The organism is Pantoea sp. B550 (assembly GCF_024158165.1).
Taxonomy (GTDB): domain Bacteria; phylum Pseudomonadota; class Gammaproteobacteria; order Enterobacterales; family Enterobacteriaceae; genus Pantoea; species Pantoea alfalfae.
In genome coordinates, this window is sequence record NZ_JAMYXI010000003.1 from 1774908 (window position 1) to 1832578 (window position 57671).

Here is a 57671-nt window from a genome sequence, read left to right on the forward strand (position 1 = left end):
GGGTATCGCGTACCCGTCCTCCGCCAAAGTCAGTCTCTATTGCGCCTGGTGCCAGAATATTGACGCGAATGCGGCGTTCACCCAGCTCTTTCGCCTGATAGCGCGTCAGGACTTCCATCGCCCCTTTCATCGACGCATAGGTTGCGGAGCCTGGATAAACCAGACGGGTCAGACCGCTGGAGATATTCAGGATGCGCCCCCCGTCGTTAATCAGCGGCAATAGCTTCTGGGTCAGGAAGTAAGGCCCTTTGAAATGCACATTCACCAGCGCATCAAATTCCGCTTCGGTGGTGTCGGTAAACGGCTTGTAATGTCCGTGCCCGGCGTTGTTCACTAAATAGTCAAAGCGCTCTCGTTGCCACTGCAGCTGCAATACCTCTTTCACTTCGCCAACAAAGCGATCAAACTGCCCGGTGTCGCCGACATCCAGCGCCAGCGCCACGGCGCGTCGTCCCAGTGCTTCAATGTCCTTTACAACCGCCTGCGCCTCATCGGCATGGCTGCGGTACGTCAGAATGATATCTGTGCCTCTCGCAGCCAGTTTTAAGGCTCCATTCCGGCCTAAACCACGGTTTCCACCGGTAATTAACGCTACTTTCTGATTCATCGCTCACACCTGTTGAAAAATTGAACACGGTTTAAGGATATTCGCGAATTATTGATCTATAAACAGGGTTAAATGCGCATCACTGTTTCAATAAAAACAACAATCGGTGAACAACATGGACAAAATTCACGCAATGCAGGTGTTTGTGCGGGTGGCCGAAATGGGCAGTTTTACCCGCGCGGCAGAGAGTTTAGGCGTCCCCAAAGGCAGCGTATCGCGGCAGATTCAGGCGCTGGAGAATCAAATGGCAACACGTTTGCTGCATCGCACCACGCGCCGGGTGCAACTAACCCAGGATGGCTTGGTCTATTACGACCGCTGTCTGGATCTGTTGTCGATGATTGACGATATGGACAGCCTGTTTCAGCACGAGCCCGCCTCGCTCAGCGGTAAACTCCGGGTCGACATGTCAGTGGCGATGGCCACCGGTTTTATCCTGCCAAGGCTGCCGGAATTTCTGCAACACTACCCGGGCGTGGAAATTGAGCTGAGCAGCAGCGACCGTCAGGTGGATGTGATCCGTGAAGGATTTGACTGCGTCATCCGGGTCGGTGAGCTGAAGGATTCAGGTCTGATTGCGCGAAAAATTGGTACTCATACCTTGATCAACTGCGCCAGCCCTGGCTACCTTTCGCGTTTCGGCATGCCAATCCGGCTGGAAGAGCTGTCGCAGCATGCGATGGTGCATTACAGCCAGCAGCTCGGCCAGGCCTCACCCGGCTTTGAATATTTCGATGGCAGGCAGTGCCATTACGTTCATACCGGTGGCGTGGTGACGGTGAACAGTACGGAAACTTATCGCGCCGCCTGCCTGGCAGGGCTGGGGATTATTCAGGTGCCCGCCGCCGGGATTCAGTCATTACTGGAAAGGGGCGAGCTGGTGGAAGTGCTGCATCGCTTTCCCGCCAGGCCGATGCCGATCCATCTGCTCTATCCGCACCGGCGCAATGTGGCACGCCGCGTAAGGGTATTTATGGAGTGGCTGACTCAGGTGTTACAGGAGTACGTCACCTGAGCGGCTATACTTTGATTTTAATGATAAACAGGACAGTGAAGGTCTATGACAGACAAGCAGGAAAACCCGCAGGATATGCAGCCAGAAAAGCCGCTTATCGATATTAAAACCGGCAATCACACCGTGGATGAGTCGATTGTTCGCGTGTCACGCTTCGCCACCTGGTTCCAGTCTATTCCGGCGGTGGCGCATTTTATTCGCGCTCTGGACCGCTTTAATGACCGGCTCGGCAGCCAGTTTGGCGCGGCTATTACTTATTTCTCGTTTTTATCACTGATCCCCATTCTGATGGTGTCGTTCGCCGCCGTGGGTTTTGTGCTGGCATCGAATCAGGATCTGCTGACCGATATCATCAACAAAATCGTCAGCAGCATCAGTGACCCGACGCTGGCTACCACGCTGAAGAATACGGTGAACACCGCCATTCAGCAGCGTGCCACCGTGGGTATCACTGGTTTACTGCTGGCCCTCTACTCCGGCCTTAACTGGATGGGTAATCTGCGTGAAGCGATCCGCGCCCAGTCGCGCGACGTCTGGGAACGCAAACCGGATGACAAAGAGAAGATCTGGAAACGTTATATTCGCGACTTCCTGTCATTGACGGGTCTGATGCTGGCGCTGGTGATTACGCTGTCGCTGACCTCGGTAGCCGGTTCTGCTCAGGCGACCATCGTGAGTGCGCTGGGGCTGGATGGCATTGAGTGGTTACGCCCTGCCCTGACCATTATCGCCACGTCCATTTCCGTTCTGGCAAACTACCTGTTGTTCCTCTGGATTTTCTGGATTTTGCCGCGTCATAAGCCGCGCAAGAAAGCGCTGTTCCGCGGCACCCTGCTGGCGGCAATCGGCTTTGAGGTGATTAAGTTTGTGATGACGCTGACGCTGCCGAAGCTGGCAACCTCACCTTCTGGTGCAGCCTTTGGTTCTGTGCTTGGCCTGATGGCGTTCTTCTATTTCTTCGCCCGCCTGACGCTGTTCTGTGCAGCGTGGATCGCCACAGCCAAATATAAAGATGACCCGCAGATGCCGGAAGCGGGCAGCGCATCCCGCCGCAAAGCATCGTAATTCGTTAACAACAGCGGAAAATGTCACCCCCCGGCTATTTTTTCACCCGATAACAGGATGAATAGCTGAGGGGTCACTTTTATTTAGCCCTTTCTTAGAGTATCCCGCCAGATATCGTCCGGTTTACCCCGGTATCACCCGGCATTCGTCACACCACAGAAATTATCCTCTTTTTGCCCTCTGAAGCCAGACGCGGCGCGGGTTTTCATCATTGAATGCGCTCTGGCAGATGCGTAAGATTCTTTGTCTGTATTTACAAATAAGAAACAGTTATGCAAGCCTCCCTCACAGACACACTCGACAAACAGCAGGATCCCACACCGGTTAACTCACGCAGTAAAGTGGTGATTGCCTCGCTGGTCGGTACCGCCATCGAGTTCTTCGACTTTTATATTTATGCCACTGCGGCAGTGATTGTTTTTCCGCACATTTTCTTCCCGCAGGGTGATGCCACGGTCGCCACGCTACAGTCGCTGGCCACTTTTGCTATCGCCTTTATCGCACGTCCGATTGGCTCCGCCGTATTTGGTCACTTTGGCGATCGCGTCGGGCGTAAAGCCACGCTGGTTGCCTCGCTGCTGACTATGGGGATCTCTACGGTGGTCATTGGGCTGCTGCCAGGCTATGAGACGATTGGCGTGATGGCACCGCTGCTGCTGGCGCTGGCGCGTTTTGGTCAGGGGCTGGGACTGGGCGGTGAATGGGGCGGCGCGGCGCTGCTGGCGACGGAAAATGCCCCGGCGAAGAAGCGTGCGCTCTATGGTTCATTCCCTCAGCTGGGTGCACCGATTGGCTTTTTCTTCGCTAACGGGACTTTTCTGCTGCTCTCCTGGCTGCTGACCGACGAGCAGTTTATGCAGTGGGGCTGGCGCGTGCCGTTTATTCTCTCCGCCGTGCTGGTGCTGATTGGCCTGTATGTGCGCGTGTCGCTGCATGAGAGTCCGGTGTTTGCCAAAGTGCAGAAAGAGAAGAAGCAGGTTCGGGTGCCGATTGCGGCGCTGCTGAGCAAGCATCTGACCGCCACGATTCTCGGCACTTTTATCATGCTGGCGACCTATACGCTGTTCTATATCATGACCGTCTATTCGATGAGCTATGGCACCACACCATCACCAGCAGGTCTGGGCATTCCGCGTAACAGTATGTTGTGGATGCTGATGCTGGCGGTGATTGGTTTTGGTGTGATGGTGCCGATTGCCGGTTTGCTGGCCGACCGTTTTGGTCGTCGCAAGACGATGATTACCATTACGCTGATGATTATCGCGTTTTCGTTCCTGTTCCCAACGATGCTGGGTTCCGGTTCACAGGCGCTGGTGATGGCGTTTCTGCTGCTGGGTCTGAGCATTATGGGGCTGACGTTTGGCCCGATGGGCGCGCTGCTGCCGGAGCTGTTCCCGACCGAAGTGCGTTATACCGGCGCCTCGTTCTCCTATAATCTCTCCTCGATTCTGGGAGCCTCTGTTGCGCCTTACATCGCGACCTGGCTGAATGCCAATTATGGTCTGCAGGCGGTGGGGCTGTATCTGGCATCGATGGCGGTGCTGACGCTGATCGCGTTGCTGGCCTGTAAAGAGACGCGTCACCAGACGTTGTATGACGTTTAATCCTGTTGGATAACAGTCAGTGAAACCCGGCAGATGCCGGGTTTTTTTATGGGCTGGGTTCAATAAATCTAAGGCAGCTTAGGGAACATACTTCGACACTGAGGAGTTTAAAAGCATAGCCTTGTGGTCATGCAATAGGCTCAGGGAGCATACGCCTTTTGCAAAGACGCAAAAGACGCCATCCATGGCGGGCTCAGCGCGGGCCGTCCCTGGCCCGCTATGCTTTGCTACAGGCGTATGCTCCCATCGCTTTAACCATGTTGGCTGTCTGTTTAGAAAATCTGAATTGTGCTCAAAGTTACAAACGTGGGCTGTGATAACTCTTCCAACAATAAAATAGCTCAGGGCGCTGGCAATATGGTCAGAGGAGGAAAGCGTCCCGCGCCATGGATGGCGCGGGCAGAGCATGCCAGGGATGGCGGGTTTTGCGTCTTTCCGATCTGACCGTATTGCCCGTGCAGGCTCGGTCTTACAGCGAAGCAGGCAGTGCAGGCACCGTTCCACCAGCGAACTTCTCAGGTAGTGTTCCCAAACAAAAAACCCCGGCAAGCCGGGGTTTGTTTTGCTGAAAACTGTGATGACGGTTATTAGCCCGCGACAGCGATACGCTTCATGTCGGTCATGTAGCCACGCAGTTTGCGGCCAACGGTTTCAATCGGGTGCTGGCGAACGGCTTCGTTAACGTCACGCAGCTGTGCGTTGTCGACCTGCGTACCTTCCACCGCTTTACCCAGATCGCCCGGCTGCAGTGTGGTCATGAACTCTTTCAGCAACGGCACCGCAGCGAAGGAGAACAGGTAGTTACCATATTCAGCGGTATCAGAGATCACCACGTTCATTTCATACAGACGCTTACGGGCGATGGTGTTCGCGATCAACGGCAGCTCATGCAGGGATTCGTAGTAAGCAGACTCTTCGATGATGCCGGCATCTACCATGGTTTCAAACGCCAGCTCAACGCCCGCTTTCACCATCGCAACCATTACAACACCTTTATCGTAGTACTCCTGCTCTTCGATTTTGCCTTCATACTGTGAGGCAGTTTCGAATGCGGTCTGGCCGGTCTCTTCACGCCAGGTCAGCAGGTTTTTATCATCGTTCGCCCAGTCAGCCATCATGCCGGAAGAGAATTCGCCGGAGATGATGTCATCCATATGCTTCTGGAACAGCGGCGCCATGATGGTTTTCAACTGCTCTGACAGCGCATAAGCGCGCAGTTTCGCCGGGTTAGAGAGACGATCCATCATCAGGGTGATGCCACCAAACTTCAGTGACTCGGTGATGGTTTCCCAGCCGAACTGAATCAGTTTTTCTGCGTAAGCCGGATCCGTACCTTCAGCCACCAGCTTATCGAAGCAGAGCAGTGAACCGGCCTGCAGCATGCCACACAGGATGGTCTGCTCACCCATCAGGTCAGATTTCACTTCTGCAACGAAGGAAGATTCCAGCACGCCAGCACGATCGCCGCCGGTCGCTGCTGCCCAGGCTTTGGCAATCGCCATGCCTTCACCTTTTGGATCGTTTTCCGGGTGAACCGCGATCAGCGTCGGAACACCAAAGCCGCGTTTATACTCTTCACGGACTTCTGTACCCGGGCACTTCGGTGCCACCATCACAACAGTGATGTCTTTACGGATGCTTTCGCCCACTTCAACGATGTTGAAACCGTGCGAGTAACCCAGCGCAGCGCCATCTTTCATCAGCGGCTGAACAGCCTGAACTACTGCGGAGTGCTGCTTGTCTGGCGTCAGGTTAACGACCAGGTCCGCCTGCGGGATCAGATCTTCGTAAGTACCCACTTTAAAACCGTTATCGGTCGCTTTACGCCATGAAGGGCGTTTCTCAGCAATCGCTTCGGCACGCAGTGCATAGGCGACATCCAGACCTGAATCACGCATGTTCAGACCCTGGTTCAGGCCCTGCGCACCACAGCCAACGATAACGACTTTTTTGCCTTTCAGGAAACTGGCACCATCCGCGAATTCTTCACGCGCCATGAAACGACATTTGCCTAATTGCGCCAACTGGTTGCGCAGGTTCAATGTGTTGAAATAGTTAGCCATGGGTACTCCGGTAAGGTTGTGTTTGCTTTTTTTGTTCAGGAACGGCGTGTCATGCAACGCCGCGAATGACCCCATCATATGACAGGAATTCTGTTGCTTAAATTGATATATTAACAACGTCACATTGCAATAAATGCAACACCACCCAGAGGCGACGCGCACATGGATTTACGGGATCTGAAACTGTTTCTTCATCTGGCAGAAAGCTGCCACTTCGGGCGCACGGCGCGTGCGATGCACGTCAGCCCTTCCACGCTGTCACGCCAGATCCAGCGGCTTGAAGACGATGTCGGCCATGCGCTGTTTCTGCGCGATAACCGCACCGTGACGCTGACGGAAGCGGGTGAACGCCTGCGTCAGTTTGCCCAGCAGACCCTGTTGCAATATCAGCAACTGCGTCATGTGATGGATCTTAACGGTCCGTCACTCAGCGGCGAACTGCGCCTGTTCTGTTCGGTAACGGCGGCCTACAGCCATCTGCCGCCGATCCTCGACCGCTTTCGTGCCGAACATCCGCAGGTCGAAATTAAACTGGATACCGGTGATGCTGCGGATGCGGTAGAAAAAGTGCACTCCGGCGATGCCGATCTGGCTATTGCCGGCCGTCCTGAAACTTTGCCCGCCAGCATTGATTTTATGCCACTGGGGCTGATTCCGCTGGTGCTGATTGCGCCTGCATTACCCTGTGCCGTCCGCACACAGGCCACCCAGCCGCAGCCCGACTGGTCAAAAATTCCGTTTATCCTGCCGGTGCAGGGACCCGCACGACGGCGTATCGATCTCTGGTTCCGCCGCCAGCGCATCCCGAATCCGGTGATTTACGCCACGGTATCGGGGCATGAGGCGATAGTCTCAATGGTAGCGCTGGGTTGCGGTATTGCGCTGTTGCCGGATGTCGTGCTGGAGAACAGCCCGGACCCGGTGCGGAACCGCGTGCTGATGCTGGAGAATGTGGAGTCTGTTGCACCGTTCGAACTCGGTATCTGCGTGCAAAAAAAGCGGCTCGGAGAGCCGCTGATCAGTGCTTTCTGGAGCCAGCTGTAATCAGTGGCCTGACAGGAAGAAGCGGAACGCCGGGTTCTGGCTTTCGTCGTGAAAGTCGTAACCCAGATCGGTGAGATGCTCCTCAAAACGCGGTTCATCGCTGCCGAGCTCAAAAGCCGCCAGCACACGACCATAATCGGTGCCGTGGCTACGGTAGTGAAACAGCGAGATATTCCAGTGGGTGCCCAGCGTTTGCAGGAACTTCAGCAACGCGCCAGGCGCCTCCGGGAATTCGAAGCTGAAGAGCCGTTCACGCAGCGGCTTGGAGGGACGTCCGCCCACCATGTAACGCACATGCAATTTCGCCATTTCATCATCTGAGAGATCGACCACCTGATAACCGCCGCGCGTAAGTTCGCTGATGATTTCGCTGCGCTCTTCCACGCCACGGGTCAGACGTACACCAACAAAGATGCAGGCTTTGTCCGCATCGGCGTAACGATAGTTGAACTCGGTGATGGAACGTCCGCCCAGCGTCTGACAGAAACGCAGGAAGCTGCCCTGCTGTTCCGGGATCGTTACAGCCAGCAGCGCTTCACGCTGTTCGCCCAGCTCGCAACGCTCGGAGACGTAACGCAGGCCGTGGAAGTTGACGTTGGCACCGGACAAGACATGCGCCAGCCGCTCGCCTTTGATCTCGTGCTGCTGGATATACTTCTTCATGCCCGCCAGCGCCAGCGCACCAGACGGTTCCGCCACGGCACGAACATCTTCGAACAGATCTTTCATCGCAGCGCAAATGGCATCGCTGTCGACGGTGATGATGTCATCGATGTAGGCCTGACAGAGCCGGAAGGTTTCGCTGCCAATCCGCTTAACCGCCACCCCTTCGGCAAACAGCCCGACGCGTGGCAGATCGACCGGATGACCGGCATCCAGCGCCGCTTTCAGGCAGGCTGAATCTTCTGACTCCACCGCAATCACTTTGATCTGCGGCATCAACTGCTTGATCAATACAGCGACGCCCGCTGCCAGACCGCCACCACCAACCGGCACAAAGACCCGGTCGAGGTGCGCATCCTGCTGCAACAGCTCCATCGCCAGCGTGCCCTGTCCGGCAATCACAGCCGGATGGTCAAACGGCGGAACGAAGGTGTAGCCGCGCTGTTCAGCGAGCTCTATCGCTTTGGCTTTCGCCTCGTCAAAGTTGGCCCCAAACAGAAAAGCCTCACCGCCAAATGCGCGCACTGCATCAACCTTGATGTCTGCGGTCGCCAGCGGCATCACAATCAGTGACTTAATGCCCAGCTTCGTCGCGGAGAGCGCCACGCCCTGCGCATGGTTACCGGCCGAAGCCGTCACTACGCCGCGCGCTTTCTGCTCTTCGCTCAGACCGGCAATCATTGCGTAGGCACCGCGCACCTTGAAACTGTGCACCGGCTGACGATCTTCCCGCTTTACCAGAATGGTGTTGCCGAGACGCGATGAAATTTTTTCCATAACCTGCAGCGGCGTCACCTGTGCCACTTCATACACCGGTGAACGCAGCACTGCACGCAAATACTCGGCGCCGCAAGGCGCGTCGGGTAGCGGTTGAGACTCGGCCATGTTTAGCCTCCCAGCTTGCTCTTATCGCGAACGGCGCCTTTGTCAGCACTGGTCGCGAGTAATGCGTAAGCACGCAGCGCAAAGGAGACTTCACGCTGACGATTGACCGGCGTATATGCCGCATCGCCACGTGCCTGCTGCTCTTCACGGCGGGCATGCAGTTCGTTATCCGGCACAGCGAGTTTGATGCCGCGGTTCGGGATATCGATCTCAATGGTGTCGCCATCTTTGACCAGCGCAATGGTGCCGCCGTTGGCCGCTTCAGGCGAAGCGTGACCGATAGAGAGGCCCGATGTGCCACCAGAGAAACGACCGTCGGTGATCAGAGCGCAACTTTTACCCAGACCCATCGATTTCAGATAGGTGGTCGGATAGAGCATTTCCTGCATGCCCGGCCCGCCTTTTGGCCCTTCGTAGCGGATGACAACTACGTCGCCTGCCACGACTTTGCCGCCCAGAATCGCTTCTACCGCGTCATCCTGGCTTTCATAGACTTTGGCCGGGCCGGTGAAGGTCAGGATCTCTTTGTCTACGCCCGCTGTTTTAACGATACAGCCATCTTCGGCGATGTTGCCGTACAGCACGGCCAGACCGCCATCCTGCGAGTACGCGTTTTCGCGGGTGCGGATGCAGCCTTCGGCACGGTCATCATCCAGCGTGTCCCAGCGGCAGTTCTGCGAGAATGCCTGGGTGGTACGGATGCCCGCCGGACCGGCGCGGAACATATCTTTTACCGCCTGATCTTTGGTCAGCATGATGTCGTACTGATCCAGCGTTTCACGCATGGTCTGCTGCAGGATATTACGGGCGCTGCTGTCGAACAGGCCGGCACGATCCAGCTCGCCGAGAATGGCGAAAACACCACCTGCGCGATGCACATCTTCCATGTGATATTTCGGGGTACTTGGCGCGACTTTACAAAGCTGAGGCACTTTACGTGACAGGCGATCAATGTCGGAGATATTGAAGTCGATGTCGCCTTCCTGGGCCGCCGCCAGCAGGTGCAGCACGGTGTTGGTGGAGCCGCCCATGGCGATATCCAGCATCATGGCGTTCTCGAAGGCGGCCTTGTTCGCGATGTTGCGCGGCAGCATGTTGACGTCATCCTGCTCGTAGTAGCGCTTGGTGAGACTGACGATGCGCTTACCGGCATTGATGAACAGCTCTTTGCGATCAGCGTGCGTGGCCAGCAGTGAACCGTTGCCAGGCTGCGACAGGCCGAGTGCTTCGGTCAGGCAGTTCATCGAGTTGGCGGTGAACATGCCGGAGCAGGAGCCGCAGGTCGGACAGGCAGAGCGTTCGATCTGATCGCTGTCGGCATCGCTGACGTTCGGGTTCGCACCCTGAATCATCGCATCGACCAGGTCCAGCTTGATGATCTGATCAGAAAGCTTGGTTTTACCCGCTTCCATCGGGCCGCCTGAAACGAAGATCACCGGAATATTAAGGCGCAGAGACGCCATCAGCATGCCTGGGGTGATTTTGTCACAGTTGGAGATGCAGACCATGGCGTCGGCGCAGTGCGCATTAACCATGTACTCGACCGAGTCAGCAATCAGCTCACGCGAAGGCAGTGAATACAGCATGCCGCCATGACCCATGGCAATACCGTCATCCACCGCGATGGTGTTGAACTCTTTAGCCACACCACCCGCCGCTTCAATCTGCTCAGCGACGAGTTTACCCAGGTCGCGGAGGTGAACGTGGCCAGGGACAAATTGGGTGAATGAGTTAACCACAGCGATAATCGGCTTGCCGAAATCGTCGTCGGTCATTCCTGTCGCGCGCCATAAGGCACGGGCACCCGCCATGTTGCGGCCGTGGGTGGTAGTGGCGGAACGGTACTTAGGCATGCTCTATTTACTCCAGTAAGAATAAGCTCGCGGACGTCAGATGACGCCCGCGCTGTATCTGATTATGGGTTAACCGGATCTAACCAGCCCCATTTGTCTTCGGTTTCGCCGGTGAAGAGACCAAAGAAGGCCTCCTGAATGCGTTTAGTCACCGGACCACGCTTGCCTTCGCCCACCTGAATGCGGTCGACGCTGCGCACCGGTGTGATTTCTGCGGCGGTGCCCGACATAAAGACTTCGTCAGCCAGGTAGAGAGATTCACGCGACAGAGTCTGCTCACGCACTTCAATGCCCATATCACGCGCCAGCGTGATGATGGCATCGCGGGTGATGCCCGGCAGTGCCGAAGAGGTAAATGGCGGGGTATAGAGCACACCATCTTTAACTTCAAACAGGTTTTCGCCTGCCCCTTCTGAGATCAGGCCATTGGTATCCAGCGCAATGCCTTCCTGATAGCCATGACGACGGGCTTCGCTACCCACCAGCAGTGAGGAGAGGTAGTTACCACCCGCTTTAGCAGCAGTTGGCAGAGTGTTTGGCGCCACGCGGTTCCATGAAGAGACCATCGCGTCAATGCCATTCTCCAGCGCTTCAGCGCCCAGGTACGCGCCCCACGGGAAGGCGGCAATGATCACGTCAGTTGTGAAGCCGTCTGGCGGGTTCACGCCCAGGCCCACATCGCCGACAAAGGCCAGCGGACGGATATAAGCACTTTTCAGTTTGTTCACGCGGATGACTTCGCGGCACGCTTCCATCAGCTCATCAACGCTGCTTTTAATCGGGAAACGATAGATTTTGGCGGAGTCATGCAGACGTTGCATGTGTTCACGATGACGGAACACAACCGGTCCTTTGTGAGAGTCGTAGCAGCGCACGCCTTCAAATACCGACGTACCATAGTGCAAGGCGTGGGACATGACGCTGACCTTCGCCTCTTCCCACTTAACCATCTCGCCATTGAACCAAATAAAGTCTGCTTTCTTCGTGCTCATTGTTATTCCCTCTCGCGGCTACGCGCGGATTTGTTGTGTTGTCTGTTGTTGAATCTGAACGCATGCAACGTCGATCAATTTACTTAACTGCGAAGACAGTAAATCGACGGAGCGCTGGCTGGCAACGGTCATTTCAATATTAATGTTTTCTGCGTTGGCGACTGAGGCCATGTTCATAGAACAGACCTGAAAACCGCGGTGACGCACGACGCGTAAAATGCGCTCTAATATTTCAGGGCGGAAACGGGCTTCGATAGACAATTGATGCTGGTTCATACGGTTTTCTCCATCATGTTTGCATTGCTGGCACCCGGCGGTACCAGTGGCCAGACGTTTTCATGCTCATCAATTGCAACATGCAGGAAGTAAGGACCTTCGCTGTTCAGCAGAGCATCAAGGGCGGCGTCGACCTGATCTTTACGGGTAATGCGCTGGCCGGGGATGTTGAACGCGCTGGCCAGCGTGAGGAAATCGGGATTATCGGACAGGTTGGTTTCGCTGTAGCGACCGTCAAAAAAGAGCTGTTGCCACTGGCGTACCATACCCAGACGCTGGTTATCCATCAGTACGATTTTGACCGGCAGCCTGCCGCGCTTGATGGTGCCCAGCTCCTGAATGTTCATCATGATGGAGCCATCACCGGAGACACAGATAACCGTATCGTCCGGGCGTGCAACCTGCGCACCAATGGCAGCAGGCAAACCAAAGCCCATGGTGCCTAAGCCGCTGGAGGTGATGAAATTCTCCGGTGCGTTAAATGCCATGTGCTGCGCCGTCCACATCTGATGCTGACCGACGTCGGTGGTGACCACGGTATTCGCCGGTTTGCGATCGGAAAGTTGCTTCAGCAGCAGCGGCGCATAGATCGCTTCGCCCGGATGGTCGTAGCGCCATGCGTGGCTGGCTTTCAGTGCCTGCACCTCATCGCGCCAGGCGTTGATAGACAAAGGCTGACTCAGTGCGGACAGCAGTTCGTTGAGATCGCCCTGCAGGGAGACATGAGCGCGGCGTAATTTGTTTAACTCAGCGGGATCGATATCGAGATGAATCACGCTGGCGTGCGGTGCAAAGGTATCCAGCTTGCCGGTCACGCGATCATCGAAACGGGCACCGACCGCGATCAGCAGGTCACACGCCTGTACGGCCAGGTTAGCGGCTTTGGTACCGTGCATCCCCAGCATACCGAGATAGACGTCACTTTGCGGGTCCACGCTGCCCAGTCCTTTCAGAGTAGCAACCGCCGGAATGCCGGTCTCGTCTGCCAGCTTGCGCAGTGCCGGAACCGCCTGAGCCAGACCGACACCGCCGCCAACGTAGAACATTGGCTTTCTGGCCTGCGCCATCAGTGCACGTGCGTGGTCAATCGCCTGATGTGGCAGCGCATTTCCTTCTTCAACCGGAACCAGATGCGGTGCGGGTTCACCCTGTGCAATCTGAATATCTTTCGGGATATCAACCAGTACCGGACCCGGACGGCCCGACTGCGCCAGCGCAAAAGCTTCCGCCATGATAGCGGGTAATTCATCCAGCGATTCAACCAGGAAGCTGTGCTTGGTGCAGGCCAGTGAGAGTCCCAGTACGTCGATCTCCTGGAAAGCATCGGTGCCGATGAAGGCCGAGGTGACCTGACCCGTTACCGCCACGACCGGTACCGAATCCATCATCGCATCCGCCAGACCGGTGATCAGGTTAGTCGCGCCGGGGCCGGAAGTGGCGATACAGACGCCGGTTTTGCCGGTTGAACGGGCATATCCGATTGCCGCCATTACAGCGCCCTGCTCGTGACGACACAACAGGTGTTCCACGCCGCCGTCATAGAGCGCGTCGTATACCGGCATGATGGCGCCGCCAGGGTAACCAAATACGGTATCAACACCCTGCGCGCGTAAAGCCTGAACTACCCACTGTGCACCTGTCATCGCTATTCTCCTGTGTCCTGACCGGAACAACAGAATTTTATGCTACTGTTCATTGTTTGTTCCTTGTGGATTTACTGATATTTCCTCGGGTCGAAAAAAAACCCCCGGACCTTTCGGTGCGGGGGTTTTTTCGGATTCGAGGCTTGATTTTTAAGCCTTTCTTTCTCCAAGCGTTGCCCCGCACGGTAGGTTAATAACCACCACCACGCTAATCACGACCAGGCTAATCACTTGTAGAAGGGCTTTCATGTGTTGTTCAATTCTTTTTCGTGTTCGAAGTAATGCCTACAGAGTTATCATAGTCAGGGGTCATCGCACAACTTTTTTTACAGATTTATTTTCGTGCGTGACGCGGAATCGTAACCTATCGATCTGTAATACAAGAAATAATTACATGATGATAATTATTCATCACTTTAGTGACGTAATAATATTTTGATGGATTTGCGTACTGTCGCACAGCATTTTAAAACGCCATGAAACAACTTTCGATGGGGTGTGCGATGGTCCGAACCATACTGATGATGTCATGGCTTTTCTTTGATGCAGTCACCAGACTGACGGTAACAAGGAGCGAGTATGTCATTGTCAAAAGTTCTGACCCGGGCAGCACTGGGGGTGGACGCCCCGCTGGTGACCATTGAGGCACATATCAGTAATGGCCTGCCTGCCTTAACCCTGGTAGGTCTGCCGGAAACGACGGTCAAAGAAGCGCGTGAGCGGGTACGCAGCGCTATTATCAACAGCGGTTTCACTTTTCCGGCAAAGCGGGTCACCATTAATCTGGCACCCGCGGATCTTCCTAAAGAGGGCGGACGGTATGACTTACCTATGGCGATCGCCATTCTGGTCGCCTCTGAGCAGCTTCCTGCCGACAAGCTGACGCACTACGAGTTTCTGGGTGAACTGGCACTCGACGGCGCGCTGTGCGGTGTACAGGGCGCGATTCCGGCGGCCATGGTGGCAATTCAGGCTGGACGGCAGATGGTTCTCTCTGCTGAGAATCAGGCGGATGCCGGACTTATCCGTCAGGGGTCTTCACTGGTTGCATCTCATCTCAGCAACGTGTGTGCCTTTCTGCGTAATGAACTCACATTACCGACAGCTCAGTCCCCTGATCATCAGGGCGAGCCGCCTGCTGACGATCTCGCAGATATCATTGGTCAGGAACAGGGACGCAGAGCACTGGAGATCACGGCGGCTGGCGGGCATAACCTGTTGCTGATTGGCCCGCCTGGCACCGGTAAAACAATGCTTGCCACCCGGCTGCCCGGCATCATGCCTTCTTTAACCGATCAGGAAGCACTGGAATGCGCAGCAATCGCCAGTCTCGTGAACACTAGCAGTACTCTGCACCGACAATGGCGCAGTCGGCCTTTCAGGTCACCTCATCACAGTGCATCTCTCTATGCTTTGATTGGTGGCGGATCACTACCACGGCCGGGCGAGATCTCACTGGCGCATAACGGCGTGCTGTTTCTGGATGAGTTGCCGGAATTTGATCGTAAGGTGCTGGACTCTCTGCGCGAGCCATTAGAGTCGGGGGTCATCGCTATTTCACGTGCGCGCGCAAAAGTCACCTATCCGGCACGATTTCAGCTGATTGCTGCAATGAATCCAAGTCCAACCGGACATTATCAGGGACAGCATAACCGTACCTCACCTCAGCAGGTGCTGCGTTATCTCAGCAAGCTGTCCGGCCCTTTTCTCGATCGTTTTGATCTTTCGCTGGAGGTGCCCCTACTTCCGGGTGGAATGCTTAGCGGTCAACGCCCTGTAGCAGAAACGTCTGAACGGGTTCGTCATCGGGTGGTCGCAGCGCGGGAGATTCAGCTGACCCGTGCAGGCAAAATTAATGCGCATTTAAACAATGCGGAGATTATGCGCTGGTGTCAGCCAGCTAAAGAGGATGCGGAGTGGCTGGAGTCAGTACTGGAGAAACTGGGTTTATCTGTACGGGCATGGCAGCGGATTTTGAAGGTGGCGCGTACCGTGGCCGATCTGGCGGGAGAAGCAGACGTCAGTCGGCATCATCTGCAGGAGGCTGTCAGTTATCGCACGATTGATCGTTTAATGATTCATCTGCATAACAGCCTGCAATAAAAAAGGGGCTTTCGCCCCTTCTCTGTTAATCGTCGCTGTCGGTAAAGTCTTCGACGGTGTCCATCTGCGGTTTACCGCCGGACAGCGTATGAAAACGCTTAGGACGCTTAATGCGGGTCATATATTTAGACCATACACGTTCAGCTTCCGTTTGCGGCTCACGCACGCCACGACACACTTCAATAAACAGACGTTCTTCTTCTGTTGCAGGCTCACGCTTTGATAAATCCAGCTCATTAAAGGCGAAACCGTGGCGTTCAAGAAGCTGAGCTTCTTTAATAGTAAAGTCACCGTGGCGTGAGAAACCACGCGGGTAATGTTTGTTATCAAAGAAACGATTCTCTGTTGAGAAGCTTTCCGCCATGTTACACGCTCCTGATTTTCTAATGCCGTGCTGTTAATGGCGCGGAGTATTAGATAGGCTTGACAGAGTGTAAAACAAAACATTTAAATCTATACGACAAACATTTTTTGGGAGAACGCTGTGGATACGGAATTACTGAAAACTTTCCTGGAAGTGAGCAGAACACGCCATTTCGGGCGTGCTGCAGAAGCACTTTACCTTACGCAATCTGCTGTCAGTTTTCGCATCCGCCAGTTAGAGAATCAGCTTGGCGTTAACCTTTTTACACGGCATCGCAATAACATACGTCTGACGGCGGCTGGAGAACGCCTGCTTCCCTATGCTGAAAGCCTGATGAGCACATGGATGATGGCAAAGAAGGAGGTTTCCCACACTCAACAGCACCATGAGCTTTCGATCGGTGCCAGTGCATCGCTATGGGAGGCTTATCTGACGCCGTGGCTACAGACGCTTTACGAGAATCGCGAAAGCCTGCATTTAGAAGCGCGCGTGGCACAACGACACCTGCTGGTTAAGCAGCTCCATGAACGCCAGCTGGATCTGTTGATCACCACTGAAGCGCCTAAGATGGATGAGTTAACCAGTCAGCAGATTGGTCATATCTCACTGGCGCTGTTCTGCGCCCGGCAGAGCGAGAAACGCGAAAAATATGATTACATTAAACTGGAATGGGGAGCAGATTTTCATCAGCATCAGAGTTATCTTTCCGGCGCTGATGATGTGCCAGTACTGACCACAACGTCGGCGCATGTTACCCGTGAACTGCTGCATACCACCGGAGCGTGCGCGTTCCTGCCTGACTTCTGGCAAAGTGTTTACAATGAGTTGATGGTGATCCCGGATACGCCCGTCGCCGTTCGTCCGCTCTATGCTGTCTGGTTGCAGAACAGCGATCAGCAGGCGCATATCCGGCAGCTGCTTAAATTCCCGATTCTGGTCAGGCAAAACAGCTAAAGATTGGCAGGTAGAGAAGCAAGCAGGGAAGAGATGAGACCAGTTAGATTTAACTGGTTCTTCTTTTTTGCCTTTATGAAGGCAAAAAAAAATCCTTTGCCGAAGCAAAGGATCGTTTTCTGGCAGGGGCGGAGGGACTCGAACCCCCAACACCCGGTTTTGGAGACCGGTGCTCTACCAATTGAACTACGCCCCTAATAGGGTGGCGGAACGGACGGGGCTCGAACCCGCGACCCCCTGCGTGACAGGCAGGTATTCTAACCAACTGAACTACCGCTCCACCGATTCTTTCACGCTTATCAGCAACCGGCTGATAACCGCCTGTTCCCGTTATTTTCCCTGTCAGAGGAAAAGGAACAAATTTGATGCCTGGCAGTTCCCTACTCTCGCATGGGGAGGCCCCACACTACCATCGGCGCTACGGCGTTTCACTTCTGAGTTCGGCATGGGGTCAGGTGGGACCACCGCGCTAAAGCCGCCAGGCAAATTCTTTGTGCTCTGTCCTGTGTCTTTTGTGCTGATGCTGCGTTGGCCGCCCTCGCGCTACTCCGTCACATACTTCAGTATGCTCCTTCGTATCGGTCGGTTGCCGCCTTGCCTCAGCGCAAAATCCTTCGGACTTCAGCCCGCAGGACACAACTGTATCCGGTTAACAAGCTGAAAATCTGTCTCTCAAAAACGCCTCTGGCGTTGTAAGGTTAAGCCTCACGGGTCATTAGTACCGGTTAGCTCAACGCATCGCTGCGCTTACACACCCGGCCTATCAACGTCGTAGTCTTCAACGTCCCTTCAGGACCCTCAAGGGGTCAGGGAGAACTCATCTCGGGGCAAGTTTCGTGCTTAGATGCTTTCAGCACTTATCTTTTCCGCACTTAGCTACCGGGCAGTGCCATTGGCATGACAACCCGAACACCAGTGGTGCGTTCACTCCGGTCCTCTCGTACTAGGAGCAACCCCCCTCAATTCTCCAGCGCCCACGGCAGATAGGGACCGAACTGTCTCACGACGTTCTAAACCCAGCTCGCGTACCACTTTAAACGGCGAACAGCCGTACCCTTGGGACCTACTTCAGCCCCAGGATGTGATGAGCCGACATCGAGGTGCCAAACACCGCCGTCGATATGAACTCTTGGGCGGTATCAGCCTGTTATCCCCGGAGTACCTTTTATCCGTTGAGCGATGGCCCTTCCATTCAGAACCACCGGATCACTATGACCTGCTTTCGCACCTGCTCGAGCCGTCACTCTCGCAGTCAAGCCAGCTTATGCCATTGCACTAACCTCACGATGTCCGACCGTGATTAGCTGACCTTCGTGCTCCTCCGTTACTCTTTAGGAGGAGACCGCCCCAGTCAAACTACCCACCAGACACTGTCCGCAGCCCGGATAACGGGCCTACGTTAGAACATCAAACATTAAAGGGTGGTATTTCAAGGTTGGCTCCACGCAGACTGGCGTCCGCGCTTCAAAGCCTCCCACCTATCCTACACATCAAGGCTCAATGTTCAGTGTCAAGCTGTAGTAAAGGTTCACGGGGTCTTTCCGTCTTGCCGCGGGTACACTGCATCTTCACAGCGAGTTCAATTTCACTGAGTCTCGGGTGGAGACAGCCTGGCCATCATTACGCCATTCGTGCAGGTCGGAACTTACCCGACAAGGAATTTCGCTACCTTAGGACCGTTATAGTTACGGCCGCCGTTTACCGGGGCTTCGATCAAGAGCTTCTCCTTGCGGATAACCCCATCAATTAACCTTCCGGCACCGGGCAGGCGTCACACCGTATACGTCCACTTTCGTGTTTGCACAGTGCTGTGTTTTTAATAAACAGTTGCAGCCAGCTGGTATCTTCGACTGGCTTCGGCTCGGGGAGCAAGTCCCTCCACCTACGCGCCAGCGTGCCTTCTCCCGAAGTTACGGCACCATTTTGCCTAGTTCCTTCACCCGAGTTCTCTCAAGCGCCTTGGTATTCTCTACCTGACCACCTGTGTCGGTTTGGGGTACGATTCTGTGTTACCTGATGCTTAGAGGCTTTTCCTGGAAGCTGGGCATTTATCACTTCAGCACCGTAGTGCCTCGTCGTCACGCCTCAGCGTTGATAAGGGACCGGATTTACCTGGACCCTCCGCCTACACGCTTAAACCGGGACAACCGTCGCCCGGCTGATATAGCCTTCTCCGTCCCCCCTTCGCAGTAACACCGAGTACAGGAATATTAACCTGTTTCCCATCGACTACGCCTTTCGGCCTCGCCTTAGGGGTCGACTCACCCTGCTCCGATTAACGTTGAACAGGAACCCTTGGTCTTCCGGCGAGCGGGCTTTTCACCCGCTTTATCGTTACTTATGTCAGCATTCGCACTTCTGATACCTCCAGCATGCCTCACAGCACACCTTCGACGGCTTACAGAACGCTCCCCTACCCAACAACACATAGTGTCGCTGCCGCAGCTTCGGTGCATGGTTTAGCCCCGTTACATCTTCCGCGCAGGCCGACTCGACCAGTGAGCTATTACGCTTTCTTTAAATGATGGCTGCTTCTAAGCCAACATCCTGGCTGTCTGTGCCTTCCCACATCGTTTCCCACTTAACCATGACTTTGGGACCTTAGCTGGCGGTCTGGGTTGTTTCCCTCTTCACGACGGACGTTAGCACCCGCCGTGTGTCTCCCGTGATAACATTCTCCGGTATTCGCAGTTTGCATCGGGTTGGTAAGCCGGGATGGCCCCCTAGCCGAAACAGTGCTCTACCCCCGGAGATGAGTTCACGAGGCGCTACCTAAATAGCTTTCGGGGAGAACCAGCTATCTCCCGGTTTGATTGGCCTTTCACCCCCAGCCACAGGTCATCCGCTAATTTTTCAACATTAGTCGGTTCGGTCCTCCAGTTAGTGTTACCCAACCTTCAACCTGCCCATGGCTAGATCACCGGGTTTCGGGTCTATACCCTGCAACTTAACGCCCAGTTAAGACTCGGTTTCCCTGCGGCTCCCCTATACGGTTAACCTTGCTACAGAATATAAGTCGCTGACCCATTATACAAAAGGTACGCAGTCACCCCCGTAAAGAGGGCTCCCACTGCTTGTACGTACACGGTTTCAGGTTCTGTTTCACTCCCCTCGCCGGGGTTCTTTTCGCCTTTCCCTCACGGTACTGGTTCACTATCGGTCAGTCAGGAGTATTTAGCCTTGGAGGATGGTCCCCCCATATTCAGACAGGATACCACGTGTCCCGCCTTACTCATCGAGCTCACAGCGCGTGTGCTTTTGTGTACGGGAGTATCACCCTGTACCCTGCGACTTTCCAGACGCTTCCACTAACACACATGCTGATTCAGGCTCTGGGCTGCTCCCCGTTCGCTCGCCGCTACTGGGGGAATCTCGGTTGATTTCTTTTCCTCGGGGTACTTAGATGTTTCAGTTCCCCCGGTTCGCCTTGCAGCACTATGTATTCATGCTGCAATGATGCACAGAGTGCACCGGGTTTCCCCATTCGGACATCGACGGCTGTAGCGGTTCATATCACCTTACCGTCGCTTTACGCAGATTAGCACGTCCTTCATCGCCTCTGACTGCCTGGGCATCCACCGTGTACGCTTAGTCGCTTAACCTCACAACCCACAGGCGTTTTGCAACGCTGCAGACTGCAAGCATTTGAGAGACTCGAACGTGCCGCATTTTTCATTCTTATTACGGAGAATGAAAGCGACACGTCGTTTCAATTTTCAGCTTGTTCCGGATTGTTAAAGAGCATAATACTTCGCAGCACACCGTTGCCGGTACGCTCTGAAGTATTCAGAAAAAACAGATAAACGGTATGGTGGAGCTAAGCGGGATCGAACCGCTGACCTCCTGCGTGCAAGGCAGGCGCTCTCCCAGCTGAGCTATAGCCCCATACAGTTACTGCAGAGACCGCTACTACCACTCAACCGAGTACACTTCGTAAGAAATGCAATTCGTGCTCAGGCAGGGCATGTTTCCGCGCAGCATAGTGAACTATGCGAGCCGGGAACATAACGCAGCGTGAGTGCGAATTTGGTAGGCCTGAGTGGACTTGAACCACCGACCTCACCCTTATCAGGGGTGCGCTCTAACCACCTGAGCTACAAGCCTGTAGAGGTTTTTTCTGCTCGTTACTTTTTATCAGACAATCTGTGTGGACACTGCGCGGGAAGGTATCTTCAGGTAAGGAGGTGATCCAACCGCAGGTTCCCCTACGGTTACCTTGTTACGACTTCACCCCAGTCATGAATCACAAAGTGGTAAGCGCCCTCCCGAAGGTTAAGCTACCTACTTCTTTTGCAACCCACTCCCATGGTGTGACGGGCGGTGTGTACAAGGCCCGGGAACGTATTCACCGTGGCATTCTGATCCACGATTACTAGCGATTCCGACTTCACGGAGTCGAGTTGCAGACTCCGATCCGGACTACGACGCACTTTGTGAGGTCCGCTTGCTCTCGCGAGGTCGCTTCTCTTTGTATGCGCCATTGTAGCACGTGTGTAGCCCTACTCGTAAGGGCCATGATGACTTGACGTCATCCCCACCTTCCTCCGGTTTATCACCGGCAGTCTCCTTTGAGTTCCCGACCGAATCGCTGGCAACAAAGGATAAGGGTTGCGCTCGTTGCGGGACTTAACCCAACATTTCACAACACGAGCTGACGACAGCCATGCAGCACCTGTCTCACGGTTCCCGAAGGCACTGAGGCATCTCTGCCAGATTCCGTGGATGTCAAGAGTAGGTAAGGTTCTTCGCGTTGCATCGAATTAAACCACATGCTCCACCGCTTGTGCGGGCCCCCGTCAATTCATTTGAGTTTTAACCTTGCGGCCGTACTCCCCAGGCGGTCGACTTAACGCGTTAGCTCCGGAAGCCACTCCTCAAGGGAACAACCTCCAAGTCGACATCGTTTACGGCGTGGACTACCAGGGTATCTAATCCTGTTTGCTCCCCACGCTTTCGCACCTGAGCGTCAGTCTTTGTCCAGGGGGCCGCCTTCGCCACCGGTATTCCTCCAGATCTCTACGCATTTCACCGCTACACCTGGAATTCTACCCCCCTCTACAAGACTCAAGCCTGCCAGTTTCAAATGCAGTTCCCAGGTTAAGCCCGGGGATTTCACATCTGACTTAACAGACCGCCTGCGTGCGCTTTACGCCCAGTAATTCCGATTAACGCTTGCACCCTCCGTATTACCGCGGCTGCTGGCACGGAGTTAGCCGGTGCTTCTTCTGCGGGTAACGTCAATCGGCGCGGTTATTAACCGCACCGCCTTCCTCCCCGCTGAAAGTACTTTACAACCCGAAGGCCTTCTTCATACACGCGGCATGGCTGCATCAGGCTTGCGCCCATTGTGCAATATTCCCCACTGCTGCCTCCCGTAGGAGTCTGGACCGTGTCTCAGTTCCAGTGTGGCTGGTCATCCTCTCAGACCAGCTAGGGATCGTCGCCTAGGTGGGCCATTACCCCGCCTACTAGCTAATCCCATCTGGGTTCATCCGATAGTGAGAGGCCCGAAGGTCCCCCTCTTTGGTCTTGCGACGTTATGCGGTATTAGCCACCGTTTCCAGTGGTTATCCCCCTCTATCGGGCAGATCCCCAGACATTACTCACCCGTCCGCCACTCGTCACCCGAGAGCAAGCTCTCTGTGCTACCGTCCGACTTGCATGTGTTAGGCCTGCCGCCAGCGTTCAATCTGAGCCATGATCAAACTCTTCAATTTAAGTTTGATTTGCTTAAACAAGTTAAGCGGTGCTCATCTGTAAAACGTCATAATGAATTTCATTATGTGTTCACTCGTGAGGCTTTGATATTTTTGTGCGTCCAAAGACGCTGATATCAATCCTGCGAGTGCCCACACAGATTGTCTGATAAATTGTTAAAGAGCATGCCGCGATTTACTGCGGCGCGGGCTGCGTATATTACGCTTTCCGCATTGTCAGTCAAGCATTTATTTTCGCTTAACTCACTGGTTCGTATGATTTCGAACCTACTCAACCCGGCGCTTCGTAAGCCGTTGTGCCGTGTCAGTGGAGGCGCATTATAGGGAGTTCTCGGAGGCTGACAAGTGCTAATTTCAAATAAAATTCCGAGTGCTGATTTTTTCAGCTAAAAGCCGCTAAAGCGCCAGTTTTTCGAGCAACGGGAAGCCATAACGCTGCAAAACGGGTGATAATTGTACTGCTTCGCCATCCAGCGCCGTACAGAATGCAACATTCTGCTGCGAGGAGTGCACCTCAGGCGCTTCATGCTCAAGCAGCCAGACGGTACGTCGGGCAATTGCCGCACCGGAATCAATCAGACGCGTCCCTTCAGGCAACACCTGCTGCAGCTCTTCGCGCAGTAAAGGAAAGTGTGTACAGCCTAAAACGACCGTATCCGGTGGCTCAGCCATCCTCAGCCACGGCTGAACAATCCGGCGTACCTCATCCAGTGACACTTCCTCACCGTGGAGCTTCGCTTCTGCCAGCTCTACCAGCTCGGCCGATCCCAGCATCTCGATATTGCAGGAACCCGCAAACTGCGCCACCAGCTCATGCGTATAAGGACGGCGCACCGTAGCCCGCGTAGCCAGTAATCCCACAACGCCATTACGCGTCAGGCGCGCGGCCGGTTTAATTGCCGGCACCACTCCTACGACAGGAAATGCAAAGCGTTCACGTAAAGCGGGTAATGAAACCGTGCTGGCCGTATTACAGGCGATGATGACCAATGAGAGAGGATAGCGCTGCGTAATAGCCTCAACGATAGCGACCACCCGCTCCACGATGAAGGTTTCGCTTTTCTCACCGTAAGGGAAGCCTGCGTTATCGAAGGCATAGAGATAATGCAGGTCCGGCAACAGCTGACGGACCTCATCATAGACAGAAAGCCCACCGACGCCGGAATCAAACACCAGCACGGTAGGGCGCAAATCAGAAGTTATAGCTGCCGCTGAGGTAATACTCTCGTCCTGGAGTCTGATAGCCATACACTGTCTCGTAATCTTTATCGAACAGGTTGGCAATTCTACCACGAACCGTGAGTTGTGAAGTGACCGGATATGAGACAGCGAGATCCCACAGGCTCACTCCCCCTAGCTTCACGCGTCGGCTGGGCGAACTGTTAAAGTCGGTATCATAACGGTCCCCCAGATAATGGTAGGTGATTGACCAGTCAAACTCATACAGCGTCCAGTCGAGCTGATACTTCACCTGCTGCTTAGCCCGGCGAACAAGCGGCTGATCGGTGCTGCCATCCCGCGCATCAACATAATCATAGGAGAGCAGATGCGCCAGCGGCCCGGTATCAAATCCGGCGGTGGCTTCAACGCCTTTAATGCGGGCCTGCTTAATGTTGTAGTAACGGAAAGTCGCCGGATCACTATCAATCAGATTATCGATGTCGTTGCGATAGCCCGACACACGCCAGTTCACCGGTCCGCTCAGCCCTTCAAAGCCGCCTTCCCACTGCTTACTTTTTTCCGGATCGAGGTCACGATTACCATAAAACGGACTGTAAACCTGCGACAGATTCGGTGCTTTAAAAGCAGTGCCATAAGAGGCGAACGCGCGATAGCCGGAGATAAACTCCCATGACACTGCCGTCTGCCAGGTGTTATGCCAGCCGAACTGATTGTTGTCATCACTGCGTACCGCACCTTCAAGGGTAACGCTGCCAAACTGCTGCTGGCCAGTCAGGTAGAGACCGGTATTTCGCTGCTCATAGCCCTCTGATAAATAGTTCGTGCCAGGCTCGGTCGTCTCTTTCTGCCAGTCGACACCGGCGCTGATCGCCCCCTGCCCCACCTGCACGGTGTTGCCCCACTGCAGATTGTACTGGGTGACATCATCAAAGGTGGATGCAGCGCCATAGCGACCATTGCGCGGATCGTAGTTAATGTCTTTGGTATGACCGTAACTGGCGATGAGCTGAGTAGAGTAAATGTCACGGTTGAAGCGTAACCCGGTGTCCCAGGTCTGGCTGTAGAGCTGACGGGTATCCGCCAGCCCGATAATATTGGAATTATTATCGTAGGTATATGAACCGTCGTAGGCGGTGCGGTTATCAAACCCGTAGCCGCGCACAAAACCACTGAGCTCATCGCTGAACTGATGCTCAAGGTTGCCATACAGAGTTTTACTCATGAAGCCGTCGCGATCGTGCTGTGCCGGACCATAGTCATTGGGGTAGCCCGCCACCACATCATACCCTTTGGTATAGGTGTAGTTGCCAGCCAGGGTAAGCTTTGTTGCGTCGCCCAGCATCTGCTGGGTTGACCCGTCATACGATTGATAGCCGCTGGACCCGACGCCCGCCGTCAGCGTGGTGCCGGGTTGCGATCGACCCGTAATGATATTCACCACGCCGCCAATCGCATCAGAACCGTAAACCGCAGAACGCGAGCCGCGAACATATTCGATGCGCTGCACCAGCGACAGAGGGATCTGGCTGAGATCAGACGAACCGCTGATGCCCGCCTGATTAAGCCGGATACCATCAATCAGGATCAGCACATGTCGGGACTCGGTTCCCCGGATAAACAGTGAACTTTGCTGCCCCAATCCACCATTCTGCGCGACATCGACACCTGGCAGACGCCGCATCACATCCGTCAGGCTTTTGGCCTGCCAGCGATCAATCTCATCACGCGTGACGACGGTGGTCGGTGCCAGCACACCTGAAACGGGTTCTGCAAAACGGTTGGCGGTAACGATTTGCGTATCATCATTTCCCTGCGCAAAACCGTTTTGCGCCCAGAGGGAAATCGCCGTTGCGCTCAGCGCGAACAGCGATGCGGTTTTTTTAGTCATTTTTAATCGCATCCATAAGACGAAGCAGGATGCCGCGGGCCGACAATCAATAGAACGCGATGATTGAACGAGTAGCGACGTTACACCGGCAGGTCTTCGGGCTGGGAACCATAAGTGATGATGACTTCCCATCCCAGAGGACAGTGTCTGCAATTGCACTCATCACGACATTCCTTACCGCTGCGCGTCAGCTCCAGATTCACACTGGATTCCCTATTAACTCGGGCTTGAGGCCGGCGTCTGCAGTCTACGGAGTGGAGATACGGAAGTCCAGACTGCTAAATATCTTCTCGCTGCAGGACTGGACATCAGCAAGTGAATGCCTACAATCGCCCGCTGGTAAGCTATTAATCAGGATTGCTCATGACACCCGAACATCTCCCCATTGAAGAGTATGACGCACAGCTGGCGGAAAAAGTCAGTCGTTTAGAGACGATGATGACGCCGTTTGCTGCGCCCGACGTGGAGGTGTTCCGTTCGCCGGTCAGCCACTATCGGATGCGCGCCGAATTTCGCCTGTGGCACGACGGCGATGATATCTATCACATCATCTTTGATCAGCAGACACGCGAGCGGATCCGTGTTGATCAGTTCCCGGCGGCCAGCCAGCTGATCAACCAGCTGATGCCAAAGATGATCGCCGCGATCCGTGATAACCGCACCCTGCGCCATAAACTGTTTCAGATCGACTATCTGTCGACCCTGAGCAATCAGATTGTGATTTCACTGCTCTATCACCGCAAGCTGGATGATGAGTGGCAGCAGGCAGCGGCGGCGCTGCGTGACCAGCTGCGCGCTGAAGGGCTGGATGTGCAGCTGATTGGCCGTGCGACCAAAACCAAAATCTGTCTGGATCGCGACTATGTAGACGAGCGTCTGCCGGTGGCGGGTCGTGAGATTATCTATCGTCAGGTCGAGAACAGTTTTACCCAGCCCAATGCGGCGATGAATATTCAGATGCTGGAGTGGGCGCTGGATGTGACGCAGGATTCACTGGGTGATCTGCTGGAGCTTTATTGCGGCAATGGTAACTTCTCACTGGCACTGGCGCGCAATTTCCGCCGCGTGCTGGCGACTGAAATCGCCAAACCCTCTGTTGCCTCGGCGCAATACAACATTGCAGTGAACCAGATTGATAACGTGCAGATTATTCGCATGGCAGCGGAAGAGTTTACGCAGGCGATGAATGGCGTACGCAGCTTTAATCGTCTGGAAGGGATTGACCTGACCAGCTACGAATGCGAGACAATTTTTGTCGATCCGCCGCGCAGCGGACTGGATGAAGAGACGGTGAAAATGGTGCAGGCGTACCCGCGCATCCTTTATATCTCCTGTAACCCGCAAACTCTGAGCGACAATCTGCAGACGCTGTCAGAAACGCATGAGGTAACGCGGCTGGCGCTGTTTGATCAGTTCCCCTATACCCACCATATGGAATGCGGCGTTTTGCTGACGCGTAAAGCGTAAACAAAAACGGGAACCCTGAGGTTCCCGTTTTCATTCATAACTACTGATTGCGCTTGCGCTTAAATCGCGTCGCAATCCAGAACACCAGCGCCACCATCAGAACGGTGGGAACAAAGTTAGATCCAATGTCCGGGTATTCCGCCCGCACCAGCGCGCTATACACCAGAATCCCCAGCAGGAAAAACGCCGCCGCCAGACCTGGCATGCCGTCCGGCATGTTGGTGTTGAGGTAACGCTGATGCAGACACCAGGCCGCCAGACCCAGCGCAATCAGCGGAAAAATCGAAAAGGGAACAAAAGCGCTGAACAGCACAGAAAACGAGCCGTTAATCGCTAAGCCGGTAATAAAAGCCAGTGCCAGAGTGCTTTTATCGCGAATACCTGGTTGGGTCATGGACGGATCCTTACTCATTGCTCTTCGGGTTTTTCCAGGGTAACTGCCAGTCGTTCCTGCTCACGGCGATACCAGTAATAAGCGCCTTTGGCGATCATACGCAGCTGCAGTACCAGCCGATCCTCAAGCTTCCGTCGCTGCTCAGCATCAACATCCAGTGCTTCTGCACCGGCGCTGAAAACAATGGTCACCATCGCTTCCGCCTGCGCTTCGGTAAAACTACGCGGCATGCGATTTTCGACCTCAAGATAATCGGCCAGTTCAGCGATAAAGTGCTGAATTTCACGCGCCACGGCGGCACGAAAAGCGGCGGAGGTACCGGAACGTTCACGCAGTAACAGGCGGAAAGCGTTGGGATTGTTGCCGATGAACTCCATAAAGGTCGCCACCGACGTTTTAATGATGCTGCCGCCTTTGGCGATACGCTGGCGCGCCTGACGCATCAGCTGTCGCAGCATCAGCCCGCTTTCATCCACCATCGTCAGACCAAGCTCATCAACATCCTTAAAATGACGATAAAAAGAGGTGGGTGCTATCCCCGCTTCACGGGCAACTTCCCGCAAACTCAGACTGGTAAAACTGCGTTCGGCGCTGAGCTGACTGAAAGCTGCTTCAATCAGTGTACGCCGTGTACGTTCTTTTTGTTGCGCTCTGACGCCCATGCTCTCTGCCTTTAGCGGTAATGAGTGGGCACTATAACAAAATTTTCAGCGTACAGATTGGCAATCTTTGTCACCGCCTGTGAACCTCACTCTTTGTCAAAATGTGATGAAAATCGCTGATAGAATTCAGAAGTGCGCGACGAGATGTTAGAATCTCGTTGTAAAAATGTATAAATAATAGGACGTATCGGTATGCAAAAGTCTTACGATTACGATGCCATTGTGATTGGCTCAGGGCCCGGCGGTGAAGGGGCGGCGATGGGGCTGGTAAAACAGGGAGCGCGCATCGCCGTGATCGAACGCTACCACAACATCGGCGGCGGTTGTACGCACTGGGGCACCATCCCTTCTAAAGCCCTTCGCCACGCCGTCAGTCGCATTATTGAATTTAACCAGAACCCACTCTACAGCGATCATACCCGACTGCTTCGCTCCTCTTTTGCCGACATTCTCAATCACACAGAAAATGTTATCAGCCAGCAGACAGCCATGCGTCAGGGCTTCTACGAGCGTAACCGCTGTGAACTTTATCAGGGTGATGCGCATTTTGTTGATGCTAATACCATTGAGATTGAGCAACCTGATGGCACGCGTGAGACGCTGACGGCAGAGAAGTTTGTTATCGCCTGCGGTTCACGACCTTACCATCCTGACGATGTCGACTTTACCCACCCCCGCGTTTATGACTCTGACTCTATCCTCAACCTGCACCACGAACCAGGTCACGTCATTATTTATGGCGCGGGTGTAATTGGCTGTGAATATGCGTCCATTTTCCGTGGCCTGAACGTCAAAGTTGATCTGATTAACACCCGCGATCGCCTGCTGGCATTCCTTGATCAGGAGATGTCTGACTCCCTCTCTTACCACTTCTGGAACAGCGGCGTAGTCATTCGTCACAACGAAGAGTTTGAGAAGATCGAAGGCGTGGAAGATGGCGTGATCATGCATCTGAAGTCCGGCAAGAAAGTGAAAGCAGACTGTCTGCTTTACGCCAATGGCCGTACCGGTAACACTGATTCGCTGTCGCTGGAAAATGTCGGTCTGGAAGCGGATGGTCGTGGCCTGCTGAAAGTGAACAGCATGTATCAGACCGCTCAGCCACACATCTATGCCGTGGGTGACGTGATTGGCTATCCCAGCCTGGCCTCTGCTGCCTACGATCAGGGCCGTATTGCCGCGCAGGCGATTATCAAAGGAGAAGCGTCAGCGCACCTGATTGAAGATATCCCGACCGGCATCTACACCATTCCGGAAATCAGCTCTGTAGGTAAAACCGAGCAGCAGCTGACGGCCATGAAGGTGCCTTACGAAGTGGGCCGCGCGCAGTTCAAACATCTGGCGCGGGCGCAGATCGTCGGCATGAACGTTGGCAGTCTGAAAATTCTGTTCCATCGCGAAACGAAAGAGATTCTGGGGATCCACTGTTTTGGTGAGCGTGCCGCCGAGATTATTCACATCGGTCAGGCGATCATGGAGCAAAAAAATGGTGGTAACACGATTGAGTACTTCGTGAATACCACCTTTAATTATCCGACCATGGCTGAAGCCTATCGCGTTGCCGCGTTAAACGGCTTAAACCGCCTGTTTTAAGGCAGCGTCGAAATAGTGCGCCATGTGGGTTTTAATCGCCTCTGCCAGCTGTTCATAACGGCTGCGCAGAGGTGACCCCGGGCGATAGACCAGCGCAATTGTACGCTGTGGCACCGGTTTGTAGCAGGGAAGATAGCAGACGCCATCGCGGACGCGTTCCGGCGGGACGGCAAGCGCCGGTAACAGCGTAATCCCGCTGCCAGCCGCCACCATATTGCGCAGCGTCTCAAGACTGGTTGCGCGGAAGTGGGTATCTTCATCCGCACCCGCCTCAAAGCAGAAACCCATCGCCTGGTCACGCAGACAGTGCCCGTCTTCCAGCATCAGCAACTTCTCGCCAGCCAGATCAGACATCGGTACGCGATCGCGGTCGCACCACGGATGATCGGCATAGACTGCCAGCTTCATCGGCTCATCAAATAACGGCACTTCGATAAAAGCCTGACTCTCTTTGACCAGCGCGATAATCGCGCAGTCCAGCTTGCCGCTGTCGAGCTGAGACAACAACTGTTGCGTCTGCGCTTCGTGCAGGTACATCTCCAGTTTCGGGAATGTCTGGTGCAGCGTAGGGATAATCTGTGGCAATAAATAGGGCGCGGTGGTCGGAATGAGGCCGATATGCAGCGGACCTGACATCGCTTCCCCTTGCTGACTGGCCATCTCTTTCAGCACTTTCACTTCACGCAGTACCGTTCGCGCCTGATCCACCAGCAGCAGACCTGCCTGTGTGAACAGCACTTTGCGGCTGGTGCGCTCCAGCAGCATCACACCCAGCTCATCTTCCAGCTTACGGATCTGCCCGCTTAATGTTGGCTGACTGACATGACACGCATCCGCAGCACGGCGGAAATGACGGTGTTCAGCAAGCGAAACCAGATATTCAAGATCACGAATATTCATTATTACCCTCCAAACCACGATAGCCCGTGGCGATAGATAGAATAGCAATGAACGATTGGCCCTATCAAGGGTGGTTGGGAATAATGCGCGCATCAAATGGAACGCGGCAGGTCAGGAGCAAAAAATGTTTGCAAGTCAGGAAGGTAACGCTATTCCGTCAGTCACTTTTCACACACGTCAGGGCGATCGCTGGGTTGATGTCACCACAGAAGCGCTGTTTAAAGACAAAACGGTGATCGTTTTTTCACTGCCGGGAGCCTTTACACCCACCTGCTCCTCCAGCCATCTGCCGCGTTACAACGAATTAGCGGGTCTGTTTGCCCAACATGGGGTGGACAGCATTCTGTGCGTTTCAGTGAATGACACCTTTGTGATGAACGCCTGGAAAGCCGAACAGCGCGCAGACAACATTACTTTTATTCCCGATGGCAACGGCGAGTTCACGCGTGGCATGGAGATGCTGGTTGAGAAAGCCGATCTCGGTTTTGGCCCGCGTTCATGGCGTTACTCGATGCTGGTGCGTAACGGCATGGTCGAGAAAATGTTCGTTGAGCCGAACAAACCTGGTGACCCGTTTGAGGTCTCCGATGCTGACACCATGCTGCGCTATCTGGCGCCGGAGTGTAAAGCCCAGGAGTCGGTCTCCATATTCACTAAACCTGGCTGCACCTTCTGCACTCAGGCAAAACAGATGCTGATGGATCACGGTATTCAGTACGAAGAAATTGTGCTGGGGCAGGATGCGACAACCGTAAGTCTGCGTGCCGTATCAGGCCGGGCGACGGTGCCGCAGATCTTCATGGGCGGTCGTCACATTGGCGGCAGTGAGGATCTGCAACAATATTTGCTGTCAGCGTAAGAGAATCTGAGCGTCGGCCGGGAGAGCGGGCGCTTTGATGATGTGCCTATAAAAAAGTAGTAATTCTGAAGCTAGAGGTTGGCGGGCATTTAATGTGCCCGCTTTTTTTACCTGCTAAGCAGCTGACAACCACTTTTTCAGATCTCGCAATTATTACACGGAAAATAGTCAGATTAACTGGAGGACCTATAATAATGCCAGATAATAGGTAAGAACCCGCAACTTACACATACTCAACTCTCTGGGAAATTCTCTTCAGAAAAAACCTCACCCACGAAATAAGATAAACAACGTTAATTCGTTAAAATTACCATACTGCAACCCATGTAAAAATACGCACAGTGGATATAATTTGAAATTATTCATACTGAAATCCGCATAACAAAAATAAAATAATACCAGTGCGTAAAATGGAAATTATGCCATATACCATCTCCCATCACTCGGTTATTTTTGACTTCGTCGAATACCTTTATATGTTCAGACGAAAATCCTGGTCTATTTAGAAACAACTTTTTGATGGATATAATTATGCGTACTTTATCTTATGAAGAAACAAATGCAGTGAGTGGTGCTGACCTGCAAGGTGCACTCATCGGCATGGTAGATGGTGCAGCAACAGGTATGGCTATTGGGGGTAAATGGGGTGGTGCAGGCGGCTTCATCGTTGGTGGCATATCACAGCTTTTTGGCTTGATTATTCCAACCATCATGGGTGGTGTCGCAGGCTTAGTTGTCGGCGCTGCCACCGATACCGCTTCAGTGCAAAGCCTGATTGCAGATTATCGTACCGCTTTCGGTCCAGGTAACGTTGATCATGGCGGCACGATCGGTTAATCCTCGCGACTAGTGACTCCAGGGGGCGATACAGTGTCTGAGAAACTTATCACTGCGCCCTTTTTTCTTCTGCAGAATAAAAATGGAATCTCGCATGAGAATGTTATCGATTAATGAATTTCAATATGTCAGTGGTGCGGCGGTAATTACTACTGAAACCTGGGCTTATATGGATCAGGTGCTGAGTAATACCTTAGATGGCGCATCTACTGGCATGGCGATTGGTGGAAAATGGGGAGGCGCAGGCGGCATTATATTTGGCGCTATATCTCAACTAGTCGGTCTTATTGTCCCCGCAATAATGGGCGGCATATTGGGCATGGTATCCAGCATTACGATAGGTTACGAGGCGACAGGGCTGTTACTAAATGATTATCGGGAAAAATTCGGCACTGCTTAATTTTTTCAAAAAAACAAACTAAAGACTACCGGTAATAGCAACTGATGTTGGTTTTCGCCCAAAGTTTTAGTACGGTCGAATAATCAGCACACCCAGTGGTTAATAATTTCGCAAAGGTAATGCCCTTTACCTGACATTATAATAACGGGCAAAGCATTAACTCTGCCCGCTTCTCAATCACGCCAGACGCTGCTTAGCATCACCGATGGAACGCGCAACCTGCTGTGGCGAGACACCGCCCTGCGCATTACGCTTATCCAGACAGGATTGTAGCGCCAGAATCGGATAAACATCCTCGCCAATCACCGAGCTGAACTGCTGCAACTGCGCCAGCGACAACGCTTCCAGCGCCACGCCCTGCCCGATGGCAGCAACCACCACTTCCCCGACGATATGGTGTGCTTCACGGAATGGCACACCTTTAGCGACCAGATAGTCAGCCAGTTCGGTGGAGTTTGCGTAACCCTGTTCCGCCGCTTCCTGGCAGCGCGGACGCTTAACCTGCAGGCCATCCAGCACCAGTACGGACATATGCAGACAGTCGAGCCAGGTGTCGAGCGCGTCAAACAGCCCCTCTTTGTCTTCCTGCATATCTTTGTTGTAGGCAAGTGGCAAACCTTTCAGCGTCATCATCATGCCGGTCAGTGCGCCCTGCACCCGACCACACTTGCCGCGAATCAGCTCCAGCGCATCCGGGTTTTTCTTCTGCGGCATCAGCGATGAGCCAGAAGTGACTTTATCTGACAGCTCAATAAAGCCCGCTTCGCCGGTATTGAAGAAGATCATATCTTCAGCAAAACGCGACAGATGCACCATGCCAATGGCCGCATCAGACAGCAGCTCCAGCACGTGATCGCGATCTGATACCGTATCCAGACTATTGCGCGTTGCAGAAGCAAAGCCCAGCCAGCCAGCCAGTTGCTGACGATCAATCTCGTAAGCGGTACCAGCCAGAGCGCCACAGCCCAGCGGGCTGACATCAAGCCGCTTCAGGGTATCCTGCAGACGGCTCTCGTCACGCGCCAGCATTTCAACGTAGGCCAGACACCAGTGCGCAAATGTCACCGGCTGCGCACGCTGCAGGTGGGTGTAGCCAGGCATCACCGCATCCTGATTCACTTCCGCGGTGACCACCAGTGCCTGCTGAAGATCACGCGTGGCTCCCAGCAGCGCCTCAATCTGCACCTTGCACCACAGTTTCAGATCGGTCGCGACCTGATCGTTACGGCTACGGCCGGTATGCAGCTTTTTACCCAGCGCACCGACTTTGTCGATCAGCTTGCCTTCAACCCAGCTGTGGATATCTTCGGCGTCGCTCTGCAGGATCTGTTCAGGATTCTCACGCACGTCATCCAGTAACGCATTCAGCGCTGCTTCCAGCTGCTGCTGCTCATCCTGAGTCAGAACATTGACCGTCACCAGCGCTTTGGACCAGGCAACAGAGCCAATGATGTCCTGCTCAGCCAGGCGGTAATCGAAGCGCAGCGAGTCATTGAACTGTTTAAAACGCTGATCCGCTGCCTGAGTAAACCGTCCACCCCAAAGTGCCATGTGAAAACTCCTCTGAATCGTTAAACAAGAGGCGGCATAAATGCCGCCCCTGAATGAAAACTGTGAGGCGAGGCGCACCCCGCCTGAAAATTACTTCTTCTGCTCGTTCAGGGCGCGGATACGCGAAGAGAGCGAGAACAGACGGATAAAGCCGCCCGCATGACGGTGATCGTAGACCTCATCCTCACCAAAGGTGGCGAACTCTTCTGAATAGAGGCTGTTCGCGGAACGCTTCTGGGTGGCTGTCGCCTGGCCTTTATAAAGCTGCAGCACCACTTCACCGTTAACGTCTTCCGCCAGCGATTCAGCAGCAGCCTGAATTGACTTACGCAGCGGTGCGAACCAGCGGCCGTCATAAACCACGTAAGACATCTCGTGACCCAGCTGCTCACGCCATTTGAAGCTATCGCGATCCAGCACCAACTGCTCAACCGCACGCAGCGCATTCACCATGATGGTGCCGCCCGGGGTTTCGTAGCAGCCGCGGGATTTAATGCCCACCAGACGGTTTTCAACGATATCGATACGGCCAACGCCATGCTTTGCGCCCAGCACGTTGAGTTTTTCCAGACACTGGAACGGACTCAGTTTTTCGCCGTTAACCGCCACAACCCGACCTTTTTCCACGGTTACGGTCACTTCTTCAGGCTGGTCAGGGGCGTCCAGCGGATCGACAGTCCAGACCCAGCAATCTTTATTCGGTGCATTGGCCGGGCTTTCCAGCACGCCGCCTTCGGTGGAGATGTGCCAGGCGTTTTCGTCACGGCTGTAGATTTTTTCCAGCGACGCGGTGGTCGGGATGTTGCGCTCTTTCAGGTAGTCCAGCAGCGCTTCACGTGAACGCAGGTTCCATTCACGCCACGGTGCCACCACTTTGAGCTGCGGTGCCAGCGCGGTGTAGGTGGTTTCGAAACGCACCTGGTCATTCCCTTTACCGGTTGCGCCGTGACACAGCGCATCTGCGCCCACTTTCAGCGCCAGCTCAACCTGGGCTTTAGCGATGATAGGACGCGCCATTGAGGTGCCCAGCAGATAGGTGCCTTCATACAGCGCACCGGTCTGCAGCACCGGATAGACGTAGTCGCTGATAAACTCTTCACGCAGGTCAACCACGTGGCATTCAGATGCGCCGGACTGCAGGGCTTTCTTCTCTACACCTTCCAGATCGCCGCGCTCCTGACCGATGTCCGCTACGAAAGCGACCACTTCACAGCCGCCGTAGTTCTCTTTCAGCCATGGAATAATGGCTGACGTATCAAGACCACCGGAGTAAGCCAGAACGATTTTTTTGATGTTTTGCGTTTGCATTTCGTAATCCTTGAATCAGAGTCGTTAAGCGAGAATCCGGGTGCCAATAGACACGCCGTTAAACAGGTCAGGCAGCCGCTCAGCGTGACGCCAGCTGGCAATATCCACCGGACGGCCCAGCGTACGCGCCGCATCAAGCGCAGCGTGCACTTTAACAATCATGCCGTCAGTAATAATGCCCTGGGTAATCAGCTGCTCAGCTTTGTCGGCGGTCATCTCTTCGATGCGCTGACCTTTGCCGTCGAGAATACCACTGACGTCTGACAACAGAACCAGATCGGCGCCCAGCGTTGAGGCCAGTGCGGTCGCCGCCTGGTCAGCGTTGACGTTCATCAGGTCGCCGCTGTCAGTAATGCCAATGGAGCTCACCACCGGCATATAACCGGCCGCCAGCAGGGTGTTCAGCAAGACCGGATCTCCCGGCATTGCATGGCCAACATGGCCGAGTTCTTCATCAAACGGGGCGACATTGACGATGCCCGCATCGCCCAGGCAGAGGCCGACCGCGTTGATGCCCGATTTTTTCGCCCAGGCCAGCAGCGTTTTATTCGCGGTTCCCGCCAGCGCACCGGTAATAATGTCAATCTGATCGGCCGGGGTGACGCGCAGGCCATTTTTCTTCATCACCGGCAGCGCCAGCTTTTTCATCAGCTCATCCACCAGGCAGCCGCCGCCGTGGACGATGATCAGCGGACGCTGATGAGCGCTACGATAGTTAAGCAGTGCTTCAAACAAGCGCGCCAGCGCTTCTTCGCTGTCTAACAGCACACCGCCCAGCTTAATAATCAATGGATTGGTCATGGTTTAGTTACCCGTTAAATCAGTGACTGCGTTTCAGGGAAGCCGAACCGGATGTTCAGGCACTGTACTGCCTGCGATGCCGCCCCTTTCAGCAGATTATCTTCGGCTGCTACAACAATCAGATGTTCGTCCTGCACTTCAAAACCGATATCGCAGTAAGGCAGGCCGACAACGGCTTTCAGCGCCGGTACGCCCTTATCGTAGAGGCGCACCAGCGGCTTGTCGTCATAGGCACGATGGAAGACGGCAGCGATATCTTCGCGGCTGACACCCGCTTTCAGACGGCAGGTGATGGTCGCCAGGATACCGCGCGGGAAGCTCCCCAGGTGCGGTGTAAAGATCACTGGCGTACCGAGGTGCGCGACAATTTCCGGGTGGTGACGATGATTAAACAGACCGTAAGGCTGCAGGCTCACTTCGCAGAAGCTGGTCCCGACACTGGCTTTACGTCCGGCACCGCTCACGCCGCTGGTGGCGTTAATAACCGGCCACTGCGCATCGTTTAACAGTCCCGCATCCACCAGAGGTTTCAGTGCCAGCTGAGCCGCGGTCGGGTAGCAACCGGGTACCGCCACCAGTTGCGCCTGCTGAATTTTCTCATGCTGATATTCCGCCAGGCCGTAAACGGCTTTATCGAGCCAGTCGCCATGCTGATGCGTGAAACCGTAGAAACGGGTGTAAAAATCAGCGTCGTTAACGCGGAACGCACCCGACAGGTCGAATACCACACAGCCAGCCTTGAGAAATTCCGGGGCCAGGTCGTGGCTGACTTCGTGGGCCGTCGCCAGGAACACGACATCCACTTTGTCTGCCCACTCCTCCGCGCTGCTCAGCGGCTGCAGCGGTAAATCCACCACGCCTTTCAGCTGCGGATGGAGATCGGACAGGCGCTTGCCGGCATCAGGGCTTTGCGCCGAAACCGCCAAAGCGGTTATGTTGATATGTGGATGGCGATTCAGGAAGGTGGCAAGCTCAACACCAGCATAACCACTGGCACCAACGATCAGCGTATTCAACATCAGGCTGTAACCCTTTTTACAGTCGCACGTTCCGGGTCGCGGCCTTGCCCCGTTACCCACCCTGTCATCTGCAGTGATTTAAGGTTCCCTTGCAGAGGACGTTAATGTATTTTTATTCACTATTAATGCATGAATATGGATACATCCTAACCCAAGGACCGCCAACAGTGAAGACAAAATTACCGCCTTTTATTGAACTGTACAGCCAGCTAATCGCCACACCGTCGATCAGTGCAACCGATGCCGCACTGGATCAGAGTAATGAAACTTTAATCAATTTGCTGGCCGGCTGGTTCCGCGACCTTGGCTTCAGCGTTGAAGTGCAACCGGTGCCCGGCACCCGCAATAAATTTAACATGCTGGCGCGAACCGGCAACGGAGCGGGCGGCCTGCTGTTAGCGGGTCATACGGATACCGTTCCCTTTGACGATGGCCGCTGGACGCGCGATCCCTTTACCCTGACCGAGCACGACAACAAGCTCTATGGTCTGGGCACGGCAGACATGAAAGGCTTCTTCGCCTTTATTCTCGATACGCTGCGCGATGTGGATGTCAGCACACTGAGTAAGCCGCTCTATATCCTCGCCACAGCCGATGAAGAGACCACCATGGCGGGTGCCAAATATTTCTCGGAATCAACGCAACTGCGTCCCGACTGCGCCATCATCGGTGAACCGACCTCGCTGAAACCGGTGCGCGCGCACAAGGGCCATCTGTCCAACGTGATTCGTATTGAAGGGAAATCGGGCCATTCCAGCGATCCGGCGCGTGGCGTCAATGCCATTGAACTGATGCATGAGTCGATCACCCATCTGATGCAACTGCGTCACACGCTGCAGGAGCGTTATCACCATGACGGCTTTGCTATTCCCTATCCCACTATGAATTTCGGCCATATTCATGGCGGCGACGCCGCTAACCGTATTTGCGCCTGCTGTGAACTGCATATGGATATCCGTCCGCTGCCAGGCCTGTCGCTGAGCGATCTGGATGGGTTACTGAACGAGGCGCTGGCACCCGTGAGTGCACGCTGGCCGGGCCGTGTCACGGTGGCCGAACTGCATCCGCCGATTCCGGGCTATGAGTGTCCGGCAAACCATGAGTTAGTGAGCGTGGTAGAGAAATTGCTGGGTACGCCAACCGAGGTGGTGAACTACTGCACCGAAGCGCCGTTTATTCAACAGCTCTGCCCGACGCTGGTCCTGGGTCCAGGTTCGATTAATCAGGCACACCAGCCAGATGAATTTATCGATACGGCATTTATTAAGCCGACCCGGGCGCTTATCAGTCAGGTTGTGCAGCATTTTTGTCACTGATTGACAGTAAATGGGGCATTTCACTGTATTAACAGCAAAATGCCCCCTCATTCTGCGGGAATTAACAATAAGAATAACTTATCCCGCTTCCTTCCCGATAAATTCTGTGAATTTCCGTTAGTTAGCGCCATCTTCAGCGCACTTTAACGCATTTGACGAACGCAACATTACGTGGCTAGATAAAAGACGATGTTATGCCTACCGGGTGATTATCCAGAACGTTTCAGAATGCGGACAGGCGGCAACGGAGCCGGTTCCCTTTAGAGTATCGGGAACACGATGTTGCTGATTTTTTGCTGCCTGAAAGGTCGGGTGTAGAAGTTTTTAAAGACGATAAGGGTGTCAGGGTCCAATGAACGAACAATATTCCGCAATGCGAAGTAATGTCAGTATGCTCGGCAAACTGCTCGGGGATACGATTAAGGATGCACTGGGAGAGAACATCCTCGACCAGGTGGAAACCATCCGTAAGCTCTCCAAGTCATCCCGTGCAGGCAATGATACTCATCGTAAAGAGCTGCTCAATACGCTGCAGAACCTCTCCAACGAGGAGCTTCTGCCGGTTGCACGCGCATTCAGCCAGTTTCTGAACCTCACCAACGTGGCTGAGCAGTATCAGACCATCTCGCAGAGCGGCGAAGGTGAGAACCATCCTGAACTGCTGAAAAAGACCTTTGATACCCTGAAGCAGCAGAAAGATATCAGCGAAACCGACATTCTGGCGGCCATTGAGTCGCTGTCGCTGGAGCTGGTGCTGACTGCGCACCCGACCGAAATCACCCGCCGTACGCTGATTCACAAGCTGGTTGAAGTGAACAGCTGTCTGAAACAGCTCGACCACAGCGACGTCTCCGACTACGAGCGTAACCAGATTATGCGCCGTCTGCGTCAGCTGGTGGCACAGGCGTGGCACACCGATGAGATCCGTAAATATCGTCCGACCCCTGTCGACGAAGCCAAATGGGGCTTCGCCGTCGTGGAAAACAGCCTGTGGGAAGGCGTTCCTGCCTTCCTGCGTGAGCTGAATGAGCAGGTCGAAGAGGCCTTTGGCATTAAGCTGCCGGTCGATTTCGTGCCGGTTCAGTTCACCTCCTGGATGGGTGGCGACCGCGACGGTAACCCGAACGTCACGGCATCGATCACCCGCCATGTGATGCAGCTAAGCCGCTGGAAAGCCACAGACCTGTTCCTGCGTGATATCGGCGTATTGATTTCCGAGCTGTCGATGTCCGAGTGCAGCGAAGAGATCCGCGAGCTCAGCGGCGATCCGGAAGCGCTGGAACCTTATCGCGTAATCCTGAAACGCCTGCGCAGCCAGTTAATGTCTACCCAGTCATTCCTGGAACGCCGCCTGAAAGGTGAGCGTCTGCCGCGTCCGGCCGATTTGCTGGTCTCAAACGATCAGCTGTGGGACCCGTTGTATGCCATCTATCAGTCACTGCAACAGTGCGGCATGGGCATTATTGCCAACGGTCAGTTGCTCGATACGCTGCGCCGCGTGAAATGCTTCGGCGTGCCGCTGGTGCGTATCGATCTGCGTCAGGAAAGTACCCGCCATACAGAGGCGATTGCTGAAGTCACCCGTTACCTGGGCCTCGGCGATTATGAAAGCTGGTCCGAAGCAGACAAACAGGCCTTCCTGATCCGTGAACTGAACTCCAAACGCCCATTGCTGCCACGCAGCTGGGAACCCAGCGATGAGACGCGTGAAGTGCTGGAGACCTGTCGCGTTGCGGCTGAAGCGCCACAAGGCTCTATCGCCGCTTATGTTATTTCGATGGCGAAAACCCCGTCCGACGTGCTGGCCGTGCATCTGCTGCTGAAAGAAGCAGGTATCGGCTATGCGATGCCGGTTGCACCGCTGTTTGAAACACTGGATGACCTGAACAACGCAAACGACGTGATGAGCCAGTTACTGAGCATCGACTGGTATCGCGGCTTTATTCAGGGCAAACAGATGGTGATGATTGGCTATTCTGACTCGGCGAAAGATGCCGGTGTGATGGCCGCCAGCTGGGCGCAGTATCAGGCACAGGATGCGCTGATTAAAACCTGCGAAAAAGCGGGGATTTCACTGACGCTGTTCCACGGACGCGGCGGCAGCATTGGCCGTGGCGGCGCACCTGCCCATGCTGCGCTGCTGTCACAACCGCCAGGCAGCCTGCGCGGCGGTCTGCGTGTGACCGAACAGGGCGAGATGATCCGCTTTAAATATGGTTTACCAGCCGTGACGATCGCCAGCCTGTCGCTCTACACCGGCGCGATTCTGGAAGCGAACCTGATGCCACCACCGGAGCCAAAACGCGAATGGCGCGACATCATGGATCAGCTCTCTGCTGACTCCTGCGCAATGTATCGCGGGTATGTGCGTGAAAATGCAGACTTCGTCCCCTACTTCCGTTCGGCGACGCCGGAGCAGGAACTGGGTAAATTACCGCTCGGCTCACGTCCGGCTAAACGCCGTCCTACCGGTGGCGTGGAGTCGCTACGTGCGATCCCGTGGATTTTTGCCTGGACGCAGAACCGCCTGATGCTGCCTGCCTGGCTCGGTGCCGGTGCTGCCCTGCAGCAGGCGATGGCGGCCGGTCATCAGGATCAGCTGGAAGCGATGTGCCGCGACTGGCCGTTCTTCTCAACCCGTCTGGGCATGCTGGAGATGGTGTTCTCGAAAGCGGACCTGTGGCTGGCGGAATATTACGATCAGCGTCTGGTCGACAAATCACTCTGGCCGCTGGGCAAACAGCTACGCGATCAGCTTGATGCCGATATTAAAGCGGTACTGACCATCGCCAACGACTCGCACCTGATGGCTGACCAGCCGTGGATTGCCGAGTCGATTGCGCTGCGTAACGTCTATACCGATCCGCTCAACGTACTCCAGGCAGAACTGCTGCATCGTTCCCGTGCGCAGGAAGCGCGGGGTGAAGAACCGGATGCCCGCGTTGAGCAGGCTCTGATGGTGACGATTGCGGGTGTCGCAGCAGGCATGCGCAATACCGGTTAATCCTGATCAGGCACGGCCCCCACTCCGCGCCGCCGGAGAGCAGCAATAGAAAAGTCGGGAATTTCCCGACTTTTTTACGGGATCAGGCAGAGCGGTTAAGCCGCCGCCGCCGCAACCGGACGAACCCCTAACGTGTGGCAGATGGCGTAACTCATTTCGGCACGGTTCAGCGTGTAAAAATGGAAATCTTTCACCCCTTCGCGTGACAGGATTTTCACCATATCCATCGCGATATTTGCTCCCACCATTTTGCGCGTTTCCGGATCGTCATCCAGACCGGCAAACATCGCGCTCATCCAGCCCGGCACACGCACATTGGTCAGCGTGGCAAAGCGTTGCAATTGCTTAAAGTTAGAGACCGGCAGGATACCCGGCACAATTTCCACGTCAATGCCGGTGGCAACACAGCGATCGCGGAAACGCAGATAGCTTTCGACGTCGAAGAAAAACTGGGTAATAGCCCGATTTGCGCCTGCATCGATTTTTCGTTTGAGATTAATCAGGTCGGCCTGGGCGCTTTTCGCTTCGGGATGGACTTCCGGATAGGCGGCGACGGAAATATCAAAATCGCCGACCTCTTTCAGCAGCGAAACCAGATCGCTGCCATACATCTCTGGCTTGCCGCTGCCAGGTGGCAGATCGCCACGCAGCGCCACAATATGGCGGATGCCGTTGTTCCAGTAATCCTGAGCGATGGTGCGCAGTTCATCGCGCGTCGCATCAACACAGGTCAGATGGGGTGCGGCTTCCAGGCCGCTGCGATCTTTAATGTCTTTGATAATGCTGTGGGTGCGATCGCGTTCACCTGAGTTCGCACCGTAAGTGACAGAAACGAATTTCGGTTTCAGACTGCTCAGGCGGTCAATTGAGGTCCACAGAGTCTCTTCCATTTCGCTGGTGCGCGGCGGAAAGAACTCAAACGACACATTAATTTGCCCGTTCAGTTCAGCCAGACTCTGGTTTAGCGCTTCGCGCTGATTGGCATGAAAGAAACTCATCCTGCACCCTCACTGATTAATAATCGGCCTGAAAACATCTACACGTTTAGACGTCCAGATGTTCAAAATGACGCAATCTCAGTGTGCCGTCAACGTAAAAATGGTCAACTGACGTGATCAATTTTCAATCAACATGAAGGGATTTCAACAGGAAGGAGATAACGCTTTGAAAACAGGCGCCGAAGCGCCTGATGAGGAGGGATTACAGCAGTTGTGCGAGGCGATTAATATCTGACTGAATAGCGCCGGCGGTGACATCCCGGCCTGCGCCCGGCCCGCGGATCACCAGCGGATTATCGCGATACCAGCGGCTCTCAATGGCAAAGACGTTGTCGCACGGCAGCAGCGCGGCCAGCGGGTGCTCCGGTCGCACCGCTTCAACACCTACGCGCGCCTTGCCGTTAGCATCAAAACGGGCAACGTAGCGCAGCACCAGGTCCATCTCCCGCGCGGCTTCCAGCCGCTGCAGCATCTGCTCGTTCAGCTCTTCGCCATTTTCAAAGAAGTGGTCCACAGATCCCTGCTGACAGTTGTTCGGCACTAGCGATTCAACCCGCACCTGATCCGGCTCGATGTTGTAGCCCGCCTCACGGGCAAGGATCACCAGTTTGCGCATCACATCCTGACCCGAGAGATCGGCGCGCGGATCAGGCTCGGTTAACCCCTGCTGCCACGCCTGATCCACCAGCTCGGTAAACGGCACCGTGCCATCAAACTGCAGGAACAGCCACGACAGCGTACCGGAGAAGATCCCGCTAATCGCCAGAATGGTATCGCCGCTGTCGCGCAGATCGCGCACCGTATAGTTAATCGGCAGACCAGCACCAACAGTGGCGTTATAGAGCCAGTGACGCCCGGTTTTGGTAAAGGCATCGCGAATCTGCCGCCAGGTCTGGCTGTCAGACGCACCCGCAACCTTGTTGGCGCTGATCACATGAAAACCGTGGCTGGCAAAGTCAAGATACTGCTGCGCCAGGGGTGTACTGGCCGTGACATCCAGTACCACCAGGTCATCGAACGGGTGAGCACGCATCCACAGGAACAGCGACTCTTCATCGCGCTCCACCGCCTCATCATCAAAGAAGGCGAGTGCACGACTGGCATCCAGCCCGTCATAGCTCAGCAGGCTGCGGCTGCTGTCCGCGACGCCCGCCAGCACAAATTCAAAGCCGGTGCGCGCTGACAGCGTTTCCTGATCACGGGCAAACAGTTCCAGCCAGCGTGAACCGATATTGCCTTTGCCAAACAGCATCAGACCGATGCGCTTTTCTGCGCGGAACAGTGACTGATGCAGTCCCTGAATCAGGTGCTGGGTCGGCCCGACGCGCAGCACCGCCACCACGCTGATGTGATCTTCTGACTGCCAGATGAATTCAACAGGCTGATCTTTTAACTGCTGCCAGAAGCGATGAGTATGCAGCGGGTTACGGGTAACGCCTGCTCCCACCAGTGCTACCAGCGCCAGGCCGTCGCGCAGCTGCAGATGACCCGGTAAACCGGCGTCCTGTAGCAACGTGAAGGCGCTGTTGACCACTTCGGAGGTATAACAGAGTTGCAGCAGCTGACGATCAGGATGGACGCCAAACGCCAGCGGGCGCAGTTGCGCGCGCTTCAGCAGCAGATCGATCTCTTTGTGCAGGATAGCGAAGTCATGCTGCTCTGGCAGCTGAATTTCAATCAGGCAAACATCATCGTGGCTGGTTACGATGCGCGCCCCGGTCCCCGAAGCCAGCACACGCTCGATGCGGGTTGAGCCCTGCTCTGGCTGATAGCTGCAGCGCAGTTGCAGGTCGATATCGCTGCCAGAAACCGGCTGCAGCGTGCGGGTATGCAGCACCGGAGCAGCCAGGCGAGCCAGCTCACTGGCTTCATCCAGCCTTAACAGCGGCAGCAGACAGGCATCAGAAACTTTGCGGGGATCGGCGCTGTAAACGCCCGCGACATCGCTCCAGATGGTCACGCGTCCTACACCCGCCAGCGCGCCAATCTGCGTGGCGGAATAGTCGGAGCCGTTGCGGCCAAGCAGGACGGTTTCACCGGCATCGTTGCGGCTGATAAAGCCGGTTACCACGATGCGCTTTTGCGGATGCTGCGCCAGCAAAGTCTGCAGCAGGGGCCAGGATTTACCCTCATCCACCTGCGGCTGAGCAGCACGTTCAGCACGCAGAAACTCACGCGCATCCAGCCAGCAGGCCTGCAGATCACGCTGGCTCAGTACCGCTGACATCAGGCGTGCCGACCATATTTCACCGTGCCCGACCACGTCGGCATAGACCGCATCGGTGATCGGCGCATCCAGCAGTACGGCCAGCTTTTCCAGATCGCGGATAAATGCAGTGATTAAGGGTTCGGCGATCTCAGCAGGCAGCAGCGCACCGATTAGCTCGCTCTGGTAGCGCCGTAAAGCCTGTTGCACCTGATGCGCAGAGAGCCGATCGTTCTGGCTCAGCTTCAGCCAGCTAATCAGCTGGTTGGTGGTTGAACCTGCCGCGGAGACCACCATCAGATCGCCCGGCTGGCTGTAGTCCGCCATAATGCTGGCAACGCGCTGATAGCAGCGCGCATCGGCCAGGCTGCTGCCGCCAAACTTGTGCAACTGCCTGATGTTCGGCGTTCCCGCGCCTGCTGAAATCGTCATGCTTAATCCTCGGCTGCGATCCGGAATGCATTATCCAGATCGGCAATTAAATCTTCGTGATCTTCAATACCAACAGAAACCCGTAGCAGCGTATCGGAAATGCCTGCTGCCGCGCGTGCTTCTGCCGACATCCCCGCGTGCGTCATGGTGGCGGTATGGGAGATCAGACTCTCTACGCCGCCCAGCGATTCCGCCAGCGTAAATAACCGCAACGCTTTCAGGAAGCGACGCAGCAGCGCCTCATCACCGTCGACCTCGAAACTCAGCATGGCGCCAAAGCCACGCTGCTGACGTACAGCATGTTCGTGTCCGGCGTTTTCCGGCAGCGAAGGATGATACAACTTTTTCACCCGCTTTTGCTGCTTGAGATAGTCCACAATCGCGAGTGCGTTGCGTTGAGCAGCGGCGATGCGCGGTGACAGCGTACGAATCCCGCGAAGCAGCAGATAACTGTCAAATGCCGCGCCGGTCACGCCAATGTTATTTGCCCACCAGGCCAGGTCGGTCGCCAGTTGCGGATCTTTGGCAATCACCGCGCCCGCCACCACATCGGAGTGACCATTGAGGTATTTGGTACAGGAGTGGATCACCAGGTCCGCACCCAGCGCGAGAGGATTCTGCAGCGCCGGACTCATAAAGGTGTTGTCTACCACGCTGACGGCACCCGCCGCGCGTGCGGCGGCGCAAATCGCGCTGATATCCACGACGCGCAACAGCGGATTACTGGGACTTTCAATCAGCACCAGTTTGGGGTTTTCATCCAGCGCCGCCTGCAGCGCCACCGGGTCGCCCTGATCGACAAATTTCACCCGATACGCGCCGCGTTTGCTTAGGCTGTCAAATAACCGATAGCTGCCGCCATAACAGTCGTGTGGCGCAACCAGCAGATCGCCAGGCTTCAGGAACACCGTCGTGACCAGGTGAATAGCCGACATGCCGGTATTGGTTAATACCGCACCCGCCCCGCCTTCCAGTTCCGCCAGCGTACGCTGTACGACATCACGCGTGGGGTTACCACGACGGGAATAGTCATGTGCACGAGGCTCATTGAAATCCAGGAAGTTATAGGTTGTAGAGAGGTGGATGGGCGGGACAACGCAGCCATATTGCTCGTCATCATTCAAACCGCTGCGCACTGCGATGGTTGCCGGTTTACGCGTCATGAGCGAATTGTTCCTGAAGAGTTAAAAAAATGTAGTCCACAGAATATCATCCTCTAATTAGACGTCAATACATCTGGACATCTAAATGTCTTTGCGTATAGATTGAGCACAAACGCAATAACCGCTAAAATTATGCGTCATCGCCTGGCGTTCCCCTCTGTAATGCAGAAGCGGCGAACGAAGAAAACCCGCCATATGAGGGGTCAGGCAGGAAAAAATCAGGCATAATCCGCTGATTTCCTCACATTTAACGTTTATTAATTAAGGTAACCCATGGCTGAATGGAACGGCGAATATATCAGCCCATACGCTGAGCACGGTAAGAAGAGCGAGCAGGTCAAGAAGATTACAGTTTCTATCCCATTGAGCGTGCTGAAGATTTTAACGGATGAGCGTACCCGTCGTCAGGTGAATAACCTGCGTCACGCTACCAACAGCGAGCTGCTTTGCGAAGCCTTTTTACATGCCTTTACGGGTCAACCGCTGCCGGATGATGTCGACCTGCGTAAAGAGCGTAGTGATGAGATTCCGGAAGAAGCAAAAGCAATCATGCGCCAGATGGGTGTCGACCCGGATACCTGGGAATATTAATTCCCGGGGCCGGTTTCGCTTAACCCCGCTTCAGAGGAGCAGGCTCCGCTCAGGGAGCCGCTTTCTGATCCGATGTGAAATGACCTTCCTGCTTTCCGTAATCTGACAGACCCTTCTGAATATTGCCCGCCAGACTTATCATAAAACTCCAGCCTGTTCTCCTATTATTCCGTTATTTCTGTTGCAATAAGAATGTCTTTTTATTCCGACAATAGAATAATTACTATTGTTCACTATTATCTGCATCCGTAAAATTTTGCCAGAGCGACTATTTCACGGAAAGAAAATGAGTATTAAATATAAAATAACGTCATCTGCATCCGCTTATCTTCTTATTTTTTTCGCTGCAGTAACCTTTTCCTTTCCTGATCAGGCGAAAGCTGCACCCGCTCTCACAGAGTCAAATGGGAATATCAATGCACTGCAACAGGATCGGGTACGCAAAGCGCAACTGATGCCTGAAGCGCAGCGGGCAGCGTCTGAACAACAGCGCTTCCGGGCAGAAGAGATTCCCTTTCCGCATGAAGAAAAATGTTATCTTATCGATAAGGTCTTTTTAAAGCAGGATAACAAAAAACTTCACCTCGAAAAATTAAGGTATTTTACTTCTCAGGCAGAAGGAAAATGTCTGGGTATCGCGGGTATAAAACTGCTGGCAAAAACTCTGCAAAATGAAATCATCCGGGCGGGATATATCACCACACGTGTTAATTTACCGGAGCAGAACCTGTCAGGTGGTGAATTAAAATTTGATATTAATGCCGGTAAAGTGGGAAAAATCGTTCTTAATAAATCCGGAGACGACTATATCAATTTAACCAGCACATTACCGTTCAAAGCGGGTGATGTGCTTGAACTCAGCGACCTTGAACAGGGTAGTCTTAATCTTCAGCGAGTACCGGGATCGCAGGTTAACGTCAATCTGGTGCCTGGCAGTGGCAAAGGTGAAAGCGACATTTATATCCAGCGCAGGCAGGATAAATACTGGCAGGTGGGTGCATGGCTCAATGATGGTGGCTCGGTTGCAACAGGCCGATATCAGGGTGGTGCAGCGCTCTATCTGAATAATATTACCTCACTCAGTGACACCCTTTATGTCTCTTATGGCCACGATATTGCCCCGAAGCACACGATAAAAGGTAACAGTAATAAATCGATAGGTTATTCAATCCCCTGGGGATACTGGTGGCTCGATCTCTACGCCAGTCACAGTGACTACCGACAATTTATGACCGGAAACTGGGCAAAATGGACGCTGAATAATAAGAACCATTATTACAGTGCGCAACTCAATCGGCTGATTTCACGAACCGTGCATCAGACCAGCACGGTTGGCCTGCAAATATTTGATACGGAATCGCGTTACTCTCTGGATGATTTTGACCTTGTCAGCATGCATAAAAGAAGTGCGGGCTGGAAAGCGGTGCTGCAACATCAAATCAATGTTGATAATGCAGGTCTCGCAACCACGCTAAGTTACCAAAGAAAGATGCCCTGGTTTAACAGCAGTAATACTGTTGAGCAGGAGTATGGACTCATTGATAAGCAAGGTCGGATTGTCACTTTAGATCTTGAGGGTTCCGTCAACTTTCGTGTCTATGAAAACTGGCTGAATTACTCCCCTCATATCAGCCTGCAATATTCGCCCGATAGCCTCTCGTCACTTAACCGCTTTTCGCTGGCAAACCGCTGGACGGTGCGCGGTTTCGATGGTGAATATTCTCTTCAGGACAATAAGGGAGGGTACTGGCGCAACGATCTTAGCTGGATAATCCCCGGCCAACCGATTCAGCCCTATATCGGTGTTGATGCAGGCCAGGTCTATGGCAATTACAACCAGCTGTATTATAAAGGAAAAACCGTCATAGGCAGCATTGTCGGCCTGCGGGGAAAACTTCTGCAAACACGCTTTGATCTTTTTGCCGGTACCCCGCTAAAAAAACCACAAGCCTTTCACACTGATCCACTTACGCTGGGTTTTTCATTGCAATGGAAATATTAAAAAAGATGGACATTTTTTAATAAAAAAAACTTTAAAAAACACTCACACAGAAAAAGGATAGAAATAATGAAGAAGCATAAGTTTAACCTGTTATTCCTGGCTACCGTGGCCACATTGTGCAGCCAGCCTGCGCTGGCTGCACTCAATACTTACACTCATGCAAATGGATCGACAGTTGTTAATATTAATCAGGCTGATGCAAATGGTCTTTCTCATAATATGTATCAGAATTTTAACGTCACCAGTGATGGAATGGTCCTGAATAATAGCACGACAGATTTAGTGCGTGACAAAGGTGATCTTGCGCGAAACAGCAATCTGGATAAGTCAGCCAGCCTTATCCTGAATGAAGTTATCTCAAAAAGCTCATCTTCACTGAATGGCTATATTGAAGTCGCCGGTCAAAAAGCGGATGTCATTATCGCCAACCCGAATGGTATTACCTGCTCTGGCTGTAGCTTTATTAACACCGGACGCGCCACGCTGACCACCGGAACGCCCACCTTTACCGAGGGTGCATTGACTGGTTTCAATGTGGCGAAAGGCACGATTACGGTTAATGGTAATGGCCTGAAAGGTGCCGATTACACCGACCTTCTGGCGCAGAAAATTAATATTCAGGGACAGATCGCTACTACTCAATTACAAGCGATTGCTGGTATCTATGATTACAATATCGCTTCCGGTTCGGCGACAGCGACTGGAACGGCCAAAGCCTACGGCAACACCATTGATGTCAGCGCGCTGGGTGGGGCAACTGCGGGAATTATTCAGCTGCAGACTACTGATGCCGGAGCGGGTGTCAATAATAGCGGCATACTGAATGCGACTAATCTCTACATTGCAGCTAATGGCACATTAACCAATAGCGGCACGATTGAAACCGGACTGCTTAGCGCCACCGCAGGTGGCAGTATAACGAACAGAGGAACACTGTCTGCCAGCCAGGCTGTTCTGCAGACAACGGACGCGTTCACCAATAACGGCACCATTAAAACGACGGATTACGCCACCATCGTCAGCCTGGGAAAAATTTCTAACAACAATAATGCGCAAATTGATGCTGCTGGTGCTGTAAATATTGTTTCTCTGGCCGGTAATATTGAGAACAGAGGAACAATCACGACGCCAAAAACGTTGGCCATGCAGACCGGTTATAATACGGTTGACGGCGTCGTCACGGCTGTCGCCAACACCAGCCTGCTCAATTCAGGGGCAATTCAGGCTGGAAACCTGAGTATGAATGCCGTTAAAGAGGTCAGCCTCCTGTCTGGCGGAGACGTGACTTCACAGGGGACAGCCTATGTTTCTGCGATAAAGGTCTCTAACGCGGCGACTCTGACCGCTCAGAGTGCCTCTGTTATGGCGAATGAGGTCAGCAATCAGGGCGTCATGCAGGCAACCGGACTGTTAAACGTGTCGGGCAAAAACGGCATATCTAATAGCGGTACCATGAAGGCGGAAACGCTGACACTGGCGACAGACAAGAAAATCAGTAACTCATCCTGTTTACTCTGGGTGCTGTGCAGTAAAGGTACGATGTCAGCCGATAAAATCTCGATTACCGCACCGAAGATCGCCGCGATTGGTGATTTAGATGGTACTTATACGACGCAGGTACTTGAACTGAATAAGCCTGCGGCGACCCCGGGAACGGACACCAGCCTGTAACAGCCATAAAAAAAACCCAGCCGAAGCTGGGTTTTTTCTTGCCGCCGAACCCGCAGGTTCAGGTGCCTTTTAATCTTATTTTTTAGCGCCTGGCACGCTGAAACGCTTGTTAAAGCGGTCAACACGGCCACCAGTTGCCACTTCACGCTGCTTACCGGTATAGAACGGGTGGCATTTGCCACAAACGTCCAGGTTCAGTTCGTGAGTCAGTGTTGAACGGGTGTGGATCTCGTTGCCGCAGGTACATTTGATAGTAACTGCTTCGTATTTCGGGTGAATACCTTGTTTCATGGGAAACCTCATAGAAGGCCGTGTCGCTCTCCGTGCCAGGCGTTAACCTGCACAGCACCACACGCGGTTGAACATTATAGGGTGTACTCCGGCCAGATTTTCTCACCGAAGGGGGCATATTATACAGGTAAGTCTGGATTGCTGCAAATATATGCTGAGATACCCGCCACAGGGGGTCAGCGTGTACACTAGCTTCCCCGATGATTGAGCCGGAAAGAGAGAGTTATGCCCGTTGTTCAGGTTGCCCTGCCCGTCCCCTTGCCCCGCCTGTTTGATTATCTGCCGCCTCAGGGTGTGCAGCCGGTCATTGGCGGGCGCGTGAGTGTGCCCTTTGGCAATCGCAGAATGATCGGGATTGTGGTCGCCTTTCGTGACAGCAGCGAACTGCCGGAAGCACAGCTCAAGCGCGTGGTTGAGGTGCTGGACAGTGAGTCTCTCTATCCCCCGTCGCTGTGGCGCATCCTGAACTGGGCCGCCAGCTACTACCACTCGCCGCAGGGTGAAGTGCTGAGCCACGCGATTCCGGTGCTACTGCGCCAGGGCAAAGCGGCGCAGGACAATCCCCTGTGGCGCTGGGAAATTACCGAGCAGGGCCGTGAAACCGCGCCGGAAAGTTTAAAGCGCGCCCCGAAACAGCAGCAGGCGCTGGCAGCACTGCGTCAGCAACCGCTCTATCGGCATCAGGTCAGTGAACACGATCTTACCGAGGCAACATTACAGGCATTGCGGGCTAAAGGATTATGCGAACTGCATGAGCATCAGCCGCAGATGCACGACTGGCGCACCACTTATGCTGTAAAAGGCGAACGGCTGCGACTGAATACCGATCAGGCGATGGCCGTGGGTGCGATTCGGGCAGATGATGAACACTATGCCGCCTGGCTGCTGGCGGGCATCACCGGCTCCGGCAAAACTGAGGTTTACCTCAGCGTGCTGGAAAATGTGCTGGCACGGGGTAAACAGGCGCTGGTGCTGGTGCCGGAGATTGGCTTAACCCCACAAACGATTGCCCGCTTTCGGGAACGTTTTGATGCGCCCATCGATGTGCTGCACTCTGCATTAAATGACAGTGAACGGCTGGCGGTCTGGTTACGTGCCCGGCGCGGCGAAACGGCGATTGTGATTGGTACCCGCTCGGCGCTGTTTACGCCGCTGGCTCGTCCTGGCGTCATCATTATTGATGAAGAGCATGACAGCTCCTACAAACAGCAGGAAGGCTGGCGCTATCAGGCGCGCGATCTGGCTGTGTTCCGTGCCCATGAAGAGGATATCCCGATTGTCATGGGCTCGGCGACACCGGCTCTGGAGACGCTGCACAATGTCCGCAGCGGCAAGTATCGCCAGCTCGACCTGACAAAGCGCGCCGGCAACGCCCGACCGGCGCTGCAACAGCTTATCGATTTAAAAGGCGTGCAGCTGATCGGCGGCCTGGCACCGGGTCTGATTGGTAAAATACGCCAGCATCTGCAGGCCGACAATCAGGTGTTGCTGTTTCTTAACCGCCGCGGCTTTTCACCCGCCCTGCTCTGTCACGACTGCGGCTGGATTGCCGAGTGTACCCGCTGTGACCGCTACTACACCCTGCATCAGCACCACCGTCAGCTACGCTGCCATCATTGCGACAGCCAGCGTCCGCTACCTAATCAGTGCCCGCAGTGTGGCTCAACCCATCTGCTGCCGGTCGGCGTCGGTACTGAGCAGCTGGAGCAGCAGCTCGGCACACTCTTCCCTGGCGTGCCGGTGTCGCGCATCGATCGCGATACCACCAGCCGCAAAGGTGCCCTGGAGCAGCATCTGGCTGACGTCCATCGTGGCGGCGCACGTATCCTGGTCGGCACCCAGATGCTGGCCAAGGGCCACCACTTCCCCGATGTCACACTGGTCTCGCTGCTGGATGTTGATGGTGCCCTGTTCTCAGCCGATTTCCGTGCGGCGGAGCGCTTTGCTCAGCTCTACACCCAGGTCGCCGGCCGTGCTGGCCGTGCCGGAAAGCAGGGTGAGGTGATGCTGCAGACTCACCATCCGGAACACCCCTTACTGCAGACACTGCTGCATCAGGGTTATTCAGCCTTTGCCCAGCAGGCGCTGCTGGAGCGACAGGCGGTTCACCTGCCACCCTGGAGCCGCCATGCGCTGTTCCGCGCGGAAGATATGGATAACCAGCAGGCAGCCGAATTTTTGCAACAACTTCGTAACCTGCTGGAGGCGAGCCCGCTGAATGACAAGGCGATGTGGTTTATGGGTCCGTTGCCCGCTTTGCAGCCCAAACGCAGTGGACGCTGGCGCTGGCAACTTCTGTTGCAGCATCCTTCCCGGCAACGTCTGCAACAGTTACTGAGCAGTTCGTTGCCGCTGGTTTCAACGCTCCCCGCTGCGCGCAAAGTGAAATGGACGCTGGATATCGACCCGACCGAGAGCTGATTTTTACTGACACTGCGAGCCAGATCGAAAAATGTCGCATAAGTCACAATTTTTATGCAAATTAAGTAACAACCAGCCGGGCAATCGTTAACAATGTTGCCCGGTTTGCCTTCAGGTCAGGCAAAAACAGAATCGAACGCGCCATAACGCGTCAGGAGCATGTGTTGGAGCAGAATCAACAACCGCCCGCCGCCACGATGAAGGATGTCGCGGAGCATGCGGGCGTCTCAACCGCCACCGTATCGCGTGCGCTCATGAATCCGGAGAAGGTTTCTGCGGCGACCCGCCAGAAAGTCGAGCAGGCCGTTGCCGCCGTCGGCTATGCAGCACATGGCCCAACGCGCAACGCACGGCGTAACGAAACGCGAACCATCCTGGTTATTGTCCCTGACATCTGCGATCCCTTCTTTAGTGAAATCATTCGTGGCGTCGAAGTCACGGCAGCCGAAGAAGGCTATCTGGTCCTGATTGGTGACTGTGCTCATCAGAATCAGCAGGAGCGAACCTTTCTCAATCTGATGGTCACACGACAGATCGATGGCATGGTGCTGCTCGGGTCACAGTTGCCCTTTGATGCCAGCATTGATGAGCAACGTAACCTGCCGCCCATGGTGATGGCGAATGAGTTTGCGCCGGAAATGTCGCTGCCCACAGTTCACATCGATAACCTGACCGCCGCATTTGAAGCGGTGAATCATTTACTGCAGTTAGGCCACTCGCAGATCGCCTGTATCGCCGGGCCGGAAGAGATGCCGCTCTGTCAGTATCGGTTGCAGGGCTATGTACAGGCGATGCGTCGCAGCGGGCTGACGGTCGATCCCACCTATATTGTGCGCGGTGATTTTACGTTTGAAGCAGGCGTGGCCGCCATGAATCAGCTGATGACCCTGCCGCAACCGCCGCGCGCCCTGTTCTGCCACAGCGATATTATGGCGCTGGGGGCGATGAATCAGGCCAGACGCTGTGGACTGCGGATACCGGAGGACCTCTCTGTGGTCGGATTCGATGACATTGAGCTATCACGTTACTGCGAGCCGCCGTTGACCACGGTCACGCAGCCACGTTACCAGATAGGCCGGGAGGCGATGCTTCTGCTGCTGGATGAGTTAAATGGCAAACGGGTCATCAGCGGATCGCGGCTGCTGGATGCCGGTTTAACCATTCGTGGCAGCACGGCGCGAGCAAAAAAGCGTGAAAAATAAGCGTATTTGTCTGATTTTTTCAGTAGATTCTTAAGGCGAACACTGCTGGTCAAAGTTCCGACCCTTGAGTAACATGGCGGACTCCTTGCCGGGCGCGTAAAAATCATCATTTCGCCCAACTGGCACTATTTTTGAAGGGTATAAGAACGAGAGTGGCACAAAAAGATTACGTAGGCCGCGGGCGTTCAACAGGGACGCGTCGCAAAAAAAGCCCCAGCCGTGGCAAGAAGAGCAAAAGCGGTTCGGGAACATCTAAATTGATGATTGTACTGGCGGTCGCAGTGTTGGTGACCTTTGCCGGTGGTTTATGGTTCCTGGCGCATCACAAGAAAGAAGACGTGCCGGTCATTACGGATCATAAAGCCAACGGCAATGGCTTGCCGCCGAAGCCAGAAGAGCGCTGGAAATATATTAAAGAGCTGGAGAACCGTCAGGTCACCGTGCCGACGCCTATCGAACCCTCTTCAGGTGGCGAAGTGAAGTCGCAGACACAGCTGACCGATGAGCAGCGCCAGTTGCTGGAGCAGATGCAGGCAGATATGCGTCAGCAGCCGACGCAGCTCAACGAAGTGCCGTGGAACGAACAAACCCCGGCGCAACGTCAGCAGACGCTGCAGCATCAGCAGCAGTTGCAACAGCTGCAACGCCAGCAGCAGGTTCAGCAACAACAGCAGCAGCAACATCAGCAACAACAACAGGTTCAGCAACAGCGCCAGCAGTTGCAGGCCCAGCAGCAACAGCAACGCCAGCAGCAGTTGCAGCAACAACAGCAGCGTCAGCAACAGCAGCAATTACAACAACAGCAACGTCAGCAGCAGCAAAACGTACAGCGCCAGACGCAGCCTGCACCGATCACGCGGGAGCCGGACATACAGTCAAAACCGCAGGAGACCGCGAAGGCGAAAACAGCGGAGAAAGCCTCTTCGCAGCGCTGGATGGTGCAGTGTGGTTCGTTCAAAGGCACTGACCAGGCTGAATCGGTGCGTGCAGGCTTAGCCTTTGAAGGTTTTGAAAGCCGTATTACGACCGGTGGCGGCTGGAATCGTGTGGTTATCGGTCCGTATAAAGACCGCGCCTCCGCTGACAGCACCCTGAAACGCCTGCGCAGTTCCGGACACTCCAGCTGTATTCCACTCTCCGTCGGGGGTTGAAACCCGTCAAACCCGCCCCATATCTGTTGCATGATACTCCGCGCCCCGTGCGCGGAGTCCTTTTCCGACTGCAACAAGGGGTCTGCCCGTGACAACAATAGTAAGTGTACGACGCAACGGCCAGGTAGTGATTGGCGGTGATGGCCAGGCTACGCTCGGCAATACCGTGATGAAAGGCAACGTTAAAAAAGTGCGTCGTTTATACAACGATAAGGTGATTGCCGGATTTGCTGGCGGCACCGCAGACGCCTTCACCCTGTTTGAACTTTTCGAACGTAAACTGGAAATGCATCAGGGCCACCTGGTGAAAGCCGCGGTGGAACTGGCGAAAGACTGGCGTACCGACCGCATGCTGCGTCGCCTTGAAGCTTTACTGGCCGTCGCAGATGAGTCAGCCTCTCTGATCATCAGCGGTAACGGTGACGTCATCCAGCCTGAAAACGATCTGATCGCCATCGGCTCCGGTGGGCCTTTCGCCCAGGCAGCAGCACGTGCGCTGCTGGAGAATACCGAAATGGGCGCACGCGACATCGTCGAAAAGTCGCTGAATATCGCGGGTGATATCTGCATCTACACTAACCACAACGTTAATTTCGAAGAATTAACGTCTAAGGCGTAAGGGTATAAATATGTCTGAGATGACTCCACGCGAAATCGTCAGCGAGCTGAACCGCTTTATCATCGGCCAGGACAGCGCCAAGCGCGCCGTGGCTATTGCACTTCGCAACCGCTGGCGCCGCATGCAGCTCGACGAAGAGTTGCGCCATGAAGTGACACCAAAAAACATCCTGATGATCGGTCCGACCGGTGTCGGTAAAACTGAGATCGCGCGTCGTCTGGCTAAGCTGGCCAATGCACCGTTCATCAAAGTCGAAGCGACTAAATTTACCGAAGTGGGATATGTCGGTAAGGAAGTAGATTCTATCATTCGTGACCTGACCGATTCGGCCATTAAGATGGTGCGCAGTCAGGCGATTGAAAAGAACAAATACCGTGCCGAAGAGATGGCCGAAGAGCGCATTCTCGATGTGCTGATTCCGCCTGCGAAAAACAACTGGGGCCAGGCAGAGCAGAGCGCTGAGCCGTCTGCGGCGCGCCAGTCGTTCCGCAAAAAGCTGCGCGAAGGCCAGCTGGACGATAAAGAGATTGAGATCGATCTGGCCGCCAGCGCGCCTGGTGTTGAGATCATGGCGCCTCCTGGCATGGAAGAGATGACCAGCCAGCTGCAGTCGATGTTCCAGAACCTCGGCGGTCAGAAGCAGAAAGCGCGCAAGCTGAAGATCAAAGAAGCGATGAAGCTGCTGATCGAAGAAGAAGCGGCAAAGCTGGTTAATCCGGAAGAGCTTAAGCAGGACGCGATTGATGCGGTTGAGCAGCACGGTATCGTGTTTATCGATGAGATCGACAAAATCTGTAAGCGCGGCGGCCAGAATGCCGGCGGCCCGGATGTTTCTCGCGAAGGTGTTCAGCGCGACCTGCTGCCGCTGGTTGAAGGCTGTACCGTTTCGACCAAG

General features: G+C 54.5%; 43 protein-coding genes, 4 tRNA genes, 3 rRNA genes and 1 riboswitch (2 of these 51 cut by a window edge). Of the genes, 21 read left to right on the plus strand and 29 right to left on the minus strand.

Going from position 1 to position 57671, the window contains the following annotated elements:
* A protein-coding gene (locus NIM72_RS11405) for an SDR family NAD(P)-dependent oxidoreductase (protein ID WP_253420418.1) crosses the window boundary here: on the minus strand, window positions 1-607 show its 5' portion. The gene continues 152 nt to the left of window position 1, outside the view; only the first 607 of its 759 coding nucleotides appear in the window; its start codon is at window positions 605-607; the stop codon falls past the left edge of the window.
* Between the two features lie 115 nt (window positions 608-722).
* On the opposite strand from NIM72_RS11405, the gene NIM72_RS11410 reads away from it, so the two are divergent.
* The 3 genes from NIM72_RS11410 to NIM72_RS11420 all read left to right on the plus strand — a co-directional run bounded on the left by NIM72_RS11410 (window position 723) and on the right by NIM72_RS11420 (window position 4291).
* Complete coding sequence (locus NIM72_RS11410; protein WP_222924851.1) at window positions 723-1622, plus strand: LysR family transcriptional regulator; 900 nt, start codon at window positions 723-725, stop codon at window positions 1620-1622.
* A gap of 45 nt (window positions 1623-1667) precedes the next feature.
* A complete protein-coding gene (gene yhjD / locus NIM72_RS11415) occupies window positions 1668-2687 on the plus strand; it encodes an inner membrane protein YhjD (protein WP_033784266.1) in 1020 nt (339 codons plus the stop codon).
* 272 nt (window positions 2688-2959) lie between these two features.
* Entirely contained in the window at window positions 2960-4291 is a 1332-nt protein-coding gene (locus NIM72_RS11420) for an MFS transporter (RefSeq protein ID WP_161736404.1), read from the plus strand.
* Window positions 4292-4878: 587 nt separating this feature from the next.
* Here NIM72_RS11420 and ilvC read toward each other — a convergent pair.
* Window positions 4879-6354 (minus strand): ketol-acid reductoisomerase, encoded by a 1476-nt coding sequence (ilvC, locus tag NIM72_RS11425; protein ID WP_161736405.1) that lies wholly within the window; start codon window positions 6352-6354, stop codon window positions 4879-4881.
* Between the two features lie 162 nt (window positions 6355-6516).
* Here ilvC and ilvY point away from each other — a divergent pair, with 162 nt between their 5' ends.
* Window positions 6517-7398 (plus strand): HTH-type transcriptional activator IlvY, encoded by an 882-nt coding sequence (ilvY, locus tag NIM72_RS11430; RefSeq protein ID WP_150015864.1) that lies wholly within the window; start codon window positions 6517-6519, stop codon window positions 7396-7398.
* On the opposite strand, the gene ilvA is transcribed toward ilvY, so the two are convergent.
* From ilvA to ilvL, 6 genes are all read right to left on the minus strand, one after another.
* Entirely contained in the window at window positions 7399-8946 is a 1548-nt protein-coding gene (gene ilvA / locus NIM72_RS11435) for a threonine ammonia-lyase, biosynthetic (RefSeq protein WP_161736406.1), read from the minus strand.
* A gap of 2 nt (window positions 8947-8948) precedes the next feature.
* On the minus strand, window positions 8949-10799 hold the full coding sequence (gene ilvD, locus NIM72_RS11440; protein WP_095706524.1) for a dihydroxy-acid dehydratase: 1851 nt from the start codon (window positions 10797-10799) through the stop codon (window positions 8949-8951).
* 62 nt (window positions 10800-10861) lie between these two features.
* Window positions 10862-11791 (minus strand): branched-chain amino acid transaminase, encoded by a 930-nt coding sequence (locus NIM72_RS11445; protein WP_161736407.1) that lies wholly within the window; start codon window positions 11789-11791, stop codon window positions 10862-10864.
* An 18-nt stretch (window positions 11792-11809) separates the two neighbouring features.
* Window positions 11810-12067 carry an acetolactate synthase 2 small subunit gene (ilvM, locus tag NIM72_RS11450; RefSeq protein ID WP_008926359.1) on the minus strand — a complete coding sequence of 86 codons (258 nt, stop codon included), beginning with the start codon at window positions 12065-12067 and terminating at the stop codon, window positions 11810-11812.
* Window positions 12064-13710 (minus strand): acetolactate synthase 2 catalytic subunit, encoded by a 1647-nt coding sequence (ilvG, locus tag NIM72_RS11455; RefSeq protein ID WP_253420430.1) that lies wholly within the window; start codon window positions 13708-13710, stop codon window positions 12064-12066. The genes ilvM and ilvG overlap by 4 nt, the downstream gene beginning before the upstream one ends.
* A 150-nt stretch (window positions 13711-13860) precedes the next feature.
* Window positions 13861-13959 carry an ilv operon leader peptide gene (ilvL, locus tag NIM72_RS11460; RefSeq protein WP_072101316.1) on the minus strand — a complete coding sequence of 33 codons (99 nt, stop codon included), beginning with the start codon at window positions 13957-13959 and terminating at the stop codon, window positions 13861-13863.
* A gap of 330 nt (window positions 13960-14289) precedes the next feature.
* Between ilvL and NIM72_RS11465 the strand changes: the two genes are divergently transcribed.
* The gene (locus tag NIM72_RS11465; RefSeq protein ID WP_222924848.1) at window positions 14290-15813 is read left to right on the plus strand and encodes a YifB family Mg chelatase-like AAA ATPase; all 1524 of its coding nucleotides are present in this window, start codon (window positions 14290-14292) and stop codon (window positions 15811-15813) included.
* A gap of 25 nt (window positions 15814-15838) precedes the next feature.
* Here NIM72_RS11465 and NIM72_RS11470 read toward each other — a convergent pair whose 3' ends face one another.
* Window positions 15839-16177: a DUF413 domain-containing protein gene (locus NIM72_RS11470; protein WP_010253568.1), complete on the minus strand. Its 339-nt coding sequence runs from the start codon at window positions 16175-16177 to the stop codon at window positions 15839-15841.
* A gap of 120 nt (window positions 16178-16297) precedes the next feature.
* On the opposite strand from NIM72_RS11470, the gene hdfR reads away from it, so the two are divergent.
* On the plus strand, window positions 16298-17131 hold the full coding sequence (hdfR, locus tag NIM72_RS11475; RefSeq protein ID WP_161736410.1) for an HTH-type transcriptional regulator HdfR: 834 nt from the start codon (window positions 16298-16300) through the stop codon (window positions 17129-17131).
* Between the two features lie 120 nt (window positions 17132-17251).
* Here the strand turns inward: hdfR and NIM72_RS11480 are convergent.
* The 9 genes from NIM72_RS11480 to btuB all read right to left on the minus strand — a co-directional run bounded on the left by NIM72_RS11480 (window position 17252) and on the right by btuB (window position 25918).
* Window positions 17252-17327, minus strand: a tRNA-Trp gene (locus NIM72_RS11480).
* Window positions 17328-17334: 7 nt separating this feature from the next.
* Window positions 17335-17411, minus strand: a tRNA-Asp gene (locus NIM72_RS11485).
* An 87-nt stretch (window positions 17412-17498) separates the two neighbouring features.
* A 5S ribosomal RNA gene (rrf, locus tag NIM72_RS11490) occupies window positions 17499-17614 on the minus strand.
* Window positions 17615-17825: 211 nt separating this feature from the next.
* Window positions 17826-20733, minus strand: a 23S ribosomal RNA gene (locus NIM72_RS11495).
* 207 nt (window positions 20734-20940) lie between these two features.
* A tRNA-Ala gene (locus NIM72_RS11500) sits at window positions 20941-21016 on the minus strand.
* 142 nt (window positions 21017-21158) lie between these two features.
* Window positions 21159-21235, minus strand: a tRNA-Ile gene (locus tag NIM72_RS11505).
* Window positions 21236-21308: 73 nt separating this feature from the next.
* A 16S ribosomal RNA gene (locus NIM72_RS11510) occupies window positions 21309-22848 on the minus strand.
* Together the 16S, 23S and 5S rRNA genes with 4 tRNA genes alongside form the textbook arrangement of a ribosomal RNA operon.
* Before the next feature lie 396 nt (window positions 22849-23244).
* Window positions 23245-24096, minus strand: coding sequence for a glutamate racemase (gene murI, locus NIM72_RS11515; RefSeq protein ID WP_253420432.1), 852 nt, complete (start codon window positions 24094-24096; stop codon window positions 23245-23247).
* Window positions 24041-25918 (minus strand): TonB-dependent vitamin B12 receptor BtuB, encoded by a 1878-nt coding sequence (gene btuB / locus NIM72_RS11520; protein WP_161733038.1) that lies wholly within the window; start codon window positions 25916-25918, stop codon window positions 24041-24043. The genes murI and btuB overlap by 56 nt, the downstream gene beginning before the upstream one ends.
* 69 nt (window positions 25919-25987) lie before the next feature.
* Window positions 25988-26171, minus strand: a riboswitch (cobalamin riboswitch).
* A 110-nt stretch (window positions 26172-26281) separates the two neighbouring features.
* Here btuB and trmA point away from each other — a divergent pair.
* The gene (trmA, locus tag NIM72_RS11525) at window positions 26282-27385 is read left to right on the plus strand and encodes a tRNA (uridine(54)-C5)-methyltransferase TrmA (protein ID WP_161733036.1); all 1104 of its coding nucleotides are present in this window, start codon (window positions 26282-26284) and stop codon (window positions 27383-27385) included.
* A 40-nt stretch (window positions 27386-27425) separates the two neighbouring features.
* Here trmA and NIM72_RS11530 read toward each other — a convergent pair whose 3' ends face one another.
* Together NIM72_RS11530 and fabR are read right to left on the minus strand one after the other, a co-directional pair.
* The gene (locus tag NIM72_RS11530; RefSeq protein ID WP_161733034.1) at window positions 27426-27779 is read right to left on the minus strand and encodes a YijD family membrane protein; all 354 of its coding nucleotides are present in this window, start codon (window positions 27777-27779) and stop codon (window positions 27426-27428) included.
* Window positions 27780-27793: 14 nt separating this feature from the next.
* On the minus strand, window positions 27794-28441 hold the full coding sequence (gene fabR, locus NIM72_RS11535; RefSeq protein WP_013359449.1) for an HTH-type transcriptional repressor FabR: 648 nt from the start codon (window positions 28439-28441) through the stop codon (window positions 27794-27796).
* A gap of 192 nt (window positions 28442-28633) precedes the next feature.
* On the opposite strand from fabR, the gene sthA reads away from it, so the two are divergent.
* Complete coding sequence (sthA, locus tag NIM72_RS11540; RefSeq protein WP_013359450.1) at window positions 28634-30034, plus strand: Si-specific NAD(P)(+) transhydrogenase; 1401 nt, start codon at window positions 28634-28636, stop codon at window positions 30032-30034.
* Here the strand turns inward: sthA and oxyR are convergent.
* Entirely contained in the window at window positions 30017-30934 is a 918-nt protein-coding gene (gene oxyR, locus NIM72_RS11545) for a DNA-binding transcriptional regulator OxyR (protein WP_033734435.1), read from the minus strand. The two genes, sthA and oxyR, sit on opposite strands and share 18 nt — an antisense overlap.
* 124 nt (window positions 30935-31058) lie before the next feature.
* Between oxyR and NIM72_RS11550 the strand changes: the two genes are divergently transcribed.
* The 3 genes from NIM72_RS11550 to NIM72_RS11560 all read left to right on the plus strand — a co-directional run bounded on the left by NIM72_RS11550 (window position 31059) and on the right by NIM72_RS11560 (window position 33030).
* Window positions 31059-31793 (plus strand): glutathione peroxidase, encoded by a 735-nt coding sequence (locus tag NIM72_RS11550; protein ID WP_161733032.1) that lies wholly within the window; start codon window positions 31059-31061, stop codon window positions 31791-31793.
* Window positions 31794-32324: 531 nt separating this feature from the next.
* Window positions 32325-32630: a hypothetical protein gene (locus NIM72_RS11555; RefSeq protein WP_253420435.1), complete on the plus strand. Its 306-nt coding sequence runs from the start codon at window positions 32325-32327 to the stop codon at window positions 32628-32630.
* A 94-nt stretch (window positions 32631-32724) separates the two neighbouring features.
* Window positions 32725-33030 carry a hypothetical protein gene (locus NIM72_RS11560; RefSeq protein ID WP_202604887.1) on the plus strand — a complete coding sequence of 102 codons (306 nt, stop codon included), beginning with the start codon at window positions 32725-32727 and terminating at the stop codon, window positions 33028-33030.
* A gap of 177 nt (window positions 33031-33207) precedes the next feature.
* Here NIM72_RS11560 and argH read toward each other — a convergent pair whose 3' ends face one another.
* The 4 genes from argH to argC form a co-directional block, all read right to left on the minus strand.
* Window positions 33208-34581, minus strand: a complete 1374-nt coding sequence (argH, locus tag NIM72_RS11565) for an argininosuccinate lyase (protein ID WP_253420438.1) — start codon at window positions 34579-34581, stop codon at window positions 33208-33210.
* 90 nt (window positions 34582-34671) lie between these two features.
* Window positions 34672-35889: an argininosuccinate synthase gene (locus NIM72_RS11570; protein WP_253420441.1), complete on the minus strand. Its 1218-nt coding sequence runs from the start codon at window positions 35887-35889 to the stop codon at window positions 34672-34674.
* Window positions 35890-35913: 24 nt separating this feature from the next.
* A complete protein-coding gene (argB, locus tag NIM72_RS11575) occupies window positions 35914-36690 on the minus strand; it encodes an acetylglutamate kinase (protein ID WP_253420445.1) in 777 nt (258 codons plus the stop codon).
* Between the two features lie 14 nt (window positions 36691-36704).
* Window positions 36705-37709: an N-acetyl-gamma-glutamyl-phosphate reductase gene (gene argC, locus NIM72_RS11580; RefSeq protein WP_161733022.1), complete on the minus strand. Its 1005-nt coding sequence runs from the start codon at window positions 37707-37709 to the stop codon at window positions 36705-36707.
* A 167-nt stretch (window positions 37710-37876) separates the two neighbouring features.
* On the opposite strand from argC, the gene argE reads away from it, so the two are divergent.
* Both argE and ppc read left to right on the plus strand, forming a co-directional pair.
* Window positions 37877-39025 carry an acetylornithine deacetylase gene (gene argE / locus NIM72_RS11585; RefSeq protein WP_253420448.1) on the plus strand — a complete coding sequence of 383 codons (1149 nt, stop codon included), beginning with the start codon at window positions 37877-37879 and terminating at the stop codon, window positions 39023-39025.
* A 352-nt stretch (window positions 39026-39377) separates the two neighbouring features.
* Window positions 39378-42029, plus strand: a complete 2652-nt coding sequence (gene ppc / locus NIM72_RS11590) for a phosphoenolpyruvate carboxylase (protein WP_161733018.1) — start codon at window positions 39378-39380, stop codon at window positions 42027-42029.
* Between the two features lie 95 nt (window positions 42030-42124).
* Here the strand turns inward: ppc and metF are convergent, their stop codons facing one another.
* The 3 genes from metF to metB all read right to left on the minus strand — a co-directional run bounded on the left by metF (window position 42125) and on the right by metB (window position 46828).
* Window positions 42125-43027, minus strand: a complete 903-nt coding sequence (metF, locus tag NIM72_RS11595) for a methylenetetrahydrofolate reductase (RefSeq protein ID WP_253420451.1) — start codon at window positions 43025-43027, stop codon at window positions 42125-42127.
* A gap of 202 nt (window positions 43028-43229) precedes the next feature.
* Window positions 43230-45665, minus strand: a complete 2436-nt coding sequence (locus NIM72_RS11600; RefSeq protein WP_161733014.1) for a bifunctional aspartate kinase/homoserine dehydrogenase II — start codon at window positions 45663-45665, stop codon at window positions 43230-43232.
* 2 nt (window positions 45666-45667) lie between these two features.
* Entirely contained in the window at window positions 45668-46828 is a 1161-nt protein-coding gene (metB, locus tag NIM72_RS11605) for a cystathionine gamma-synthase (protein ID WP_161733011.1), read from the minus strand.
* 273 nt (window positions 46829-47101) lie between these two features.
* Here metB and metJ point away from each other — a divergent pair, with 273 nt between their 5' ends.
* The 3 genes from metJ (at window position 47102) to NIM72_RS11620 (ending at window position 51092) form a co-directional block, all read left to right on the plus strand.
* On the plus strand, window positions 47102-47419 hold the full coding sequence (gene metJ, locus NIM72_RS11610; protein WP_009088019.1) for a met regulon transcriptional regulator MetJ: 318 nt from the start codon (window positions 47102-47104) through the stop codon (window positions 47417-47419).
* 286 nt (window positions 47420-47705) lie between these two features.
* On the plus strand, window positions 47706-49421 hold the full coding sequence (locus NIM72_RS11615) for a ShlB/FhaC/HecB family hemolysin secretion/activation protein (protein WP_253420454.1): 1716 nt from the start codon (window positions 47706-47708) through the stop codon (window positions 49419-49421).
* Window positions 49422-49487: 66 nt separating this feature from the next.
* On the plus strand, window positions 49488-51092 hold the full coding sequence (locus tag NIM72_RS11620; protein WP_253420455.1) for a filamentous hemagglutinin N-terminal domain-containing protein: 1605 nt from the start codon (window positions 49488-49490) through the stop codon (window positions 51090-51092).
* 75 nt (window positions 51093-51167) lie between these two features.
* On the opposite strand, the gene rpmE is transcribed toward NIM72_RS11620, so the two are convergent.
* Window positions 51168-51383 carry a 50S ribosomal protein L31 gene (rpmE, locus tag NIM72_RS11625; RefSeq protein ID WP_003851227.1) on the minus strand — a complete coding sequence of 72 codons (216 nt, stop codon included), beginning with the start codon at window positions 51381-51383 and terminating at the stop codon, window positions 51168-51170.
* Window positions 51384-51608: 225 nt separating this feature from the next.
* On the opposite strand from rpmE, the gene priA reads away from it, so the two are divergent.
* The 5 genes from priA to hslU form a co-directional block, all read left to right on the plus strand.
* Window positions 51609-53804: a primosomal protein N' gene (priA, locus tag NIM72_RS11630; RefSeq protein WP_253420457.1), complete on the plus strand. Its 2196-nt coding sequence runs from the start codon at window positions 51609-51611 to the stop codon at window positions 53802-53804.
* 164 nt (window positions 53805-53968) lie between these two features.
* Window positions 53969-55006, plus strand: a complete 1038-nt coding sequence (gene cytR, locus NIM72_RS11635) for a DNA-binding transcriptional regulator CytR (RefSeq protein WP_161733003.1) — start codon at window positions 53969-53971, stop codon at window positions 55004-55006.
* A 152-nt stretch (window positions 55007-55158) separates the two neighbouring features.
* Complete coding sequence (ftsN, locus tag NIM72_RS11640; protein ID WP_253420459.1) at window positions 55159-56157, plus strand: cell division protein FtsN; 999 nt, start codon at window positions 55159-55161, stop codon at window positions 56155-56157.
* 88 nt (window positions 56158-56245) lie between these two features.
* Window positions 56246-56776 carry an ATP-dependent protease subunit HslV gene (hslV, locus tag NIM72_RS11645; RefSeq protein ID WP_003851234.1) on the plus strand — a complete coding sequence of 177 codons (531 nt, stop codon included), beginning with the start codon at window positions 56246-56248 and terminating at the stop codon, window positions 56774-56776.
* Window positions 56777-56786: 10 nt separating this feature from the next.
* A protein-coding gene (gene hslU / locus NIM72_RS11650; RefSeq protein WP_013359469.1) for an HslU--HslV peptidase ATPase subunit crosses the window boundary here: on the plus strand, window positions 56787-57671 show its 5' portion. It continues 453 nt past the right edge of the window; the window shows 885 of its 1338 coding nt (coding positions 1-885); it begins with the start codon at window positions 56787-56789; its stop codon lies off the right edge, out of view.

What these genes read in the sequence shown, in the direction of transcription:
- NIM72_RS11410 (WP_222924851.1), top strand. Translation starts at nt 723, where the DNA reads ATGGACAAAATTCACGCAATGCAGGTGTTTGTGCGGGTGGCCGAAATG.
- yhjD (WP_033784266.1), top strand. Translation starts at nt 1,668, where the DNA reads ATGACAGACAAGCAGGAAAACCCGCAGGATATGCAGCCAGAAAAGCCG.
- NIM72_RS11420 (WP_161736404.1), top strand. Translation starts at nt 2,960, where the DNA reads ATGCAAGCCTCCCTCACAGACACACTCGACAAACAGCAGGATCCCACA.
- ilvC (WP_161736405.1), bottom strand. Translation starts at nt 6,354, where the DNA reads ATGGCTAACTATTTCAACACATTGAACCTGCGCAACCAGTTGGCGCAA.
- ilvY (WP_150015864.1), top strand. Translation starts at nt 6,517, where the DNA reads ATGGATTTACGGGATCTGAAACTGTTTCTTCATCTGGCAGAAAGCTGC.
- ilvA (WP_161736406.1), bottom strand. Translation starts at nt 8,946, where the DNA reads ATGGCCGAGTCTCAACCGCTACCCGACGCGCCTTGCGGCGCCGAGTAT.
- ilvD (WP_095706524.1), bottom strand. Translation starts at nt 10,799, where the DNA reads ATGCCTAAGTACCGTTCCGCCACTACCACCCACGGCCGCAACATGGCG.
- NIM72_RS11445 (WP_161736407.1), bottom strand. Translation starts at nt 11,791, where the DNA reads ATGAGCACGAAGAAAGCAGACTTTATTTGGTTCAATGGCGAGATGGTT.
- ilvM (WP_008926359.1), bottom strand. Translation starts at nt 12,067, where the DNA reads ATGAACCAGCATCAATTGTCTATCGAAGCCCGTTTCCGCCCTGAAATA.
- ilvG (WP_253420430.1), bottom strand. Translation starts at nt 13,710, where the DNA reads ATGACAGGTGCACAGTGGGTAGTTCAGGCTTTACGCGCGCAGGGTGTT.
- ilvL (WP_072101316.1), bottom strand. Translation starts at nt 13,959, where the DNA reads ATGAAAGCCCTTCTACAAGTGATTAGCCTGGTCGTGATTAGCGTGGTG.
- NIM72_RS11465 (WP_222924848.1), top strand. Translation starts at nt 14,290, where the DNA reads ATGTCATTGTCAAAAGTTCTGACCCGGGCAGCACTGGGGGTGGACGCC.
- NIM72_RS11470 (WP_010253568.1), bottom strand. Translation starts at nt 16,177, where the DNA reads ATGGCGGAAAGCTTCTCAACAGAGAATCGTTTCTTTGATAACAAACAT.
- murI (WP_253420432.1), bottom strand. Translation starts at nt 24,096, where the DNA reads ATGGCTATCAGACTCCAGGACGAGAGTATTACCTCAGCGGCAGCTATA.
- btuB (WP_161733038.1), bottom strand. Translation starts at nt 25,918, where the DNA reads ATGACTAAAAAAACCGCATCGCTGTTCGCGCTGAGCGCAACGGCGATT.
- trmA (WP_161733036.1), top strand. Translation starts at nt 26,282, where the DNA reads ATGACACCCGAACATCTCCCCATTGAAGAGTATGACGCACAGCTGGCG.
- NIM72_RS11530 (WP_161733034.1), bottom strand. Translation starts at nt 27,779, where the DNA reads ATGACCCAACCAGGTATTCGCGATAAAAGCACTCTGGCACTGGCTTTT.
- fabR (WP_013359449.1), bottom strand. Translation starts at nt 28,441, where the DNA reads ATGGGCGTCAGAGCGCAACAAAAAGAACGTACACGGCGTACACTGATT.
- sthA (WP_013359450.1), top strand. Translation starts at nt 28,634, where the DNA reads ATGCAAAAGTCTTACGATTACGATGCCATTGTGATTGGCTCAGGGCCC.
- oxyR (WP_033734435.1), bottom strand. Translation starts at nt 30,934, where the DNA reads ATGAATATTCGTGATCTTGAATATCTGGTTTCGCTTGCTGAACACCGT.
- NIM72_RS11550 (WP_161733032.1), top strand. Translation starts at nt 31,059, where the DNA reads ATGTTTGCAAGTCAGGAAGGTAACGCTATTCCGTCAGTCACTTTTCAC.
- NIM72_RS11555 (WP_253420435.1), top strand. Translation starts at nt 32,325, where the DNA reads ATGCGTACTTTATCTTATGAAGAAACAAATGCAGTGAGTGGTGCTGAC.
- NIM72_RS11560 (WP_202604887.1), top strand. Translation starts at nt 32,725, where the DNA reads ATGAGAATGTTATCGATTAATGAATTTCAATATGTCAGTGGTGCGGCG.
- argH (WP_253420438.1), bottom strand. Translation starts at nt 34,581, where the DNA reads ATGGCACTTTGGGGTGGACGGTTTACTCAGGCAGCGGATCAGCGTTTT.
- NIM72_RS11570 (WP_253420441.1), bottom strand. Translation starts at nt 35,889, where the DNA reads ATGCAAACGCAAAACATCAAAAAAATCGTTCTGGCTTACTCCGGTGGT.
- argB (WP_253420445.1), bottom strand. Translation starts at nt 36,690, where the DNA reads ATGACCAATCCATTGATTATTAAGCTGGGCGGTGTGCTGTTAGACAGC.
- argC (WP_161733022.1), bottom strand. Translation starts at nt 37,709, where the DNA reads ATGTTGAATACGCTGATCGTTGGTGCCAGTGGTTATGCTGGTGTTGAG.
- ppc (WP_161733018.1), top strand. Translation starts at nt 39,378, where the DNA reads ATGAACGAACAATATTCCGCAATGCGAAGTAATGTCAGTATGCTCGGC.
- metF (WP_253420451.1), bottom strand. Translation starts at nt 43,027, where the DNA reads ATGAGTTTCTTTCATGCCAATCAGCGCGAAGCGCTAAACCAGAGTCTG.
- NIM72_RS11600 (WP_161733014.1), bottom strand. Translation starts at nt 45,665, where the DNA reads ATGACGATTTCAGCAGGCGCGGGAACGCCGAACATCAGGCAGTTGCAC.
- metB (WP_161733011.1), bottom strand. Translation starts at nt 46,828, where the DNA reads ATGACGCGTAAACCGGCAACCATCGCAGTGCGCAGCGGTTTGAATGAT.
- metJ (WP_009088019.1), top strand. Translation starts at nt 47,102, where the DNA reads ATGGCTGAATGGAACGGCGAATATATCAGCCCATACGCTGAGCACGGT.
- NIM72_RS11615 (WP_253420454.1), top strand. Translation starts at nt 47,706, where the DNA reads ATGAGTATTAAATATAAAATAACGTCATCTGCATCCGCTTATCTTCTT.
- NIM72_RS11620 (WP_253420455.1), top strand. Translation starts at nt 49,488, where the DNA reads ATGAAGAAGCATAAGTTTAACCTGTTATTCCTGGCTACCGTGGCCACA.
- rpmE (WP_003851227.1), bottom strand. Translation starts at nt 51,383, where the DNA reads ATGAAACAAGGTATTCACCCGAAATACGAAGCAGTTACTATCAAATGT.
- priA (WP_253420457.1), top strand. Translation starts at nt 51,609, where the DNA reads ATGCCCGTTGTTCAGGTTGCCCTGCCCGTCCCCTTGCCCCGCCTGTTT.